The organism is Actinophytocola sp. NPDC049390, from assembly GCF_044466355.1.
In the GTDB taxonomy this organism is placed as follows: domain Bacteria; phylum Actinomycetota; class Actinomycetes; order Mycobacteriales; family Pseudonocardiaceae; genus Actinophytocola.
Window position 1 is genome coordinate 161,342 of sequence record NZ_JBITMQ010000006.1, and the last position, 57,671, is coordinate 219,012.

Annotated in this window: 46 protein-coding genes (1 of these 46 cut by a window edge); 19 read left to right on the plus strand and 27 right to left on the minus strand. The window is 71.2% G+C overall.

What is annotated here, in order from left to right; genetic code table 11:
• Positions 1 to 319: 319 nt before the first annotated feature.
• The 8 genes from ACIBVP_RS19325 to asnB form a co-directional block, all read right to left on the minus strand.
• The gene (locus ACIBVP_RS19325) at positions 320 to 3,838 is read right to left on the minus strand and encodes a S8 family serine peptidase (RefSeq protein WP_396107524.1); all 3,519 of its coding nucleotides are present in this window, start codon (positions 3,836 to 3,838) and stop codon (positions 320 to 322) included.
• Between the two features lie 87 nt (positions 3,839 to 3,925).
• Positions 3,926 to 5,527 (minus strand): thiamine pyrophosphate-binding protein, encoded by a 1,602-nt coding sequence (locus ACIBVP_RS19330; RefSeq protein WP_396107525.1) that lies wholly within the window; start codon positions 5,525 to 5,527, stop codon positions 3,926 to 3,928.
• Complete coding sequence (locus ACIBVP_RS19335) at positions 5,524 to 6,297, minus strand: cyclase family protein (protein WP_396107526.1); 774 nt, start codon at positions 6,295 to 6,297, stop codon at positions 5,524 to 5,526. Before ACIBVP_RS19335 ends, ACIBVP_RS19330 begins: the two co-directional genes overlap by 4 nt.
• Positions 6,298 to 6,315: 18 nt before the next feature.
• The gene (locus ACIBVP_RS19340; protein ID WP_396107527.1) at positions 6,316 to 7,401 is read right to left on the minus strand and encodes an alkaline phosphatase family protein; all 1,086 of its coding nucleotides are present in this window, start codon (positions 7,399 to 7,401) and stop codon (positions 6,316 to 6,318) included.
• Positions 7,398 to 9,500, minus strand: a complete 2,103-nt coding sequence (locus ACIBVP_RS19345) for a phage holin family protein (protein ID WP_396107528.1) — start codon at positions 9,498 to 9,500, stop codon at positions 7,398 to 7,400. The genes ACIBVP_RS19340 and ACIBVP_RS19345 overlap by 4 nt, the downstream gene beginning before the upstream one ends.
• Positions 9,484 to 10,092, minus strand: coding sequence for a DedA family protein (locus ACIBVP_RS19350; protein ID WP_396107529.1), 609 nt, complete (start codon positions 10,090 to 10,092; stop codon positions 9,484 to 9,486). The genes ACIBVP_RS19345 and ACIBVP_RS19350 overlap by 17 nt, the downstream gene beginning before the upstream one ends.
• 150 nt (positions 10,093 to 10,242) lie before the next feature.
• Positions 10,243 to 11,043, minus strand: a complete 801-nt coding sequence (locus ACIBVP_RS19355; RefSeq protein ID WP_396107530.1) for an MBL fold metallo-hydrolase — start codon at positions 11,041 to 11,043, stop codon at positions 10,243 to 10,245.
• Positions 11,044 to 11,087: 44 nt separating this feature from the next.
• Positions 11,088 to 13,013, minus strand: coding sequence for an asparagine synthase (glutamine-hydrolyzing) (gene asnB / locus ACIBVP_RS19360; protein WP_396107531.1), 1,926 nt, complete (start codon positions 13,011 to 13,013; stop codon positions 11,088 to 11,090).
• A gap of 191 nt (positions 13,014 to 13,204) precedes the next feature.
• Between asnB and ACIBVP_RS19365 the strand changes: the two genes are divergently transcribed.
• A complete protein-coding gene (locus tag ACIBVP_RS19365) occupies positions 13,205 to 13,996 on the plus strand; it encodes a Ppx/GppA phosphatase family protein (RefSeq protein ID WP_396107532.1) in 792 nt (263 codons plus the stop codon).
• Positions 13,997 to 14,039: 43 nt separating this feature from the next.
• Complete coding sequence (locus ACIBVP_RS19370) at positions 14,040 to 14,474, plus strand: hypothetical protein (RefSeq protein WP_396107533.1); 435 nt, start codon at positions 14,040 to 14,042, stop codon at positions 14,472 to 14,474.
• A gap of 72 nt (positions 14,475 to 14,546) precedes the next feature.
• Here ACIBVP_RS19370 and ACIBVP_RS19375 read toward each other — a convergent pair whose 3' ends face one another.
• The 3 genes from ACIBVP_RS19375 to ACIBVP_RS19385 all read right to left on the minus strand — a co-directional run bounded on the left by ACIBVP_RS19375 (position 14,547) and on the right by ACIBVP_RS19385 (position 19,694).
• On the minus strand, positions 14,547 to 14,993 hold the full coding sequence (locus ACIBVP_RS19375; protein WP_396107534.1) for a hypothetical protein: 447 nt from the start codon (positions 14,991 to 14,993) through the stop codon (positions 14,547 to 14,549).
• 259 nt (positions 14,994 to 15,252) lie between these two features.
• Positions 15,253 to 18,069 (minus strand): carbohydrate-binding protein, encoded by a 2,817-nt coding sequence (locus ACIBVP_RS19380; RefSeq protein ID WP_396107535.1) that lies wholly within the window; start codon positions 18,067 to 18,069, stop codon positions 15,253 to 15,255.
• A gap of 167 nt (positions 18,070 to 18,236) precedes the next feature.
• Complete coding sequence (locus ACIBVP_RS19385) at positions 18,237 to 19,694, minus strand: discoidin domain-containing protein (RefSeq protein ID WP_396107536.1); 1,458 nt, start codon at positions 19,692 to 19,694, stop codon at positions 18,237 to 18,239.
• A 159-nt stretch (positions 19,695 to 19,853) separates the two neighbouring features.
• On the opposite strand from ACIBVP_RS19385, the gene ACIBVP_RS19390 reads away from it, so the two are divergent.
• Complete coding sequence (locus ACIBVP_RS19390; RefSeq protein ID WP_396107537.1) at positions 19,854 to 20,423, plus strand: TetR/AcrR family transcriptional regulator; 570 nt, start codon at positions 19,854 to 19,856, stop codon at positions 20,421 to 20,423.
• Here the strand turns inward: ACIBVP_RS19390 and ACIBVP_RS19395 are convergent.
• From ACIBVP_RS19395 to ACIBVP_RS19410, 4 genes are all read right to left on the minus strand, one after another.
• Positions 20,349 to 20,855, minus strand: coding sequence for a GNAT family N-acetyltransferase (locus ACIBVP_RS19395; protein WP_396107538.1), 507 nt, complete (start codon positions 20,853 to 20,855; stop codon positions 20,349 to 20,351). The two genes, ACIBVP_RS19390 and ACIBVP_RS19395, sit on opposite strands and share 75 nt — an antisense overlap.
• Complete coding sequence (locus tag ACIBVP_RS19400) at positions 20,852 to 21,724, minus strand: NAD(P)-dependent oxidoreductase (RefSeq protein WP_396107539.1); 873 nt, start codon at positions 21,722 to 21,724, stop codon at positions 20,852 to 20,854. The genes ACIBVP_RS19395 and ACIBVP_RS19400 overlap by 4 nt, the downstream gene beginning before the upstream one ends.
• 68 nt (positions 21,725 to 21,792) lie before the next feature.
• The gene (locus ACIBVP_RS19405) at positions 21,793 to 22,458 is read right to left on the minus strand and encodes an ATP-binding protein (RefSeq protein WP_396107540.1); all 666 of its coding nucleotides are present in this window, start codon (positions 22,456 to 22,458) and stop codon (positions 21,793 to 21,795) included.
• Between the two features lie 111 nt (positions 22,459 to 22,569).
• Positions 22,570 to 22,965 (minus strand): cupin domain-containing protein, encoded by a 396-nt coding sequence (locus ACIBVP_RS19410; protein WP_396107541.1) that lies wholly within the window; start codon positions 22,963 to 22,965, stop codon positions 22,570 to 22,572.
• 51 nt (positions 22,966 to 23,016) lie between these two features.
• Between ACIBVP_RS19410 and ACIBVP_RS19415 the strand changes: the two genes are divergently transcribed.
• Complete coding sequence (locus ACIBVP_RS19415) at positions 23,017 to 24,000, plus strand: helix-turn-helix domain-containing protein (protein ID WP_396107542.1); 984 nt, start codon at positions 23,017 to 23,019, stop codon at positions 23,998 to 24,000.
• Position 24,001: 1 nt separating this feature from the next.
• On the opposite strand, the gene ACIBVP_RS19420 is transcribed toward ACIBVP_RS19415, so the two are convergent.
• The gene (locus ACIBVP_RS19420) at positions 24,002 to 24,748 is read right to left on the minus strand and encodes a putative hydro-lyase (RefSeq protein ID WP_396107543.1); all 747 of its coding nucleotides are present in this window, start codon (positions 24,746 to 24,748) and stop codon (positions 24,002 to 24,004) included.
• 58 nt (positions 24,749 to 24,806) lie between these two features.
• On the opposite strand from ACIBVP_RS19420, the gene ACIBVP_RS19425 reads away from it, so the two are divergent.
• The 6 genes from ACIBVP_RS19425 (at position 24,807) to ACIBVP_RS19450 (ending at position 33,282) form a co-directional block, all read left to right on the plus strand.
• Positions 24,807 to 26,075: a hemolysin family protein gene (locus ACIBVP_RS19425; RefSeq protein ID WP_396107544.1), complete on the plus strand. Its 1,269-nt coding sequence runs from the start codon at positions 24,807 to 24,809 to the stop codon at positions 26,073 to 26,075.
• Between the two features lie 103 nt (positions 26,076 to 26,178).
• Positions 26,179 to 26,976, plus strand: coding sequence for a hypothetical protein (locus ACIBVP_RS19430; protein WP_396107545.1), 798 nt, complete (start codon positions 26,179 to 26,181; stop codon positions 26,974 to 26,976).
• Positions 26,977 to 27,090: 114 nt separating this feature from the next.
• Positions 27,091 to 27,441 carry a hypothetical protein gene (locus ACIBVP_RS19435; RefSeq protein ID WP_396107546.1) on the plus strand — a complete coding sequence of 117 codons (351 nt, stop codon included), beginning with the start codon at positions 27,091 to 27,093 and terminating at the stop codon, positions 27,439 to 27,441.
• Positions 27,442 to 27,448: 7 nt separating this feature from the next.
• Positions 27,449 to 27,886: a hypothetical protein gene (locus ACIBVP_RS19440; RefSeq protein WP_396107547.1), complete on the plus strand. Its 438-nt coding sequence runs from the start codon at positions 27,449 to 27,451 to the stop codon at positions 27,884 to 27,886.
• A gap of 37 nt (positions 27,887 to 27,923) precedes the next feature.
• Positions 27,924 to 32,369 (plus strand): protein kinase, encoded by a 4,446-nt coding sequence (locus ACIBVP_RS19445; protein WP_396107548.1) that lies wholly within the window; start codon positions 27,924 to 27,926, stop codon positions 32,367 to 32,369.
• A gap of 103 nt (positions 32,370 to 32,472) precedes the next feature.
• A complete protein-coding gene (locus ACIBVP_RS19450) occupies positions 32,473 to 33,282 on the plus strand; it encodes a hypothetical protein (RefSeq protein ID WP_396107549.1) in 810 nt (269 codons plus the stop codon).
• A gap of 15 nt (positions 33,283 to 33,297) precedes the next feature.
• On the opposite strand, the gene ACIBVP_RS19455 is transcribed toward ACIBVP_RS19450, so the two are convergent.
• Entirely contained in the window at positions 33,298 to 34,740 is a 1,443-nt protein-coding gene (locus ACIBVP_RS19455; RefSeq protein WP_396107550.1) for an Nramp family divalent metal transporter, read from the minus strand.
• Between the two features lie 208 nt (positions 34,741 to 34,948).
• On the opposite strand from ACIBVP_RS19455, the gene ACIBVP_RS19460 reads away from it, so the two are divergent.
• Positions 34,949 to 35,671, plus strand: a complete 723-nt coding sequence (locus ACIBVP_RS19460; protein WP_396107551.1) for a S1 family peptidase — start codon at positions 34,949 to 34,951, stop codon at positions 35,669 to 35,671.
• A gap of 49 nt (positions 35,672 to 35,720) precedes the next feature.
• Here the strand turns inward: ACIBVP_RS19460 and ACIBVP_RS19465 are convergent, their stop codons facing one another.
• The gene (locus ACIBVP_RS19465; RefSeq protein WP_396107552.1) at positions 35,721 to 36,224 is read right to left on the minus strand and encodes a winged helix-turn-helix domain-containing protein; all 504 of its coding nucleotides are present in this window, start codon (positions 36,222 to 36,224) and stop codon (positions 35,721 to 35,723) included.
• A gap of 398 nt (positions 36,225 to 36,622) precedes the next feature.
• Here ACIBVP_RS19465 and ACIBVP_RS19470 point away from each other — a divergent pair, with 398 nt between their 5' ends.
• Both ACIBVP_RS19470 and ACIBVP_RS19475 read left to right on the plus strand, forming a co-directional pair.
• Positions 36,623 to 36,976 carry an STAS domain-containing protein gene (locus ACIBVP_RS19470; RefSeq protein WP_396107553.1) on the plus strand — a complete coding sequence of 118 codons (354 nt, stop codon included), beginning with the start codon at positions 36,623 to 36,625 and terminating at the stop codon, positions 36,974 to 36,976.
• 35 nt (positions 36,977 to 37,011) lie between these two features.
• Positions 37,012 to 37,572: a DinB family protein gene (locus tag ACIBVP_RS19475; RefSeq protein WP_396107554.1), complete on the plus strand. Its 561-nt coding sequence runs from the start codon at positions 37,012 to 37,014 to the stop codon at positions 37,570 to 37,572.
• A 154-nt stretch (positions 37,573 to 37,726) separates the two neighbouring features.
• Here ACIBVP_RS19475 and ACIBVP_RS19480 read toward each other — a convergent pair whose 3' ends face one another.
• The 3 genes from ACIBVP_RS19480 to ACIBVP_RS19490 form a co-directional block, all read right to left on the minus strand.
• A complete protein-coding gene (locus tag ACIBVP_RS19480; protein ID WP_396107555.1) occupies positions 37,727 to 41,419 on the minus strand; it encodes a CARDB domain-containing protein in 3,693 nt (1,230 codons plus the stop codon).
• Positions 41,420 to 41,749: 330 nt separating this feature from the next.
• Entirely contained in the window at positions 41,750 to 42,544 is a 795-nt protein-coding gene (locus tag ACIBVP_RS19485) for a tetratricopeptide repeat protein (RefSeq protein ID WP_396107556.1), read from the minus strand.
• Between the two features lie 24 nt (positions 42,545 to 42,568).
• Positions 42,569 to 43,066: a DUF664 domain-containing protein gene (locus ACIBVP_RS19490; protein ID WP_396107557.1), complete on the minus strand. Its 498-nt coding sequence runs from the start codon at positions 43,064 to 43,066 to the stop codon at positions 42,569 to 42,571.
• A gap of 210 nt (positions 43,067 to 43,276) precedes the next feature.
• Between ACIBVP_RS19490 and ACIBVP_RS19495 the strand changes: the two genes are divergently transcribed.
• Entirely contained in the window at positions 43,277 to 44,194 is a 918-nt protein-coding gene (locus tag ACIBVP_RS19495) for an SDR family NAD(P)-dependent oxidoreductase (RefSeq protein WP_396107558.1), read from the plus strand.
• Positions 44,195 to 44,354: 160 nt separating this feature from the next.
• Complete coding sequence (locus ACIBVP_RS19500; RefSeq protein WP_396107559.1) at positions 44,355 to 45,626, plus strand: SGNH/GDSL hydrolase family protein; 1,272 nt, start codon at positions 44,355 to 44,357, stop codon at positions 45,624 to 45,626.
• Here the strand turns inward: ACIBVP_RS19500 and ACIBVP_RS19505 are convergent.
• Positions 45,613 to 49,212: a family 78 glycoside hydrolase catalytic domain gene (locus tag ACIBVP_RS19505; RefSeq protein ID WP_396107560.1), complete on the minus strand. Its 3,600-nt coding sequence runs from the start codon at positions 49,210 to 49,212 to the stop codon at positions 45,613 to 45,615. The genes ACIBVP_RS19500 and ACIBVP_RS19505 overlap by 14 nt on opposite strands.
• Positions 49,213 to 49,373: 161 nt before the next feature.
• Positions 49,374 to 50,267: a neutral zinc metallopeptidase gene (locus ACIBVP_RS19510; protein ID WP_396107561.1), complete on the minus strand. Its 894-nt coding sequence runs from the start codon at positions 50,265 to 50,267 to the stop codon at positions 49,374 to 49,376.
• 91 nt (positions 50,268 to 50,358) lie between these two features.
• On the opposite strand from ACIBVP_RS19510, the gene ACIBVP_RS19515 reads away from it, so the two are divergent.
• The 4 genes from ACIBVP_RS19515 to ACIBVP_RS19530 all read left to right on the plus strand — a co-directional run bounded on the left by ACIBVP_RS19515 (position 50,359) and on the right by ACIBVP_RS19530 (position 53,719).
• Entirely contained in the window at positions 50,359 to 51,120 is a 762-nt protein-coding gene (locus ACIBVP_RS19515) for an ArsR/SmtB family transcription factor (protein ID WP_396107562.1), read from the plus strand.
• Complete coding sequence (locus tag ACIBVP_RS19520) at positions 51,117 to 51,401, plus strand: DUF1905 domain-containing protein (protein WP_396107563.1); 285 nt, start codon at positions 51,117 to 51,119, stop codon at positions 51,399 to 51,401. The genes ACIBVP_RS19515 and ACIBVP_RS19520 overlap by 4 nt, the downstream gene beginning before the upstream one ends.
• A complete protein-coding gene (locus ACIBVP_RS19525) occupies positions 51,398 to 51,769 on the plus strand; it encodes a VOC family protein (protein WP_396107564.1) in 372 nt (123 codons plus the stop codon). Before ACIBVP_RS19520 ends, ACIBVP_RS19525 begins: the two co-directional genes overlap by 4 nt.
• 567 nt (positions 51,770 to 52,336) lie before the next feature.
• Complete coding sequence (locus ACIBVP_RS19530; RefSeq protein WP_396107565.1) at positions 52,337 to 53,719, plus strand: glycosyl hydrolase family 18 protein; 1,383 nt, start codon at positions 52,337 to 52,339, stop codon at positions 53,717 to 53,719.
• A 233-nt stretch (positions 53,720 to 53,952) separates the two neighbouring features.
• Here ACIBVP_RS19530 and ACIBVP_RS19535 read toward each other — a convergent pair whose 3' ends face one another.
• The 4 genes from ACIBVP_RS19535 to ACIBVP_RS19550 all read right to left on the minus strand — a co-directional run.
• Positions 53,953 to 54,642, minus strand: a complete 690-nt coding sequence (locus tag ACIBVP_RS19535) for a polysaccharide deacetylase family protein (protein ID WP_396107566.1) — start codon at positions 54,640 to 54,642, stop codon at positions 53,953 to 53,955.
• A 177-nt stretch (positions 54,643 to 54,819) separates the two neighbouring features.
• Entirely contained in the window at positions 54,820 to 56,178 is a 1,359-nt protein-coding gene (locus tag ACIBVP_RS19540; protein WP_396107567.1) for an NAD-dependent succinate-semialdehyde dehydrogenase, read from the minus strand.
• Between the two features lie 112 nt (positions 56,179 to 56,290).
• Complete coding sequence (locus tag ACIBVP_RS19545; RefSeq protein ID WP_396107568.1) at positions 56,291 to 57,208, minus strand: PfkB family carbohydrate kinase; 918 nt, start codon at positions 57,206 to 57,208, stop codon at positions 56,291 to 56,293.
• Between the two features lie 31 nt (positions 57,209 to 57,239).
• Positions 57,240 to 57,671, minus strand: partial view of a hypothetical protein gene (locus ACIBVP_RS19550; RefSeq protein WP_396107569.1) — the 3' portion only. The gene runs 219 nt beyond the window's last position; 432 of the gene's 651 nt are visible here — the last part of the coding sequence; the start codon falls outside the window, past its right edge — the gene reads right to left on this strand; its stop codon occupies positions 57,240 to 57,242.

Below are 57,671 nucleotides of genomic sequence, written 5' to 3' on the forward strand. Positions count from 1 at the left end.
CGCGACTCGCGGTGTTCTGGGGCGCGACTCGCCGGGGTGGAGCTGCGCGAGTCGCGTGCCCTGGCTTATTGAGTTGTCGGTTTTGTGCTGCGCGGGTAGGGCAGGTGTGTGCACGAAATCGACAACTCGGTGTGTGCGGGCGCGCGACTCGCGGTGTTCTGGGGCGCGACTCGCCGGGGTGGAGCTGCGCGAGTCGCGTGCCCTGGCTTATTGAGTTGTCGGTTTTGTGCTGCGCGGGTGGGCGGGTGTGTGCACGAAACCGACAACTCGGTGTGTGTGGGCGCGCGACTCGCGGTGTTCTGGGGCGTGACTCGCGGGGTTATAGGGCGTGGGCTCTGGTGATTGTTTGCTCGATTTTGTTGCCTGACTGGTCGGTGGCTGTGATTTTCAGGGTTGCGGAGGTTTTGCCTTGTGGGTGGTGGACTGTGGCTCGGTGGTGGCGGTCCAGGCGGACCGGGGTCCACGTGTGGCCGTCGTCGTAGGACAGCCATGCCTGGGCCGTGCGGATGTGTGGTGCCGGTAGGCCGTCCTGGTGGCGGAACGTGAGGGCCAGCCTCGTGGTGCGGTTCGCCCTGTCGGTCAGGTCGGTGTCCACGTCGTAGTCCACCTGAAGCAGCGGCAGCAGTGCGTGCTCGGTGTGCCCGGAGCGGAACGTCCACGCCGTCTCCGTCGCGGTCGCGTACTGCCACTCCGGAGTGGACCGGCCCGTCGACAGTTCCAGCCGGTACGTCGCCTCGCCCGCCGGGACGCCGAACGTGCCCCACGCGTACGGGGCCTCCGCGAGCAGCGAACCGTTGCGGTACAGGCGTGCCGACGACGTGTCCGGCTTGGTGCCGATGCCGCCCTCGAGGAAGCCCTGGTGCCCGGCCGCGTCCACGAACTCCGGGATCCGCACGGACAGCACGTCACCGTCCCGTGTGGACTCCGGGCCGCCGCGCGGGATGGCGGGCCGCACGACCGGTCCGTACCACGACTCGGTGAGCCGCTCCCCGGCACGGAACGTCCGAGGCGTGTCCACCAAGCCTCCCGCCAGCGGCTGCATGCTCTCCCAGCTGCGGTAGTGGCGCACGCGGTGCTGCCACGTCGTCGCGCCGGCCGTGACCGTCTCCGTCCTGGTCACGCCGGTCGGCATCACCCGCTGGTACTGGTTGATCGCGGTCGTCTGCCACGGCCGCCACGCGAACCGCTGCTCCTTGGCGTACCGCTCGCCACCCGACTCGTGGTACTCGGCACGCACGGTCGCCGAGTTGCGGTCCGACACCCGGTGCACGACCTCGCGCGGCACCCGGTCCCGTTCCACCTGCATGACGTCGTACAGGTACGGACTGTCCACAGTGCCCGTCAGCGTCACCGGCACCCGGCCGCGGTCGATCGCCCGTGCCAGCGCCGCGCCCTCGGCGGGCCGGACCGTCGCGACCGGCGCCGCGAGACCGGCGGCCTCGGCGGCGGTCGCCGCCGTCGTGCCGTACGTCGGCAACGTCAGCAGCGCCAGCACCGCACCCGCGTTCTTCGCCGCTTCCGCGATCGCCGTGTAGTCGTGGTCCAACGACGGCGGCACGAGCACGACCTTGCCACGCACCTCCGGCCCGAAGTCGCCGGCGGGCACGATCTCGAGCGTGCGTCGCCCGTCCAGCTTCGGCGAGTCGCCGAGATACCTGGGTTCGAAGTCCACAGTGGACGTGTCGGCCCACAGCGGTGGCGCGGTCAGGCTCCACCGGGCACCGAACTCGAACACGCCGGACGGCGCGGTGACCGTCGGGGACACCCACAGCTCACGCGTGTTGGGGTACTTCATCGCGTAGTTGCTGATGTCGCGCTGTCCGAACTCGCGGTGCACGTAGAAACTGAAGATCCCCTGCTGTGTCGCGCGTTGGGGCGTCTCGACCCGCACCCGCGTGGTCTTGGCGGCGTCCAGCACGTACTCGCGGTCGCCGGTGACCTCGAACGCCGGATCGGCGATCTGGTAGGCGACGTCCCGGGACGTCAGCATCGCCGCGAGGTAGTTGACACCCTCGGGCAGTTCGACGGTCCGCGAGCCGCCGTCCGGGATCCAGGTCACCACGTCCTGCCGCTGGTCGGCGCCGTACACGACGAGGTACGCGGTGAACAGGTCCTCCCCGTCGCGGCCCTGCGCGCGGAACGTGACCTCGTGCGTCGGCGCCGTCTCGACCACGCCGACCGCGGTGCGCACGCTGACGTCACCCGACGTGGCGACGAGCAGCCCGCCGTGCGCGCCCGGCTCGACCAGCGCCGGGTCGGCCGTCACCGGCACGGTCGCGGTGCCGTGCGCCGGAACCTCCACACTGGACTGTCCAAGTTGGACAGGTGCGGTGGTGGTGAGCGCGAGTGACACCGGTGCGCCGGTGGTGTTGACGTAGGTGACGTCGCGGGTGACCGGCTCGGTCAGCTCGCCGAAGTCGACCGTGCTGTCGGCGTACACGCCCTGCGCGACCGCGCGGTCCACCGCGACCCGGCCGCCGCCGTGCTCGTACACCGACCGCGCCGGGTCGCCGACCGCCGTGCTGACGAGCGCGTCCTTGAGCTGCTGCCCGGTCCACTCGGGGTGGCGCTGCGCGAGGATCGCGGCGGCACCGGCGACGTGCGGCGCGGCCATGGAGGTGCCGGACGCGGTCGTGTAGTGGTCGTCGACCGGCGTGCCCATGGCGGTGCCCGCGGCACGGGCGGCGACGATGCCCACGCCGGGCGCGGTGATGTCCGGCTTCAGCCCCAGGTCGCCGACTCGCGGGCCGCGGCTGGAGAACGGCGCCAGCGACTCGTCGCGGTCCACGGCGCCGACGGTGAGCGCCGCGGTCGCGCTGCCCGGCGAACCGACCGTGCTCGCGCCGTTCTCACCGTCGTTGCCCGCGGACACCACGAACAGAGTGCCGGTCTCGGCGGTCAGCGCGTCCACGGCCTGGCTGAGCGGGTCGGTGCCGTCGGTCGGGCCGCCGCCGAGACTCATGTTGACCACCTCCGCGCCGGACCGCGCCGCCCACTCCATCCCGGCGAGCACCCACGACTCCATGCCGTAACCGTCGTCGCCGAGCACCTTGCCGACGATGACGTCCGCGCCGGGCGCCACGCCCTTGCGCTGCCCGCCCGACGCCGAGCCGGTGCCCGCGACGGTCGCGGCCACGTGCGTGCCGTGTCCGAAGTGGTCGGTCGTGTCGGGGCTCTCGGTGAAGTTCTCGGCCGCCGTGACCACGCCCGCGAGGTCCGGGTGCGTGGCGTCGTAGCCGGTGTCGAGGACGGCGACGGTGGTGCCGGTGCCGTCGAAGCCCGCCGCCCACGCCGACGGCGCGCCGATCTGCGGCACGCTGTGTTCGAGGTCCACCTTGATGCGGCGGTCGAGGTCGATGTGCTGGACCGCCTTGTCGGCCAGCACACTCGGCGTCGCGCGGGTGGCGCGGCCGTTGATGCTGGCGAGATCGAGGCCCGGCGCCGTGCGCCTGGCGCGGTCCGCGTAGGTGACGATCACCGGCAGCGTGCCGGTGAAGCCCTGCTCGACCAGCCCGGTCACGTCGAACAACGCGGGGTCGAGCCGGTCGCCGAGCTGGGGGACGACGTCGGCGGGCAGCACGGACAGCCGCCCGTCCACCTCGTGCTGGGTGAACGTGACGTGGTCGCGGCCCGGGCCGGGTTCGATCGTGGCGGCCTGCCTGCCGCCCGGCAACCGTTCGAGGTGTACGACGTCGCCGGTGACGAGCGTGACGGAGACGGCGGTGCCCCGCGCGTCCGGCTTGGGCGCGGGTGCCGCGGCGGCGGTGGGCACGGACACGGTCGCCAGCACGGTGACGGCGCCGAGCGCGACGGTGAGTGCACGGGATCTCCACTGCATGCTCCGTAGGCTCGTGCCCTTACCTGCCCGTTGTCAGCAGTGGGCGCTGTCCAAGCTGCGACATGTCGTAACTCGGACACGGGCGACCTACCGGAACGCCTCCGCCAGCCACCACGAGCCACCGTCGTCGGTGATCTTCGCGTCGATCAGCAGGGGGCGGTCGCGGGGGCCGTCGAGCCACCGCGGCACACCGTCGAGGTCGGCGACCGAGCGGACGGTCAGGCCCGCCCACCCGAACCCCGCGCCGATCGCGGCGAGGTCGGTGTCCGGGAACCTGACGCTCGTCAGGTTCGCGTCCGCGCCGAAGTGGTGGATCTCCGCGCCGTACGCGGCGTCGTCGTACACGACCGCCACCATCGGGATGCCCAGCCGCGTCACGGTCTCCATCTCGGCGACACCCATCAGGAAGCCACCGTCGCCCAGCGCCGCGACGGACAGCCTGCCGGGCTGCGCGATCGCCGCGCCGACAGCGGTGGCGAGTCCGAGACCGATCGACTGGAACGCCTGCGTGAAGCAGAACCCGTACTCGTCGGGCACGGACAGGTACGCGCTCGGGTACCCCATGAAGTTCCCCGAGTCCACGGACACGACCCGCTCGGCGGGCAGCAGCTCGTCGAGCCGCGCGCTCAGCACGCGCGGGTCGATGCGGTCCGATGTGGACTCGTCGGCGGGCGGGGTCCGGCGGACGTCGCCGACGGGCGCGGTGCGGTAACCGTCCTGTGTGTACCCGTCGAGCGCGGCGAGCACGTCCCGCGCGGTCCGCGCCACGTCACCGACCACGCCGAGGTCGGCGCGCGTGTGCGCGCCGAACGCCGCCGGTTCCAGGTCGACCTGCGCGACCGTCGCGTCGAGCAGCGTGCCGTGCCTGGTCGTCCACTTGTTGAGCGCGCAGCCCCAGCCGACGACCAGGTCCGCCCCGGCGATCAGCGACGCCGTCCGGTCCGAGGCGAACCCGCCCGAGATCCCCAGCGACCACGGGTCACCGGCGAACAACCCGTGCGCCACCGCCGACGTCGCCAGCAGCGCGCCCGTGGCGTCCGCCAGCGCGCGCAGTTCACCCGCCGCGTGCCGGGCGCCCCGTCCCGCCACGAACACCGGTCGTGCCGCCGCGCGGAGGAGGTCCGCGAGTGCGGTCACCGATTCCGCGTCCGGCCGGACGGGCCGCGGTGCGGCGGGCACGGTCACCGGCGCGGGGACCGCGGGAGCGGCCTGCACGTCGAGGGGCAGGTTCAGCACCACGGTCCGCCGCTCGTGCACGGCCGTCCGGTACGCCCGCACGGTGTCCGCCACCGCCGACGCGGGCGAGTGGACCCGCTCGGACACCGCGCCCGTCGCGCGGATCGCGGCGTCCTGGTCGATCCGGAAGTTCGCGGTCACCGCGGCACCTGCCGTGTCGGCCGTCAGCACCAGCAGCGGCGTCCGGCTCTTCGCCGCCTCGGTGACCCCGGTCAGCGCGTTCGTGAGCCCACAGCCCTGGTGCAGCGAGACCACCGGCAGCCTGCCGCTCATCCGCGCGTACGCGTCGGCCATCACCGTCGCGCCGCACTCGTGGCGGGCCGCCACGTAGGGCACCCCGCCCGCCAGCAACGCGTTGGTCACCGCGAAGTTGCCGCTGCCCACCACCCCGAACGCCTGCGCCGCCCCGAGTTCGGCGAGGGTGGCGCCGACCAGCTCCGCGGTCGTGCTCACCGTTCGACCAGCGCGTACACCCGTGCCGGGCTGCCGGAGCCGCCGACGATCGGCAGCGGCGACACGACCAGCATCGCGCCGGTCGGCGGCAGCGACGCGACGTTCCGCAGCTGCGTCAGACCCATCTTGCCCGCGCCCAGGAAGTAGTGGTGGCACGGGAAAGCGGGCTCGAACGAGTGCGCGGCACCCGCGTCCGTGCCGACGGTCTCGACGCCGAGCCCGACGAGCCCGGTCTCCTCGGCGAGCCACCGCGCGCACTCCGCGGAGATGCCGGGGGAGTGCGGCCCGTTCTCGTCGGCGTTGAGGAACTCCGCGGCGTCCGCCGACCGCGCGTCCCAGCCGGTGCGCAGCAGCAACCAGGCACCGTCCGGCAGTGAGCCGTGCTCGGCCTCCCACGCCTTCACGTCGTCGACGCCCAGCAGGAAGTCGGCGTCCTCGGCGGCCCGCGCCGACACGTCGATCACCACGGCCGGCGCGACCAGCCGAGTCAGCGCGAGCCGGGAGACGTCCGCGCCGTCCTTGCCGGTGGCCCAGTGCACGGGCGCGTCGACGTGCGTGCCGGTGTGCTCACCGGTGTGGATGTTGTTCCAGTACCAGCCGGGCCCGGCCGCGTCGTAGCGGCTGATCAGCTCCAGCGAGAACGGGATCGTGTTCGAGAACGGCTCGGGCAGCTGGAGGATCGGCGTCTCGGACGACAGCGGCGCGGTCAGGTCGACGATCTCGACCCGGCCGCCGGCGATGGCGGCGAGGAGATCCTGGAGAAGCGGCATGCGGCAGTACTACCGCACTCACGCACGGGCCACCAGTAGCGGCACCAGTTGCTCCTCCGGTGTGAGCGACCCGTGCTGCCCGATGAGACCGGACAGGAACGACTCGGCCGCCGACCGGATCACCCCGGACGTGCCGCGTGCGGCCGCGACCACGTCCCCGATCCGGTCCGCGTAGTGCGGCGACAGCGGCCCGAACCAGCCCTCGTCGACGGCCTGCTCCCGCGACACCGTCCACGCCGCGTCGCCGAGCACGCCCTGCCACGTCGCGAGAACGTCCGCCACCGCACCGGGTTCGGTGTGCACGTGCCGGGCACGCGGCTCACCGCTGAACGCCCGCACCCCGGCCCGCAGCACCGGATCGGTGTCGGCGTCGAAGGTGTGGTCCATGGCCACCATGCCGTGGTCGCCGGTCACCGCGAGCAGCGAGTCCGGCGGCAGGAGCGACACGATCACCTCGACGAGCCGGTCCACCTGCCGCAGCTGCAGCCGCCACGGCAGCGACCCCGGCCCGTACACGTGCCCCATCCCGTCGAGGTCCGCGTGGTAGCCGTACACGAGCCGCCTGCCCGGCTCGGACAACGCGGTCACGATGCCCGCCGCGAGGTCGCCGAACGCGAACGCGCCGGTGAACTCACCGCCCCGCAGCGCCGCCCTGGTCAGCCCGGAACCGGCGAACTTGGGTTGCGACACGACCGTCACCGCGACGCCGTCGGCCTCCGCCCGCTGGAACACCGTGTCGGCGGGCTGGACGGTCTCGGGCGGGAACGGTTCCCGCAGGTCGACCTTCCCGTGCGTGCCGTGCTCGGTCCACCGCAGCGTGTCCATCACGACGTCGTCGGCCAGCCGCAGCGACGTGCCGAGCAGTCCGTGCCCGCCGGGCGGCAGGCCGGTGCCCAGCGACGCGAGGCTGATCGCGGTGCTGGACGGGAACCCGACGGTCAGCGGACCGGCGTCGGTCATCGCGGTGAGGAACGGCGCGTCCTGCGGGTGTGCGCGCAGCAGCTCGCTGCCGAGCCCGTCGACCAGCAGCAACGCGGTCGCGCGGGCGGGTTCGAGCAGACCGAACACGTCGGCGAGCGACCGCGCGCCGTACTCGGGGATCACGTCTCCGCCACCAGTTCCGCCTCCCGCTCCGGTACGGGCCTCGGGTGGCCGAGGTGGTCGAGCCACCCACGCACCACCCGGTGCAGTTGTTCGGCACCGATGATCTCACCGGGCGCGGGCAGGTCCGCCGGGTACATCAGGAAACCGCGGGACTGGCCGCCGCCGAGCCCGCCGTGCGACCCGACGTGCACCTCGAACGGCGACGCCTCGTCGGTGGTCTCGTGGTAGCGGCTGTTGATCAGGATGTCGGGGCAGTGGGCGAAGGTGTCGGTGCGGCGGATCAGGTCGGCGGCGTGCGGGCCGTAACCGGTCAGCGGGTCCTCGCCGGTCACCGAGTCGTCACGGAGCCTGCGCGCGCCGTCCCTGCCGAGCACGACCGGACCCGACTTCGCGCTGCGGACCAGCATGAACCCGATGCCAGGGTGGTCGACGAGCGCGGGCAGCAGCTCGGGGAACTCCCGCTCGACGGTCTCCAGGTCGACGCGGCCCTCGTGCTCGGTGAACGACACCATCGCGACGTGCCCGGACACCACGACCACCACCCCGGGCGCCGCGCGGGTCACGGCCGCGGGCCTGCCCTCCTCGGTGCGATGGGTGTCCCGGGCGGCCTGTCTGCCCACCCGCGCCCGCAACGCCCGCGCGATCGGGCCCGACCCGGTCGACGCCTCGGCCACCGCCGCACCCAGCTGCCACGTGCCGGACCTCGGCCCGCGCCGCGACCCGTTCGCGGGCGGCGTGCCGCCGCACAGGCGCCCGACGAGCTGCTCGACGGACTCGCCGAACCGGTTCGTGAACGCCCAGCCCTGTGTCACCCCGTGGTCGGACAGGACGACGAGCTTGTAGTGGCGCGGCGCGAGCCGTGCGGCCCGGTACAGGCGGCCGATCTGCTGGTCGATGGAGCGGATCACCGCGAGCGCGTCGAACCGTTCGATGCCGGTGTGGTGGGCGACCTCGTCGTAGCCGAGGAAGTCGGCGTACACCACCGGCCTGCCCGCCAGCATGTCGCCGATGATCGCGGACACCACCAGGTCGCGGGCGATGACCGTGGTGCCCGCCCGCGCGAACGGGAAGAAGCCGCCGCGTTTGATCCTCGGCCGCACCCTGGCCCGGCGTTGCCGCACGGACGCGGAGATCTCGCGCAGCACGTCCACGAGCGCGGACCCGAACGTGCGCACCACGTTGATCGGGTTCGCGAAGTAGGCGTAGTAGCCGGCGCCGGCCGGGTCCCGGCGTCTGCGGTGCGACCTCGTGAGGATCGGCACCGCGCTCATCGTGAGGCTGGTGTGGTCGGCGTCGCCGGTGAACAGGCCACCGCGGGCCGCGCCGCCGTTCGCGAGCAGACCCTGGCCATTGGAGTGGCGGCGTTCGATCTCGGCGGCGTCGGTCGGGTGCGCGCACGCCATCACGTGGTCGCGGTCCTTCTCGTACCAGCGGAAACCGAGGATGTCGTCGTTGCTGCCGTGCAGCAGACCGCAGACGCTCGCACCGGTCTGGGACGACCAGTCGCAGTGCCAGTCGGTGAGGACGTGGCTGCCGTCGGACAGCCAGCGGGCGAGCGTGGGCAGGTTGCCGTCGCGCACGGCGCGGCGCACCGTGTCGTAGCCGAGGCCGTCGATCTGCAGGAGCAGCACGCCGGGCGGGTCGTCGCACGGGTCGGACCCGTCCTTGCGGAACCGCCGCGCGGCCCGCCGGAAGAACACCTCGTCCTCGTCGATGGCGAGCATGCTGCTGACCAGGCCCGCGACGCCCGCCATCACGACGGCGACCACCACCGCGGTCCGGATGTTCGCGACGTACACCTCCGGCACCGCGAACGAGATGCCGAGGATGCCCGCGCCGAGCAGCTGGAACGAGAACAACCCGAGGAACAGCACGGCACGCGGCGGCGCGAACCGCATGATCAGTGGCCACACGACCGCGCTGAGCAGGCCGAGCATGGCCGCGAACACGGTGGGTTGCCACCACAACGGCATGGCGAAGTCGGTCAGCCACAGGTCGAGCAGGTGCAGGCTGACCGCGACGAGCGCCCAGACGAGGAGCAGGCGGGCCACCACCCGCCCGCCACGCAACAACCGCCCCCGGTCAGTGAGTTCGGGCATGCTCACGCGCTTTCTCCCGCCGCCTGCCGACCAACCCGACCACGAGCGTGACGATCAGGATGAGGAACGTGGCGATCACGGTCGCGACCAGCGGGTTGTCGAACAGGCCGCCGCTGACGACGCCGAGGAGCGCGTACGCGACCGCCCACAGCAGGCACGCGCCGGACGCGGCCAGGACCAGCCGCCGCCACGGGTAGTCGAGCGCCCCGGCCGCCAGCAACACGGGGATCCGCCCGGCGGGCACCATGCGCCCGATCACGACGAGCAGCCACCCGCGTTCGACGAACTTCTCCCGCGCCCCGGCGAGCTTCTCCTGCGACTGCCGCCGCTCGAAGAAGCGCACGAGCGTCCCGCGCCCACCCCGGCCGGCGCCGAACGTGACGAGGTCGCCGATCAGCGCTCCGACCGTCGAGACGACGACGACCAGCACGAGGTTGAGGTCCCCGCCGCTGACCGCGATCGCCGCGCCGGCACCGACGACGGCGCCGGTCGGCACGACCGGCACGATCGACCCGAGCAGCACACCACCGAAGATGACCGGGTAGCCGATGGACGACGGGTGTGTCCAGTCGATGCCGAGGAACCCGCTCACGACTCCCCCTCGCAGGCTCCGGGGAGCCGCTCGCGGTCGCCCTGTGTTTGTGGATTCGCTCCGCAAGCTTCGCTCATGACTCCCCCTCGCAGGCTCCGGGGAGCCGCTCGCGGTCGCCCTGTGTTTGTGGATTCGCTCCGCAAGCTTCGCTCATGAAGCGCCTGGGACGGCGCCGTGGAGCCGCACGTCCTCGCCGGGTTGCGTGACCAGGACCCGGGTGGCCCCGGTGACGGCGGCGGCGAACTCGTGCGGCGGGTCCGTCAGCAGCCGCCGCATGCGCCTGCCGTGTTTCCCGGGCAGGTGGGGCAGCCCGGTGACGGCGAGCGTCCCCCAGTGCACCGGCACGGCGACGCGCGGTTTCACGAGGTCGGCGGCGGCAGCGGCCCGTTCGGGGTTCATGTGCCCCGGCCCCAGCGTCGGTCCCCAACCCCACACCGGCAGGAGCGCGACGTCGACGTCGGCGAGGTCGGCCATCTCGGGGAACAGGTCGGTGTCCCCGGCCGCGTACACCTTCCGGTCGGCGCCCTCGATGACGTGCCCCATGGCCACGGCCTGCGGTCCGCGGGTGGAGCGCGGGCCCCACCGGTGCCCGGAGTGCTCGGCCCGCACACCGGTGACGCGCAGGTCGCCGTGTTCGAGTTCCTCGCCGGGCGCCAGCTCGTCGACGTGGCGGACGCCCTTGGCGCGCAGCCAGTCCCCGGCGCCGCGCGGCACCACGACCCGCACGTGCTCGGAGAGCAGCCGCAGCGACGGCAGGTGCACGTGGTCGCCGTGCAGGTGGGACAGCAGGACCAGGTCGACGTCGGCGTGGTCGGCCCTCGTGCACGGGGACGTCACCCTGGTCAGCGCCGACACCCGGTCGGTGAGCACGGGGTCGGTCAGGACGGCGTGCCCGGCCAGCTCCACGCGCACGGTGGAGTGTCCGACGAACCGCAAGCCGAGAGAACGCACGCGGCCAGTATTACAAGTCGTGCGACCCGCGGCATAACCGCAGGTCAGAGCTTGACCGGGTACCTCGGCTCCGGTACGGCGACCTTGATGCGGTGCTCGACGAAGATGCCGTGCCACAGCATGAACACGATCAGCGCCCAGAGCTGCCGCGACCGGTCGAGCTGTCCCTCCCGGTGCTCGTCGAGCAGCGCGAGCACGGCACGCCGGTCCAGGTGCTCGTCGGTTTGCGACGACGTGATGATCGACCGCGCCCACTCGTACATCTCGTTGCGCAGCCAGTGCCGGATCGGCACGGGGAAACCCAGCTTGCGCCGGTTGAGCACGTGCGGCGGGATGATTCGCTTCAGCGCCTGCCGCAGCGCGTACTTGGTGGTGCCGCCCGCGAGCTTCTCCTCGCGCGGCAGCCGCGACGCGATCTCGAACACCTCGATGTCGAGGAACGGCACCCGCAGCTCCAGCGAGTTGGCCATGGTGACCTTGTCGGCCTTCACGAGGATGTCGCCGCGCAGCCACGTGAACAGGTCCACGTGCTGCATCCGCGCCACCGGGTCCCAGTCCCAGGACTCCCGGTACCACGGCATGGTCACGTCCTTGAACCCGATGTTCGGGTTGTAGTCGCGCAGCACGGCCCGCAGCTGCTCGTCGCGGAAGTTCCGCGCGTTGCCGTAGTAGCGGTCCTCCAGCTTGAGCGCGCCGCGTCGCAGCAGGTCCTTGCCGCGCACGCCCTCGGGGATCTTGGTGGAGATGTTGCCGATCATCTTGCGCATGCCGTGCGGCATCTTCTCGAACGGCGCGAGCGACACCGGCTCGTTGTAGATCGTGTAGCCGCCGAACAGCTCGTCCGCGCCCTCGCCGGACAGCACCGCCTTGACGTACTTGCGTGCCTCGCGGGCGATGAACCACAGCGGCACCAGCGCCGGGTCGGCCACCGGGTCGTCGAGGTACCAGACGATGAGCGGCAGCGCGTCCATCATCTCCTGCGGCGACACGGTCTTCACCACGTGCCGCACGCCGATGGCCTCCGCGGTCTCCGCCGCCACGTCGACCTCGGAGTAGCCCTCGCGCTCGAACCCGGTGGTGAACGCGATCAGGTTCGGGTTGGACTCGCGCGCCAGGGTGGCCGTCGCGGTGGAGTCGATGCCGCCGGACAGGAACGCGCCGACGGTGACGTCCGGGTCGGAGATCATGTGCTTGGCGACCGAGTCACGCATGACCTCGGCGATCTCGTCGTACAGCCGGTCCGGGTCGGGCACCGGCTTCGACTCGAACGTCGGGTTGAAGTACCGGTTGAACTGGATCCGCTGGCCCGGCCGCACGTAGAACGACGTGCCGGACTCGATGCGGCGGATGCCGGTGTGCATCGACTCGGGCTCCGGCACGTACTGGAGCACCAGGTAGTGCTGCAGTGCGCGCTTGTCGAGCTGCTCACGCACCCCCAGCGGCCCGGACAGCTCCAGCAGGCTCTTCTTCTCGCTGGCGAACGCGACCCCGCCGGGCCCGCCCGACCAGTACAGCGGCTTGATGCCGAACGGGTCACGCGCCCCGAACACGACCCGCTCCTGCGCGTCCCAGATCAGGAACGCGAACATGCCGCGCAGCTTCTTGACCGAGTCCGGCCCGAGGTAGTGGAACGCGGCGACGATGGCCTCGCCGTCACCCCGCGTGCGGAACCGGGCCCCGTACCGGTCGGCGAGCATCTGCCGCAGCTCGCGGAAGTTGTAGATCTCGCCGTTGAAGTTCAGCGTGTACCGCGTCGGGTTCTCCGGCGGCCCCCAGACCAGTGGCTGGTGGGAGTGCTCGACGTCGATGAACGCGAGCCGGTTGAAGCCGTAGACGACCTCGCCGCCCGCCCAGGTGTCGGTCTCGTCCGGACCGCGGTGCCGCTGGCAGCGCATGGCCGCCCGCACGGCGTCACGCCTGGCGGCCGCGTGGTGGGGAGTGGCGCAGACAAGTCCGATCAGGCCGCACACGCGTGGTCACACCTCATTCACGGGTTCGGGGGGTCCTTCCCACTATGCCGTATGCCTAAATCCGTGTTTGTCTCGACTGTGATGTGGGAACCTTGCTGACCATGAAGGAGCCACCAAGAGCAGCGGTACTGGACGTCGGGTGTTTCAGTGCTCACCTCATGGTGGTGGAAAAGTCTCTGACCAGGCCTTTGGTGTCACACAAGGTGCGCCTGCGGCTGGACCGGGCGCTCGACGAGACGAACCGGATCTCCTCGGATGGCATAGATCACATCGCCGCGGCCGTGGCCGAGGTCCAGGAACGGCTGCGTGAGGTCCAGGTGCCCGCGTTCCTGGCGTTCGCCACCTCGTCGGTACGGGACGCGGCCAACTCGTCACAGGTCGTCACTCGCGTCGCCAAGCGGACGGGCCTCGAACTTCGGCTCCTCTCCGGTGAGCGCGAGGCGCGGATGTCCTACACGGCGTGCCGGTCGTGGTTCGGCGAGTCCGGCACCCTGTCCGTGCTCGACATCGGCGGCGGCACCGTGGAGCTGGCGGCGGGTGACACGCGCAAGCCCGTCTTCGCCCGTTCGCTCCCGCTGGGTGCCCGCACGCTCACCCGATCGGGTCTTTCTTTGCCGAAGCTGCGGAGCGCGCTGCCGGACAAGATCGCCGAGGCGCTCCCCGACGGCGCACTGGCGAAGCTGTCGTCCGGGCGCGCGGTGGGCTGTTCGAAGGTGTTCGGCCAACTCGCCGAGCTGACCGGTTCGCGCTCCCGCCTGCACGCCGCTGACCTGGCCGAATGGATCCCGCGGCTCGCCAAGATGACCCCGAGGCAGCGCGCGGAGCTGCCGGGCATCTCCCGGCACCGGGCGCGGCAGTCGCTCGCGGGCGCCGTCGTGGCCGAGGCGCTGATGCACGCGACCGGCCACGAGACCATCGAAATCAGCCCGTGGTCGACGAAAGAGGGCCTGTTGCTGAACCTGTTGCGGGAGCAGCGGGCCTAGTCGACCGGGTTCCAGAACCCGGTCAAGCGCTTAGTGTTGGCTCGTGGACGTCCGCGAGTGGCTCGCGCAAGCGCCGCCGTACGAGCCGATCCGGCTGGTCGAGGCGTGGGAGATCTACGAGCGCGCCATGGCGGAGCGCCCGGTGGACATCATGACGGCGATCGGCGGCAGCCAGCCGACCTCGTTCAGCGCGCTGTACACGCACCTCGCCGTCCGGTACTTCACCGAGCTGGTCGGCAAGGAGCGGTGGCCGTGCCCGCTGGAGCTGGCCGAGGGCGCGGGCGAGGAGTTCCTCGCGTTCGTCGACCTCGAGTTGCCGGCGGGCCACGTCGACGTCCTGGCGCGCACCAGCCACGTGCCGCCGCTGAACGGCGTCCGTCACCGCAAGCAGTTCCGCGGGAGCGTCTTCCGCCACCCGGACGTGGACGGCGTGTGCGTCCTGTGGCGCTGGTACGCCACTGACTCGATCCCGGAATGACCGCGGCCGTCGGGTGGTGATTTCGGCGGTGCGGACACCGCCGAAATCACCTGTTTCCCCGATCCTGAATCGTCAGCCGTTGGCGTACGCGTAGCGGTAGGCGCTGTCGCAACTCAGCTGCGTGTCCTTTTCGTAGTTGCACGCCTTGACCCTGATCCAACCCGATTCCGGGATGTCGGCCAGGTTGTGGTCGACGCAGTAGCCATACCCCGGTGAGTCACTGAGGTGGCGCCGCGTGCCCGGTGACGTCGACCGGTAGTAGAACAACTCCGGGTGGTGCCCGTCGGACGCGCCGTCGCAGTTGAACAGGTGCTCGCCGGTGGGATTCCAGCAGGCGAACGCGCCGCCGTCGCCCGATACCGACACGACCACGCACTCGGCCTGCGCGACCATCGCGCTCACCGCCGACACGGGCACGACTTCTTCGGCGGACCCGCTGGTGGTGGGCTCGGCCACCGCCGTCGAGCCGAGGGCCAACATCATGCCCGCGGCCGCCGCCGCGACGAATCCGAATCTCATGATTTTCTCTCCCCAGTTCTGTCGTCAGGCGTCGCGAAACCCCGTTCCCTGATTTGTGGCGGCACGCAGGTGCGTCGCCAGAAAGGCGCCATGTCGTTACCCCCCAGGTAACGGGCGGATTCCCCGTATTCCGCTCCGCGCTGTTGTGATCAGCCCTCGCATCCTGTTCCCACGCGTCGTCGGAGTGCAAGGGTTGTCCGGGGAGAATCACCGGATACGCTCCGTTCGGCCTAATCCTGCTGGTACGTGTGACACACGATCAGTACCGGAGCGTGAGCGTGTCCACGTCGAACAACGCGCCCGCGCCGCCCGTGAACGTCAGGAACAGCGCCCCGGACGTGGTTCCGGTCAGCGTGGTCGAGACGTCCTGGAACGTTTCCCAGCCGCCGGTCACCGGCACGGCGACCGTGCCGAGGGCCGGGCCCGTCTGGGAGCCCGACCGGATGGTGATCGTGCCGCCGGCGCCCGCGGACGAGATGCGCGCCGAGAAACCCTTGGCGCCACTCGTGTTCAGCTGTGCGTAGCCCGCCCAGTCACCGGACTCGATGTACCCGGCCGTGGCGCCACCGCTCGCCGCGGCGTGCGCCGCGACCTGCACGCCGCCCGTCGACGACCACGACTCGCCCTCCACGGTGCGGCTCGTGCCCGTGTTCGCCGGGTTGAGCGTGAACGCGTCGAGGTCGAACAGGCTGCCCTGCCCGGTCACGCCCTTGAACACCAGGAACAGCTGTGTCGTGCCCGCCGGTGCGCCGGACAGCGCGCCGCCCACGTTCACGAACGTGTCCCAGTTGCCGGTGTTCGTCACCGGGGCCGAGCCGAGCAGCGTGCCCGTCGCCGAGCCCGCGCGGACCTCGAGGGTGCCGCCCGCGCCGCCGGACGACACGCGGGCGGTGAAGCTGCCCGCGCCGGACAGCGCGTACGGCGTGAACGAGACCCAGTCGCCGTTGTCGGTGAAGCCGACCGTCTGACCGCCCTCCGCGCCCGCGTGCTGCGCCAGCTGGATGCCGTTCTGCGCACTGAAGTGTTCACCCTGCCGGTGTCGTGGCTGGAGCTTGCGCTTGCTGTGCGTGGTCAGCCCGCCGTTGTCGGTGTACTCGGCGTCGAACACGCCGTGGATGTTCGCGGCCGCGTCGTGTTCGCCGTCGACCGGCGTGGTGATCGTGCCGGAACAGCCGGTCCTCGACGTGATCTCGTGCTCGTGGCTGTCGTGGCCCAGCAGGTAGCGGATCTTCACCCGCGAGCAGTCGATCGTGCCGTCCTCGGGGTCGGAGACGTTGACCTGGAAGGAAACCGTGTCACCGAACGAGAACAGCGCGCCGTCCGCCGGGGTGGACAGCGTCACGGACGGTGCCGTGTTGCCGACGGACACCTGCACGTTCGCCGAGCCGGTGAGGCCCTGCGGGTCCCGCACGGTCAGCGTGGCCGTGTAGTTCCCGTTGGTGGTGTACGTCTTCGCCGGGTTCGCCGCGGTCGACGTGGTGCCGTCGCCGAAGTTCCACTGGTAGGTGAGCGCGCCGCCCTCCGGGTCGGAGCTGCCCGCCGACGAGAAGTTGACGGTGAGCGGTGACGGGCCGGACGTCCGGTCCGCCGACGCCCGCGCGATCGGGTTGCGGTTCGTGCCGCCGACGTACTCGACCCGCCACAGCGCCTGGTTGTTGGCCCCGGTGCCGTAGTCGAGCACGTACAGCGCGCCGTCCGGCCCGAACGCCATGTCCATCACCTGCGTGCCGGTCCACGGGAACGCGCCGATGTCGCCGACCCCGCCCGTCGAGGTCACCTCGATCGCCTTGATCCAGCGGCGGCCGTACTCACCGGCGAAGTAGCGCCCGTCGAGCGACTGCGGGAACTTCACCGACGAGTTCAGGTTCGGGTCGTACCGGTACACCGGGCCGCCCATCGGCGACTCGGAGCCGCCGCCGAACTCCGGCGGCGTCCCGGCGTCACCGGCGTAGCGGATCCAGGCCGCCCGCGCGGGCGGAAGCTTCAGCAGACCGGTGTTGCGGAACGAGTTGTTGGTCGGGCCACCCGGGCAGTCGTACTTCGCGCCCGACGGCCCGGACGGGAACTGGAACTCGTTGTAGGTCTCGGTGGTGGTGTTGGTGCCGGTGCAGTACGGCCAGCCGTAGTTGCCCGGCGACGTGATCCGGTTGAACTCGACCTGACCGCTCGGGCCGCGGTTGGCGTTGGTGACACCGGCGTCCGGCCCGTAGTCGCCCAGGTAGACGATGCCGGTCGCCTTGTCGACGCTCATCCGGAACGGGTTGCGGAACCCCATCGCGTAGATCTCCGGGCGGGTGCCCGCCGTGCCCGGTGCGAACAGGTTGCCCGACGGGATCGTGTACGTGCCGTCCGCCTGCGGTCTGATGCGCAACACCTTGCCGCGCAGGTCGTTCGTGTTGGCGGAGCTGCGCTGCGCGTCGAAGGACGGGTTGCGGTTGGTGCGTTCGTCGATCGGGCTGTACCCGTCCGACTGGAACGGGTTGGTGTCGTCGCCCGTGGTCAGGTAAAGGTTTCCGGCGGCGTCGAAGTCGATGTCGCCACCGACGTGGCAGCACTGGCCGCGGTCGTTGGGCACCCGCAGCACGATCTTCTCGCTCGCCAGGTCGAGCGTGTTGTTGGTGTTCAGCACGAACCGCGACAGCCGCAGTTCGCCCCTGAACCGGTCCCAGTCCGCCTGCGTCCCCTCGGTCGGCGCGTCACCGGCCGGAGTGGACAGTGCGGGCGAGTAGTACAGCCAGACGAACCGGTTCGTGGCGAAACCGGGATCGGCCGCGACGCCCTGGAGACCTTCCTCGTCGTGGGTGTAGACGGACAGCTTGCCCGCGGTGGTGGTGTTGCCCGCGGCGTCGGTGACCCGGACCGTGCCGTCGCGGGCGGTGTGCACGACCGACCGGTTGGGCAGCACGGCGAGCGACATGGCCTCGCCGAGCTCGCCGCCACCGGACGCGAGCTGGATCTGCTGGTAGTCACCGGGTGGGATGACGGACCCGGCCTGTGCGGCCGGGGTCGGGAGGAGCGTCGCGGCGACGAGCACCGCCGCGATCACCCCGTACCGACGCCGTTTCTGCAGGGACATCGGCGGCCTTCTCTTCTGTTGTGAACAGGCGTTTGGATCTTTGCGAGCAGGTCTTGGCCTGATCAGCGGTTACCTCAGGGGAACGTGACGGCACTCAGCCACCAACCGCCCGCGGTCCGCAGGTTTCGCTGGGTCGGGACCAACACTTTTGATCGCGGGGAGGCGGGCTAGTATGCCTGGAGCTCGGCGACCTGGCCCGCCGGCCAGCCGGTGTTGCCGCTGAAGACCAGGCGAACGAAACGGTGGCCTCGTACCGTGGCGGGCACGGTCACCGTGTTCTGCGTGGCGGGATCGAAGCGGTAGCCCTGTGCGGGGGCGACCGTGGTGTACGACGAACCGTCGGCGCTCGCGCGTACCTCGATGGTCTGCGTACGCGCGCCCCAAGACGGCGGCAGTGACAGCACGAGCCTGCCGACGTCCGGTGTGGACCCGAGGTCGAGCGTCAGCGTCTGCGGGAAGGCGTGGTTTGCCGATTCCCAGTAGCTGCCTTGATTCCCGTCGTTCGCGTTGGACGCGGGGTAGCCGGGTTGCGTGCTGCTCGCCGTGATCGTCTTGCCCTGCGCCAGATCCGGGTTCGCGGGAGGCGTCGTGCCGCCGGTGAACCGTTCGACCCAGTAGCGGGTGCGGTCGAGGTAGGCGGTCTCGGCGGCGGCGCCCGTCTTGCCGTAGGCGCCTTCGTAGGTCAGGTACCCGTGACCCGAGGGCGGGTTCGAGCGGGCGGGTTCGATGATCGAGCCCTCGTGCCACTCGTTGAAGGACGTGACCGACACCCACGTGGGCGCGCCGCCCGTGGCGGGATCGAGCGCGTTGTTCCACTGCCGGTCGTACATGGCGCCGTTCGCGCGGTCGACGGTCGGCGTGGTGTTGCCGGGCACGGCGCGGTCGTCGATATACCCCGGCGCGACCGACGGGGCCCAGACGAGGCCGTTGGCCTTGCAGAAATCGGACGCGTTCTTCCAGCCGGGCGCGGTGGCGCCCGCGATGCCGTCGTAGGTGTACATGCCGCCGAAGTGCGCGATCTTGCTGGTGTCGGTGGTCTGCGCGAGCACGATGCTGTTGTCCTTGACCTGCTCCAGCGCGGTCCAGTCGGTGATGCGCAGGCTCTCGAACACGTAGAACGCGGCGCGGCCGCCGTGACGGTAGAACGCGGGGCTGGCGCCGTAGCGCGCGTGGAGGTAGTCGATGTCGGCGACGGTGGACGCCGCGGTGCGGCCGCCGTAGGGCTCGAGGTGCCACGCGACCTTGATCCCGTACCGCGCGGCGGCGGCGAGGATCGCGGGGGCGAGGTTGTCCTCGTAGGAGCCCTGCCCCCACCAGCTCGTGACGATCACTCCGGCGCCGGACTGGCGGACCCACGCCATGTGCTGGTCCAGCACGGCGGTGCTGCCGGAGTCGTACGCGCCGAGCGTGGGGTAGAAGTTCGCGCCGATGTCGTTCGGCGGGGTGTGGCCGCCCTGGTCCCAGTGGCGGTAGGTGCCGTACCAGGGGTAGTAGAAGAGGTGGACGTCGGACGGGGACGCTTGGACAGCCTCGGGCCGTGCTCCGGCCGCCGGTGCGGGGGTGGCGACCACACCGAAGGCGAGCAGCAGAGCCAGAAGGCCGACGATGCTGTGCAGGGTTCGCATGTCTGCCCTTCGATCCTCGCAACACTGCCAGGTGACTGAAAGGATACGCAGCGTCAACAGATGAAAGCAATATGAGAGCAGTGTTCTGCAAGAAACTGACAGACCGCCGCAAGCGTTTGCAAGGTAACCTCATGACACCCGTCATGCAAGAGGCTTCCCATGGAACGAACTCCCAGAGAACGCATGGTCTACAGCGCCGTGCAACTGGTCCGGACGCGCGGCGCGACCGGCACCGGCGTGCGGGACGTGGTGGCACACGCGGACGCCCCACGGGGCTCGTTCCAGCACTACTTCCCCGGCGGCAAGGACCAACTCGTCGGCGAGGCGGTCCTCTGGTCGGCCGACTTCGCCGCGGCGCGGGCCCGCGCCTACCGGGCCACCGCCCGCAAACCCACCCCGTCCGGCCTCTTCGCCCACATGGCCCGCCAGTGGAAGGACGAGTTCACCGAGCGCGGCTTCGACCGCGGCTGCCCCATCATGGCCGCCACCGCCGACCTCGTCGGCACCGGCTCCGCGGTCCGGGCCCAGCTCACCGACGGCCTCGACCGCTGGGCGGCCGCCGTCGCCGAGGAGCTGGTCGCGATGGACGTCCCGCCGCGGCGGGCGAAGCGTCTCGCCACGCTCATGATCAGCACCCTCGAAGGCGCGATCATGTCAGCCCGGCTGCACGGCGACGTCGCCCCGCTCACCACGGTCGTCACCGAGCTGGCGCCACTGCTCGACGGCTGAACGCACGTCCAGGTCCAGCACCGTGTCGCACCCGTGGTGCCGCGCCGCCCGCACGGGCAGCGTCGACGTGAGGTAGCCGAGCAGGGACGTCCGGCACACCTCCATGCGCACGACCGCCACCCCGGCACGGGCGAGGAGCGTCGCCACCAGTTCGCGGCCCAGGCCCTTGCTCTGCCAGCGGTCCTCGACGATCGCCGCCACCTCGTGGACGTCCGGCTCCCCGAACACCGGCCCCACGCTCGCGAGTGCCACGACCTCGGCGCCCTCCTCGGCGACCAGCGCCGTGTGTTCGCCCGTCAGGCAGCGTCGCAGGTACGCGGGCGGGAACGCCGTGGCCACCCCGTGGAACCGCTGGTACCTCGTCTCCGGGGAGCAGCGCGCGAGCATGCGTGCCAGCGCGGCGCCGTCGTCCTGGCGGAGCGGGCGGATCACGACGCCGCCGTCCGCGCCTCGATGGCGCGGACCACCGCGACCATGTCCTCCTCGCCGTGCCCGAGCGCCGCTGTCTCCCCGTACAACGCGTGGCACACGTCCAGCAACGGCGACGCGACGCCCGCCTCGCGTGCCGCCTCCGCGACGAGCCGGTTGTTCTCCAGCACGTTCGTGATCGACGCCTGCACGTCGAAGTCGCCCGCCAGCAGTTTCGCCGTCTTCACCCGGGACGCCGCGCTCGCCATCGGGCCCGCGTCCAGCACGCCCGCGAACCGGGCCAGGTCCAGGCCGTGGCGCCGGGCGAAGTGCACGGCCTCCGCCAACCCCGTGACCATCGTGATCAGGTACAGGTTCACCGCGAGCTTCGTCAGCAGGCCGTTCGGCACCGGGCCGCACAACACGGTCTCGTGGCACATCGGCGCGAGCAGCGGCGCCACCTCGGCCGCCGCGCCGCCCGCGAGCATCGCCACCAGTTCGCCCTTGACCGCGGGGATCCGCGACCCGGACACCGGCGCCTCCACGTACCGCCCGCCCGCCGCGGCAACGTCGTCGGCCAGTGCCCGCGACCAGCCCGGCGCGGTCGTTCCCATGTGGACGATGGTGTGCCCGGACACCCGTCCGGCGAACTCCGGGGTGCCCCTGGCGAGGACCGTGTCCACGGCGACGTCGTCGGCCAGCATCATCAGGACCGTCGACGCCGCCGCGAACACCTCGGCCGGGCTCCGCGCCACCGTCGCGCCCGCCGCGCGCAGTTCCGCGCACCGCCGTGCTGTGCGGTTCCACACCACGAGCGGGGTGCCGGCCCGAGCGAGGTTGAGCGCCATCGGCCTGCCCATCACGCCGAGCCCGAGAAAACCCAGTCGCACCATGACCTCCCGCTGCTATGACAGCCGTCATACTAGCTCGCGTCATGACGACTGTCATAGAGCCGAGTGCGTCACAGTGCCGCCCAGACCACCTTCCCGCCGCTCTCGACCGGCACCGTGCCCCACGCCGTCGCGAGCTTGTGCACCGCGGCGAGCCCGTGCAGCGGCCACTGCTCCGGGTCCGGTCGCGGACGTTGCGGGTCGTCGTCGCGCACGGCGACCGTCAGCTCGCCGCGGCGCAGCTCCACCCGCACCGCGGGTGCGTAGGGCGTGTGCCGGATGGTGTTCTCGATCAGTTCGTTCGCGACCCACACGGCGGCGTCCGCGCGGTCGCCCTCGATGTGCCAGCGGCGGCAGCAGTCGCGCACGAACGCACGCCCTGCCCGTCCGCCCGTGGTGTTGCCGGGCAGCACCCGATGGGCCACCCTGCGTGGTGGTGGGTCACCGACCGACGCGATCGCGGCACGGACCGTGGGGCACGCGCCGGGCAGCCTGCCCCGGGGGTCGACCACGAACAGTGGCACGCCGGGCCAGTGTGCGAGCTGGTCGGCCACGTCGGTGAACAACGTCGTCCCCGCGGGCAGCTCCAGTTCGGTGACGTCCACGAGAACCGCCCGTGGTTCGTCCGCCGCGGCCGCCAGGATCCGGTCGCGAAGGGTGTCGCCGCTGCCGGCATCGAGCCTGCCCTTCGGCGCCAGGACGACGATCTCCTCCCGGATCTCGATTCCCTTGTGCACGACCGTGTTCACCTCCCTCTCGATCCGGGTGCCCGGGGACGAAAGGGGGAAACGCGACGGATCGAGGTTTTGTCCCCGGCTCCGGTGGGTATCGTCACGCCCTCGGCGGCGTCACACCTGCGAGAGCCGGTGCCCGGTGGTGGCGTCCACGTGGTCGGGCACCGCGTCGTGCTCGTCGCCGACCGACAGCGTGCCCGTCGGCTCCACCAGCAGCACGGCCGCGCCGCCGGTCGACGACGGTTTGTGGAACACGCCACATGGCACCACGAACACCTCGCCGCGACGCAGCGTCACCGTGCGCTCGCCCCCGTCCTCGCGCAGGCCGATGTCGATCGTGCCGTCGAGGACCAGGAAGAACTCGTCGGTGTCGGTGTGGACGTGCCACACGTGCTCGCCCGCGAAGCGCGCGAGCCGGATGTCGTAGTCGTTGACGGTGGTGACGATGCGCGGGCTCCACGCCTCGGTGAAGCTCGCGAGCGCGGCGGCCAGGTCGATCGGTCGGTTCATGAGCCGATCCTCACGGTGGCGGACGCCGCGCACGAGTGCTAGGAATCGCATATGCCGAAAGAATTCTCGCACCAGGTGGTGGTGATCGTCGACGACGGGTCCAACCCGTTCGAACTGGGTGTCGCCACCGAGCTGTTCGGGCTGCGGCGGCCCGAGCTTTCCCGGCCCTGGTACGACTTCACGCTGTGCGCGGCCCGGCCGTCGGTGCGGATGCACCTCGGCATGTTCACCATGACCGGCGTCGCGGACCTCGGTGCCGCGGCCGCCGCCGACACCGTGATCGTGCCCAACCGGCCCGACCCGGAGGAGCCCGCCGACCCGGCCGTGCTCGCCGCGATCCGCCGCGCCGCCGACCGGGGCGCCCGCCTCGTCAGCTTCTGCACCGGCGCGTTCACCCTCGCCCAGGCCGGGGTGCTCGACGGCAGGCGCGCGACCACGCACTGGCGCTGGGCGGCCGAGTTCGCCCGGCGGTTCCCTGCGGTGCGCCTGATGCCGGACGTGCTGTTCGTCGACGACGGGAACGTCCTCACCGCGGCGGGCAGCGCCGCCGCCCTCGACCTCGGACTGCACCTCGTGCACCGCGACCACGGCGCGGAGGTCGCGAACGCCGTCAGCAGGCGCCTGGTGTTCACCGGCCACCGCGACGGCGGTCAGCGCCAGTTCGTCGAGCGGCCGGTGCCGCCCGTGCCCGACACGTCGCTCGCGCCGGTCCTCGCATGGGCACGCGAACGCCTCGACCAGCCGCTGACCGTGCCCGACCTCGCCGCCCGCGCGGCCACCAGTCAGGCCACGCTCCACCGCCGGTTCCGCGCCGAGCTGGGCACGACGCCGCTGGCGTGGCTCACCGGCGAACGGGTCACGCTCGCCTGCCGCCTCATCGAACGCGGCGAGCAACGCCTCGACCGCGTCGCGGCGGCGAGCGGGCTCGGCACCGCGGCCAACCTGCGGGGGCAGCTGCGCCGCCACACCGGGCTGTCGCCGTCCGCCTACCGCCGCCGCTTCGGGTCGGCGGGCCACGCCGAGGCGATCGTGTAGGTCATGGCACGCGGTACTCGCTGTCGGGGACGTCGGTGACGAACATGTGCCCGGGCGCGTGGGTGATCGCGAACGGGGGCCTGGACGCCATCAGCACCGCCTGCGGTGTCACCCCGCACGCCCAGAACACCGGCACGTCCCCGTCCTCGGCCACGGGCGGGTCGCCGAAGTCGGGGGCCGCGAGGTCGGCGATGCCGAGCCCGGCCGGGTCGCCGACGTGGACCGGCGCCCCGTGCACGGCGGGCATCAGGCCGCTCACCCGGACCGCGGTGTCCACCATCGCCGCCGGGATCATCCGCAGCGACACCACCATCGGGCCGTGCAACCGGCCCGCCGGGCGGCACTCGCGGTCCGTCACGTACATCGCCACGTTGCGGCCGTGCCGCAGCGGCACCCCGGCCTCGGCGAGCGCGGACTCGAACGTGAAGCTGCACCCGATGAGGAACGCGACGAGGTCGTCGCGCCAGTACGGCGTCGCGTCGGTGGGTTCGGCGGCGAGCGCGCCGCCGCGCCACACGCGGTAGCGCGGCACGTCGGTGCGCAGGTCCGCGTCCGGCGCGAGCACCGTGCGCGGCCTGCCGGGGTCGGTGACATCCAGCACCGGGCACGGTTTCGGGTTGCGCTGCGCGAACAGGAGCATGTCGTAGGCCCACTCCCGCGGTACCGCGATGAGGTTGGCCTGCGTGTAGCCCCGGGCGAGCCCGGCGGTCGGGCCGGTGATCCGTTGCCGAACCTCCGCTGGTCTCATGACCGCAACGTTAGCCGCCGCTCGGTACCGTTGTTCCCAACCGAGCCGGGATTGGAACATGAGCGGTTACTGGTTCAACATTCTGCTGGTCGGTGTGCTCGTGGTGCTGAACGCGCTGTTCGCGGGCAGTGAGATCGCCCTGATCTCGTTGCGGGAGGGCCAGTTGCGGCGGCTGGAGCGCGATGGCGGCGCGGCGAGCAGGACGCTCGTGCGGCTCGCGCGGGACCCGAACCGGTTCCTCGCCACCATCCAGGTCGGCATCACGCTCGCCGGGTTCCTCGCGTCCGCGACCGCGGCCGTGTCGCTCGCCGAGCCGGTCGCACCGCTGTTCTCGTTCCTCGGCAGCGCCCGGGAGGCCGTCGCGATCGCGTTGATCACGCTGGTGCTCACGTTCGCGACGCTCGTGTTCGGCGAACTGGCGCCGAAACGGCTCGCCATGCAGTACGCGGAACGGTGGGCGCTGACCGTGGCCCGCCCGCTGGACTTCCTGTCCCGCGCGTCGCGGCCCGCGGTGTGGGCGCTCGGCAGGTCGACCGACCTGATCGTGCGGATGTTCGGCGGCGACCCCAAGGCGGACTCCGCACAGCTCAGCCCGGAGGAGTTGCGCGACCTCGTCGTCGGGCACCGGGGTCTCAACGCCGAACAGCGCACGATCATCACCGGTGCGCTGGAGATCCACGAACGGATCCTGCGCGAGGTGCTCGTGCCGAGGCGGGCCGTGTTCACCATCCGCGCCGACGTGCCGGTGCCGCGGGCACGCAAGGCGCTCGCCGAGTCGGGGCACTCGCGGGCCCCGATCGTGCGGAACGGGCACCTCGACGACGTGGTCGGCCTGGTGACGCTGCGGGACCTGCTCGACGACTCGGCCACGCTCGCCGCCGTGGCCCGGCCGCCGGTCGTGTTCCCCGACTCGGTGCGCGTGTCGGACGCGTTGCGCCGCTTCAAGGACGAGCGCGAGCAGTTCGCGCTGGTGGCCAACGAACACGGCGCGATCGACGGCATCGTCACCCTCGAGGACCTGCTGGAGGAGATCGTCGGCGAGATCTACGACGAGACCGACCGCGACGTGATGGCCGTGCAGACCCGGCCCGACGGGGCGCTGCAACTGCCCGGCACGTTCCCGGTCCACGACCTCGTCGACGTCGGCGTCGAGCTGGCCGACCGCCCGGCGGGCGACTACGCGACGATCGCCGGTCTCGTGCTGACCGTGCTCGGCCGCATCCCGACCGCACCCGGCGACCGCGTGGTGCTGAGCGACTGGACGGTCGAGGTCACGGCCGTGGCCCACCACGCGATCACCGAGGTACGGCTGCACCCCAAGCACTAGCGGCAGTTTTGGTGACCTTTCGTCCACAAGCGGCCATCTTCTGTGACACTTTGACGTGCTACGTCCCACTGACTTCGCGAGAAGGGACCCCTCAGTGTCCGGAATGCTCAGCAGACGTAAGGCGCTCGCCCTCGGTGGTGGTGCCGCGCTCGGTGCGATGGCCGCGGGTGCCGGCACGGCAAGCGCGGCGACGGGATGGTTCCGGCTGCCGATCGTCACCGCCAACATCGGCCGCGACAACCTGGGGGCGCGCGAGGCCGCGATCGACGCCGTCCGCAACTGTGACCCCCTGGTGCGGCCACTGGTCGGCTGGCAGGAGATCAACGAGGGCGACACCGGTGAGCCCGCGATGATCGACCACTACTTCGGCCCGCTCTACAACAACGCGTTCCTGCGTCACGACACCTCCTTCCGGATCCCGATCTCGATCCCGCAGCCGTGGCAGGTGGCGAGTTCGCGGACCACGTTCGTGCACGGCGGCATCAGCGGCGTGACGCCGCCGCGCTGGATCAACGAGGTCGTGGTGCGGCACAAGAGCTACCCCGCGCTCCAGTTCGCGCTGATCAACTCGCACTACATCGCGAACGCCTACAACGGCGACCAGCGCACCGACCTGCGCGACGAGTGGAACAAGCACAAGAGCATCCACGCCAGTCGTGTGCTCGCCCACCACAACGTCGGGCGCCTGGTCTTCTGGACCGCGGACACCAACAACCCCAACTACTACAAGGCAACCAGCCTGGACGCGGAGCGCCGGTGCTTCGGCACCGGGATCGACCGCATCAACTGGCTGGCGGGCAACGGCACCGTCCAGGAGCAGTTCATCGACACCAAGACCGTGGACATGCGGGTGGACGGCCACGACGCCCGGGTCGCGGTCTTCCAGGTCCGTCTGGTCTGAGAGCGAGCGCGGGCCGGGCGCCGCCCGGCCCGCGCCATGCGGAACCTTCCGCTGCCCCACGCGCGGTGAGCGCACCAGACTGGTGCCGGACATCGCGACTGCAGGGGAGCCGCCATGAACGGGACGCGGAAGACGACGGTGGTGTTGGCGATCGTGCTCGGGGTGCTGGTCGCGGCGACGGGCGTCTTCGTCACCCTCTACCTCATCGAGCGGTCGGCGACCGCCGAGGTCGACGGCCAGGTCGCCGTCACGGAGCGGGAACTGGCCGGTGCCCGCGACCGGCTCTCGACCGTGCGGTCCAATATGGACAAGCTGGCGGACGAGGAGCGGGACCTCGTCGACGCGGGCGACGCCCTCCGCGCGTGCGCCGAACCGACCGGGGACGCGCTGCGGGCCGGTCGGACGGGCGACGACCCGGCCCTGGCCGCCGCGGTCGACCAGATGCTGTTGCACTGCACGAGGTGAACAGGCGATGAACGATCTCACGACCCCCATGTCCTACCCGCCCGAACCGTTCCCGCGACCGATGGCGTACCCGCCGCCACCACCGTTCGCGCCATACCGAACCACCCCGCCGAAGCCGCGCGCCGGGCTCGTACTCGTGATCGCCTGCGCGGTCGCGTTCGCCCTGGCCGCGCTGTTCGCCTGGCTGTACGTCGCCGCGGACGGCGACCGCGACACGGCCACCGCCCGGTTCGAGGACACGAAGCGGGAACTCGCCGACGTCCGTGCGCGGACCGGTTCCGCGGCGGAGGCGCAGTCGTCGGCCGAGGCGCACAACGACGACCTGGAAGCGGAGAACGCCGCGCTCACCGCGTGCGTGAAGGCGGTGCAGCACTACCTGTGGGACGGACTGACCGGAGCCGCACGCACCCCCGCGTTCAACGCCATGTACGACGCGTGCCAGTAGGATCGCCTGGCACGGGGGTGAGCATGGGGGAGGCGGGATGGGCGGCGGTCCGGCGACCGAGATGTTCGGCCGGTATCGGATCGAGGAGTTACTCGGCCGTGGCGGCATGGGTGAGGTGCACCGCGCCTACGACACAGCACACGACCGCCACGTGGCGCTCAAGCGCCTGCCCGCCGCCGCGGGCGAGGAGTTCCGTGCCCGGTTCCGCCGCGAGGCCAAGCTCGTCGCCGCGCTGAACGAACCGCACGTCATCCGCATCCACGCGCACGGCGAGATCGACGGCCGACTCTACCTCGACATGGCGCTGGTCGAGGGACCCGACCTGAAACGCGTGCTGGCCGACGGGCCACTGCCCCCGGCACGTGCCGTGGAGGTCCTCGGCCAGGTCGCGGCCGCGCTCGACGCCGCCCACGCGGCGGGTGTGCTGCACCGCGACGTCAAGCCGGGCAACATCCTTCTCGACCGAGACGGCCGGGTGTACCTCGCCGACTTCGGCATCGCGCGCGAACTCGCCGACGACGCCACGTTGCTGACCAACACCGGCGACTACATCGGCACGCTCGACTACATGGCGCCGGAACGGTTGACGCGCGGGGACTCCGCCGACGCCGCGTCGGACGTGTACTCGCTCGCGTGCGTGCTGTTCCAGTGCCTCACCGGTCGCGTGCCGTTCCCCGCCGCGGACTCGGTCGGCAAGCTGTCGGCCCAGCTCAACGACCCGCCGCCGGCGCCGTCGCTGTTCGACCGCCGCATCCCGGCCGCGATGGACCTCGTCGTGCGCACCGGCATGGACAAGGACCCCAGGCGGCGCTATCCCAGCGCGGGCGAGCTGATGGCGGCGGCCGCGGCGGTGACCGCGGACGCCCCGACCGCCGCGGCGGCCGAGGCGACGCTGACCGGCGGCCACTTCGTGCAGTTGCTGATGACGGCGGTCGCCGGGCAGGACCACGTGCCGACCCGCGACCTGCGCGGTGGGAATGCCGGCGCCTGCCCGTACCCCGGCCTGCAGAGCTTCGGGGTCCGGGACAGCAACTGGTTCTACGGCCGGGAACAGTCGGTGCGGGACCTGCTCGTCCGCCTGTCCCGCAGACGCGCGGACGACGGCCCGCTGATCGTGGTCGGCGCGTCGGGCGCGGGGAAGTCGTCGCTGCTGAACGCCGGGCTTCTGGCCGCGCACACCAGGTCGGGGGAGAGGGCGCTCGCCATGACACCCGGCGACCGTCCTGTTGGGACGCTCGCGGCGCGGCTCGCCGCGCTCACCCACGCCGACCCGGGCGTGCTCGCGCGGCGGCTGTGGTCCCGGCCGATGGACTTCGGCACGCTCTGCCAGGCGGCGGCGGGCGAGCGCGCACCGCTGGTCGTCGCCGTCGACCAGGCGGAGGAACTCTTCACCCTCTGCCGGGACCCGCGCGAGCGGGACGCGTTCGCGACGGCGCTCGCCAGCGCGTGGCCCGCCCGGGTCGTGATCGCGGTGCGCGCGGACTTCGTCGAGCACTGCATCTCGTTGCCCGCGTTGAAACCCTCGCTCGACGCGCCGTACGTGCTCGGCCCGCTGACCGCCGACGAACTGGCCAGGGTGGTGACCAAACCGGCGGAGGCCGCGGGCCTGGAGCTGGAACCCGGTCTCGTCGACCGGCTGATCACCGATGTCGGTGCGGGCCGCGACCCCGGCGCGCTGCCACGGCTCGCGCACGCGCTGCGCGAGACGTGGCACAACCGCGACGGGAACCGGTTGACGCTCAACGGTTACCAGCGCACCGGCGGCGTCGACCGGGCCGTCGCGCTCACCGCGGACGGTGTCCACAACCGGCTGCCGGAACCGGAGCGCTGGGCGCTGCGTGCCGCGCTGCTGCGGATGGTCACGCTGCTGGACGGCGGCGGGATCGCGCGCCGCCGCGCCCACCGGGGCGAGGTCCCGCCGAGGGTGCTGGAGAGCCTGGTCGCCGCCCGGCTCGTGACCGTCGACCGGGACACGGTCGCGTTGGCGCACGACGCGTTGCTGACCGCGTGGCCCCGGCTGCGCGCGTGGGTGGAGGAGGACCGGCAGGGGCTGCTGATCCGCCAGCGGCTCGCCGAGGCCGCCGCCGCGTGGCGCGCCGGTGGGCAGGACCGCGGTGACCTGTACCGCGGCGCCCGGCTCGCCGCCGCACTGGACTGGTCGGCGGGCCGCACCGACCTCACGCCGGACGAGCGCGCCTTCCTGGCCGCGAGCGACCGGGACCGGCGGCGCACCACCCGCAGGCTGCGCGGCCTCGTCGCCGGGCTCGCGTCGCTGCTCGCGATCGCGCTGGTCGCTGGCGTGATCGCGGTGATCTCCCGCGGCGAGGCGCAGGAGTCGCGGAACGTGGCCCTGTCCCGGCAGTACGCGGCGGAGTCGCTCGCCCAGTCGTCCGTGGACCCGCTCGGCGCCATGCGCAAGGCCATCCAGGGCTGGCGCACCAGCCCCACGACGGAGGCACGCAGCGCCCTGTTGTCCGCGCCGGGGCTCACGTACCCGTCCGCGTTCGCGTCCGGGCTCGAGCACGGGTACGCGATCGACGTCAGCCACGACGGCGGCCTCGTCGCGGTCGGGTCCGCCGAGGGCGAGGTCGCGCTGTGGGACGTCGAGGAACGCAGGCGGCTCGACGTCGACATCGCCGGTGTCGGCACGATCAGGGCGGTCCGGTTCTCCCCGGACGCCTCCATGCTCGCGGTGTCGTCGCTCGACTCCGACAACGTCGAGGAGAGCGGGGTGCGGATCTGGTCCGTGCCCGACGGCACGCTGATCCGCAGGCTGCGGCACAACCTGAACGCGTTCGGGCCGGTGTCGTGGCGGCCGGACGGCGCGGCCGTCGCCGCGGCGTCGGTGGACCCGGCCGGTGTCGCGCGGGTCGGCGAGTGGGCGCCGAGGACGGGAAACCTGATCCGCTGGCTCACGACCGAGGGCGGTGACGCGGCGAGCCTGGAGTACGGCAGGACTGGCGACCGGCTCGCGGTCGGGCGGCTGTACGGCACCCTCGACCTGTGGGACACGGCGACAGGGAAGCTCGTCGCGCGACACGAGGACCACCGCGAGACCGCGGTGGCCGCCGACGGCCAGGGCGTGCCGGTCCAGGTGGCGTTCTCGGCCGACATGCTGGCGAGCGTCAGCGTCATGGACAACACGATGCGCCTGTGGAACGCGCGGACGGGCGCGCTCGTCCGCCAGTTCGCGGACGTCACCCGGCACGCGACCGATCCAGGGCAGGGCCCGATCACGCTCGCGTTCAGCTCGGACGGCGCGCTGCTGTACACCAACAGCGACAGCACCACCCTCACCGCGTGGGACACGTTGAGCGGCAGCTATTCCGGCACGCTCGCGCCCGGACCGCGGGCGGGCACGACGGCGGGCAAGACGGTGCTCGCGATCGCGGTGTCCGCCGACGGCCGCACGAAGACCGCCGTCACCAGCGACGGCACGGTGCTGCGGTGGCACTCCAACCCGAACTGGTACGTCAAGCCGGTCGGTGCCGTGACGGCACTCGACTTCGCGCCGGACGGCGACGCGCTCGTCGCCGGTGACGCCGAGGGCGAACTGGACTCGTGGGAGGCCGCTTCCGGACGGCAGCTCGCGAGCACCCGACTCGACTCGGCGGTGTTCGCCGCCCGCTACACCGAGCACGGCGAGCGGATCACCGGCACCGTGAACGGCACGTTCACCGTCACCTCGGTCCGCGCCGGGGTGAGCCGGCCCCGCACGGTCCGCCTCGCGGGCCGCGAGTTCCGTGGCGCGTTCGCCGTGTCGCCGGACGGCAGGACCTTCGCCGCCGCGCACGAGAACCCGCTGCGCGCCGACGGTTCGGGCGACTACCGGATCAACGTGTGGGACATCGCGACCCTCGAGGAACGCGCGGAGCTGGACCTCGGCACGCTGTCACCGGCCGACCTCAGGTTCACGCCGGACGGCAAGCGGCTCGTCGCGCTGGTGAACAGCGACGGCAACGCGATCCCGGGCAGCGACCCCGACGGTGCGCTCTCGTCCACGATGGTCTCCTGGCGGGCACCGGACTTCGACGGGGAGAAGCGGGTGCCGCTCGACGAGAACTCCCTCGCGGTGATGACGTTCACGCCGGACGGCCGGTCGATGCTCACCGCGGGCACCGAGGGCGAACTGCAGGTGCGCGACCCGGTGACCGGCGAGGTGCGGGCCCACTTCGGCAGGCACACGTCGACCGTCCGCGAGATCGCGGTGTCCCCGGACGGCCGCACGGCCGCGACGGCGACGGTCGAGGACCCGGTGGTGCGGCTGTGGGACCTCGGCAGCCACCAGCTGCTCGCGAGCCTGACCGGGCACGGCGGGGCGCTCAACCGGATCGTGTTCTCACCGGACGGCACGATGCTCGCGAGCGGCGGCACCGACACCGACGTCGGGGTGTGGCAGCTCGACCCGGAGACGGTCGTGCGGCAGCTGTGCGACAACCTCGCCGACGCGGGCGAGCGGGATCTCGACGACCTCGGCTGCTGACCGCCGGAACGTTCCCCCTGACCCGGCGCGCCGGTTTTCCTATCGTCGAGCCATGTCGACGACGGAGAACACCCGCCCCCGCCTCGCCCGGTAGTCTGCGGCGATGTTGCAGGTCATGGTGCGGGGCAACGACGTGCACCCGGTTCTCCTGACGGCGGGTGAGCGGCTGCTGTTCGGCCGCGACCCCCACAGCGCGACCGGCCCGGGTCCCGGCAGGCTCGAAGTGCGGCTGCCGGGGTGCGCGCCGCACGTGTCCGGCACGCTCGCCGAGCTGGTGGTCGGCAACGAGGCGGCGTGGCTGCGGTGGCTCGGTTCCGGCGAGGGCAGGCTGTCGAGCCTGCTGGACGCCCCGGGTGGCGCTCGCCGCGTGACGCTGGTGCGGGACATGACGGCGCTGCTCGACGGTGGCAAGAACGAACTGGTCGTGCTGGCGGGCAAGCAGGTCGGCGCCGACCTGTTCACCGATCTGCTGATGACGTTCACGGTGAACGCGCTGGTGCCGGCGTCCGCGCCCGCGCCGCCCGTGCGCCGCGACACGGAGCTGAAGCCCCACCTGCGCAAGGGACAGCTGACCCGCCATTCGAAGGAGTGGTTCGTCGCCCTGGCGCTGGCGGAGCCGTGGTTGGTCGGCGACGACGACTCGCCGTTCCCGCCGACCAACCGGCGGATCTACGAACGGATCCGCGACTGGCGCCGCGGACACGCGTGGAACCTGGAACGCCCCCAGCGTGTGGACGACGCCATCCGGGTGGTGTCGCAGGTCGCCTTCGGTGAGCTGGCCGACCCGTACTCGGAGGCCCGCGACGGGCGTATCCAGAACCCGAGGTTCGCGGTCGGCAAACGGGTGGCGGAGTACCGCCTGGTGACGGCGGACGACCTGGCCGAGGTCGAACGCGCGGCCCGCCACCCGTAGCCGCCCGGAGCAGACTCAGTCGCCCAGCAGCTTGCCGGTCTGTTCGATGATGGTCAGGACGCTCAGCACACCGAACAGCGCGACCGACCAGCCGAGCACGGCCATCCGGCCCTTCCCGATGCGGATCGGCCCGGGGAGGACCTTGCGGTTGAGCAGGATCAGCAGACCCGAGTAGATGAACATCATCAGGCCGCCCACGCACGCGGAGATCACCAGCAGGATCAGCGGCTGCGTGAACCCGGCCAGGACGATCACGCACCCGACGAGCACCAGCACCCACACCACGCCGAAGTACAGCGTGCTTTCCTTGGCCTGCTTGACGTACGCGGTCTTGAGCACGTCCGCGACCAGCCTGCTCGTGTAGTCCACGATGCCGAGCGCCGCCGCGAACAGCGCCAGCGCGCCGATCAGCCAGAACAGCGTGCCGAACCAGGCGCCGACCGTGTCCTTGAGCACCTGCCCCTCGATCGCCAGGAACCCGATGTCCTTCGGCAGGTCCGCGCGGCCGTACACGGTCGAGTACGCGAGCAGCGACGTGAACAGGATCGAGACGAACGTGATCAGCACGAACGTGTACAGCTGCTCGCGGTTCGCGAACCGCCACCAGCCGCGCCAGCGCGACATGTGCTCGTCGGTCGGTTCGAAGATGAACCCGGTGCTCGGCGCGGCCTCCGGTTTGCCGGTGACCGGGCTCTTGATCCGCGGCACGTACCGGCCCATGCCGAAGCCCTTGTCGCGGATCCAGTTGCTCTGCACCAGGTTCTGGCCGCCCCCGGCACCGGCGAACGCGAGCGCGCCCATCAGGAACGCGAGGCCGAGCGGGTCGATCGGGATGCTCGCGTTCGTCACGATCTGCGGCACGTCCGCCCACGCGTCCGCGCTGATCGCCACGACCGCGCCGACGACGAGCAGCACGAGCACGGCCGCGACCTTCAGCATCTCGGCGCGTTCGAGTGCCACGTACACCACGGGCGCGAGCGTGAGGATCAACCCGATGGCGACCAGCATGCCGACGGCGATCCAGGTGACGTCGCCGCCCCACAGGTAGGTCACCAGCGTCGCCGAGCTGGTCGCCCAACCCGGCCAGAGGTTCGCGAGGACGGTGAGGATCGCGAACACCAGGCCCCAGTGCCGCCAGAAGCGGCTGAACCCGGTCAGCGCGGTCTCTCCGGTGGCGAGCGTGTACCGCTCGATCTCCATGTTCAGGAAATACTGCGTGGCCAGGCCGATCAGCGCCGCCCACACGAAGACGAGCCCGACCTGGGATGCGATGTAGGGGAAGAGGATGAACTCGCCGGACGCCAGCCCGACACCGGCGGCGATGACGCCCGGGCCGATGATCCGCCACGTGGAGGTCGGCGCCTCCGGCAGTGGTCGGACCTCGGGTGCGGGTAACCGGCTGCTCGTCGGGAACCGGCTGGTCACCGAGGTTGTCACGTCCTTGTGCTGCCTCGTCATGGTGGTGATCCCTTCGCAGGTAAAGGAGATCTCCTCGAAGATCGTACTGCGGATGTCACCCCGCGGGGTGATGGAGAATCGGGCTCGGCGCGGACAGCCGGTAATTCTGGGAAGTTCCCGTCCTTGTCGGCGCACTCGAGCGGTGGTGAGCTGGGGTTTCCCGATTCACCCTGCTCGCGACCGTGTGGCCGCAGAATCGAGAAGCCAGATGAAGCTGTTGAAGTTCGCCACCGCGGTGGTGGGCGCGGCACTCGCGCTCGTGACGGCGGCCCCGCAGGCCGTCGCCGCCCCACCCGAGCCGAGCGGTGGCGCCACCCCGATGATCATCGGCGGGGGCACCGCGAGCAACGCCCCGTGGGCGGCGCGCCTGTTCGTCAACGGGCGGCAGAACTGCACCGCGACGATCATCGCGCCGACCTACATCCTCACCGCCAAGCACTGCGTGTCGAGTTCCGGCACGTACACGTTCCGGATCGGCAGCCTCGACCAGACCAGCGGCGGCACCATGGCCACCGGCGTCGCGATCACCCGCCACTCGACGGCGGACATCGCGATCGTGCGGCTGGACCGCGGCGTGTCGGCGACCTACTCGCCACTGGGTACGACCGGTGACGTGGGCGTCGGACAGACGGTCCAGGTCTACGGCTGGGGCGCCACCTGCACCAACCAGCCGGAGATCAACTGCCAGTCCCGTTACCTGAAGTACGCCAACGTCCGCGTCACGTCGGTGAGCTGCCGCGACTACACCGGTGGCATCGCCGTCTGCGCCCAGCGGATCGACGGCATCACCGCGGGCGGCGACTCCGGTGGCCCGATGTTCGCGTCCGGCAGGCAGGTGGGCGTCGCGTCGACCAGCGACCGCTCGACCCGCACCGCGTACACGAACATCACCCGGTACCGCAGCTGGATCAGCTCGGTCGCGGGCGTCTGACCCGCGTAGCACTGCTCGGGGCCGGGCGACCGCCCGGCCCCGAGGCAGGTCAGACCACGGCCCATTCCGGTGCCGGCTCGACGACCACGTCCCGCGGGCCGTCGAAGCGGTAGCCGACCCCGCGCACGGTGGTGATCCGCAGCCGGTCCGCGCCGAGCTTGTCCCGCAGCCGTCTGATGTGGACGTCGACGGTGCGGCTGTTCATCGGCTCGTCGATGCCCCAGACGTCGGCCATCAGCACCCTTCTCGGCAGCACCCGCCTCGGTCGTCGCGTGAGGTAGAGCAGCAGGTCGAACTCGAGCCTGGTCAGCGGGACCGGCACGTCGTCCCGCAGCACCGTGCGGGAGTGCGGGACGATCCGCAGGCGCTCGTCCTGACTGTCCGATGTGGACACGCGGGGGTAGGGGAGTTCCGGCACGGCGTGCTGGGTGATCGCGACGCCGGGCAGTTCGGCGACCGAGTGCAGCAGGTCGGAGAGCGCGGCGAGCGTGTCGGGGTTCCTCGGCAGCTCGATGTTCAGGTGTACGACGATGGTCGGGGTCGGCAGCGACACGGGTGCACCTCACTGGGGTCGGCGACGGGCTGGCAGGGTGAACCGGCACAGCCCTGGGCCGCCACGATGGCGAAGTCCACGTGGCGTCGCCTCGTGAGCGCGACCTGGGGCACGCCGTCCATGGGACCCGGCCGGGCAGTCGGTGTCAATGGCCCGTCCGGTTGGATTCCAGCGCGTGGACGGCCTTGTGCACTTGAATCCGCACGGGCGCGGGCCGAAACGGTCCCATGTGGACCAACATCATGTGTGCGCTCGCGGCGATCTTCGTCCGGATGGGTGATGTTCGCGCGTTTCGCTTCGGAATCGAGCCCACCACGGCAAACCAGGCTCGCATCCGCCGTAGACCTCGACTATGCTCGATCGTCTGCCCTGGGCCGTGCCGACAGTGGGAGGTCGCCGTGACCGATCTCGACTCGTTGTTGTGGGTACAGCGGACCGTGGACAACCACTCGGTGGTGGTTCAGGCGTGCGGTGAGCTCGACATGCTGACCGCGCCGCGCCTGTCGGCGCAGCTCGACCAGGCGGAGGCGGTCGTCGTCCCGCCCGCGCCGGTCGTGCTGGACCTGGCCGGCATCACGTTCCTCGGCTCGGCCGGGCTCGCGGTGCTGCTGAGACACCACCAGCGCTGCGCCGAGCTCGGCACCACGCTGCTGATCCGCGCCGGCGGCCGCGCGGTCACCCGCCCGCTCGTCATGACGGCACTCGATCAGGTGTTGAACGTCGTTCCGGAGCTGGCGAGCTCCGCTCGCTAGCCGTTTCTGTCGGTGGTCCGTCCTAGTCTGCGCGCATGATTGCCACCGACCTGCACCACTACCTGCGGCAGAGCCGTGAATCCTTGCTGCGATCGCTCGACGGTCTGTCGGAATACGACATCCGTCGCCCGATGACCCCGACGGCGACGAACCTGCTCGGCCTCGTCAAACACCTCGCCGGCATCGAGTTCGGGTACCTCGGCGTCTGCGTCGGCCGTCCCGAGCCGGTGCCGTTGCCGTGGACCGACGAGACGATCTGGGACAGCGCGGACATGTGGGCGTTACCCGGGGAGAGCCGCGACTACATCGTCGGGCTGTACCGCCGCGCGTGGCAGCACTCCGACGAGAGCCTGGAGCGGTTCGGTCTCGACGCTCCGGCCACCGTGCCGTGGTGGCCGGAGGAGCGCCGCACGACGACGCTCGGTCACCTGCTCGTGCGCGTGGTCGCGGAGACCGCCCAGCACGCGGGCCATGCCGACATCGTCCGGGAGATGATCGACGGCCGCGCGGGCAGGGACCACGACGACACGGGCGACGCCGCCTGGTGGGACAAGCACATCGCACGAGTGCGGGAGGCCGCCGACCACTTCAGGTGAACGAGTCTCCAGGCCAGAGGATCACACCCCACCAGGTGTCCAGATCCATGGTCGGATCCTACGGTGCGCGGTGGATCCCCGTGCCGACCCACCCGGCACGCCAGGGCCCGGCAAAGTGGCGGGGCCGGGCGCCGCGCGCCCGGCCCCGCGCTCGCTACCTGGCCCCTCGGCGGTTGGTCGCCACCACCGCCGGGACCTGGCCGCCGTTGATGACGAACTGCGACCCCGGCTCGACGACGATGTCACCCGTCGCCGAGTCGCTGATCGTGACGTTCGTCAGCGTCGCGCTGCCGCGGGCACCGCCCATCGCGAGGATGCCGGCCCCGTTGTTGGACTTGTCGATCTTCACGTTCGTGATCGCCACGTTCGGGACCTGGCCGCCACCCGACTTGAACTGGATGCCGTCGTAGGTCGAGTCGTGGATCTCCGTGTCCCGCAGGGTCACCCCGGGGATGTCCTTGCCCTGCGCGAAGAACGTGATCGCCCCGAACTTCTGCTGCTCACCCCAGAACACGCCACCGCACCGGTACAGCGCGTTGTTCGCGATCAGCGTCTGACCGGAGAACGGCAGCGGGTCGTGGTCGGTCGCGAGCATGATGCCCGGGTAGTTCATCGTGTCGGAGATGAGGTTGTTCTCGATCTTGTTGCCGTAGCCGCCGTACACGGCGATCCCGTTGGCCCGCCACGGCAGCTGGATCGTGTTGTTGGTGAACACGTTGTCGTGCGCGATGTCCACCGACGGGTCCTTCACGTACTGGTTCGCCCACACGGCCAGCGAGTCGTCGCCGGTGGTGCGGAACGACGAGTTGAACACCGTCGAGTTCCGCGTGCCGTTGGTGAAGTTGATGCCGTCCGCGTAGGTGTCGCGGATCCGCATGCCGCTGAACTCCAGCCCGTCGGCAGGACCCCACAGCTCCGGCTTGTTGCTGTAGTCGCGGCCGACCCAGACACCGACGTTGGCGTGCTCGATCCACACGTTCGAGATCCGTGTGCCCGTGCCGAACCGCCCGTTGAGGCCGACGCCGCCCTCGGCGCCGCCGTCACCGCCGCGGATCCGGCCGGAACCGAAGATCGCGAGGTCGGAGATCTGGGTGTTCTTGTCGATGTCGAACCCGAAGTTGCCCTCGTGCGGGTGGTTGATGCCACCCGCGTCCTGCGGCTGGGTCAACGTGTACAGCTGCGAGTGCCACATGCCGGCGCCGCGGATGGTCACGTTGGAGATGCCGACCTGGTTGTACTGGCCACCGCCGTTGGGCACGGTCGGGTCGTCGGTCAGGATCTTCTGCTCCTGCCGCCACTGCCCGGCCGGGATCCACACGCAGGGGATGACGCCGTTCTGGTCGTCGGTGACCGCGCGCTGGATGGCGGCCGTGTCGTCGTTGCCGTCGTTCGGCACGGCGCCGTAGGCGGTGATGGACGTGCAGTTCGCCGGTTTGGGCAGCGGGTCGGCGACCTGCTCCAGGTCGATCAGGTCGATGACGTAGAACGACGCGTTGTCCCCGCTGTCGCGCTGCAGCCGGAACTTGGTGCCCGGCGGGTAGGACTGCGACAGCAGTGCGTGCGACTCGTCGAACAGCCGCCGCGCGTCGGCCTGCGGCGTGTTGGTCAGGCCCTCGGGGTCGTCGGTGGTGCCGTAGAGCCAGCTGTGTGTCGACGACAGCGTCAGCTTCCGCGCGAACGTGCCGTTGACGTACAGGCTCAGCGTGAAGTCCTGCCCGCCGCCACCGGCGGCGTCGGGCACCGAGTTGCGCACGACGATCGAGTTCGCCTGGTTCGTCGACGTGAACTCCACGTACTGGCCCTGGTTGGTCAGCCGCACCGACTCGCGACCGGACGACTCGGTCCCGAAGTTGGTGTGCCCGAAGGTGCGCAGCGGGTCGGCTTCGAGCAGCTGGCCCTGGTACTGCGCGGCTTCCGCCTCGTACTCGACGTACGGGACGGCCGCGCCGCGGCCCACCACGATCGCGCGGGAGAGCCCGTTGTTGGACTCGTTGGTCTCCGCGACGGCGTCGGTCGCGTCGGCGGTCGCGGTGAGGGTGGCGCCGCCGTTGGTGGCGGTCCAGGTGCCGGTCATCGCGACGTTGGCCGTGGCCCCGGCCGCGATCGCGCCCGTGTCGGTGGTGAGCGTGGTGTTCCCGGCGGTCAGCCGGGTCACCGACGTGCCCGCACCGCTCGTGCCGCGGTTGTGCACCGCGACGGTGAACGACACGGCCGCGCCGACCGCCGGGTTCGGCGGGTTCGACGTGATGCCGGTGACCCGCAGGTCCGGCCCCGGCGCCTGCGCGATCACGAGCGGCGTCGGCGAGGTGAACGTGTTGTTGGTGTCGTTCTGCTCGAGGACGGTGTTGGCCGGGTCGACGGTCGCGGCGACGGCGTAGCTGCCCTGCGGCCGGGTGCCCGCGGTGACGGTCACGGTGGCGGAGGCACCCGCGGCGAGCGCACCGACATCCGCGTCGCCGACGACGGTGCCGCCGAGGCTGACGTTCACGGTCGTGGCAGCGGCCGCGGCGGAACCGGAGTTCCGCACGGTCGCCGAGACCGCGATCTGGCTGGTCTCCGTCGGGTTCTCGGGGGTCCACGACGTGCCGGTGACGACGAGGTCGGGGTTCGGCGCCGGGGTGCCGATCACCTGGAACTCCGCGACCTGCCCGCCGGGCGCGCCGCTGTTGGCGAAGAACCGCAGCCGCACGTCCGCGGCCCGCCCACTGACCGGGATGGTCACCGTGTTCTGGTTGGTGGCCGGGTCGAAGCGGTAGTCGGCGCGCGCCTTCAGCGACGTGAACCCGGCCGCGCCCTGGTCACGGCCGAGAACCTCGACGTTCTGCGTGCGGGCACCCCAGATCGGGTCGGGGTTGAGCTTGACGACGACCTGTTCGAGATCGGCGTTGGCGCCGAGCTTCACGGTCAGCGTGTTCGGGTAGCCCGCCGCCGACTCCCAGTAGGTGCCGGTGTCGTTGTCGTTGGCGTTGGTGGCGACGAAGCTGTGCACGGTCGAGGAGGCCTCGATCGGCTTGCCCGCCGCGAGGTTCGCACCCGCGATGGGCCCGGCCCGCACGACGTGGTTGCTGTCGGCGGAGAGGTTGCCGGCCGCGTCACGCGCCCGCACGAAGTACTCGATCCGCGTGCCGGTCGGCCGGGTCTCGGTGAACGTGGTGCCGGTGACCGTGGTGACGGCGGTGCCGTCGCGGTAGACGGTGTAGCCGGTGACCCCGACGTCGTCGGTCGACGCGGCCCAGGACAGCCGGATCTGCCCGGCCCCGGGTTCGGTGAGCGCGAGGCCGGTCGGCGCGGTCGGTGCCTGCGTGTCCCCGCTGTCCGGCCCGTACAGCTCGAACTCTCCGACCTGCGCGGCGGGCCACTGCGTGTTCGCGGTGATGTCGAGCCGCACGTACCGGGCGGACCCGCTGACCGGGATGGTGACGGTGTTCGCGCTGGGGGAGAAGAGATAGCCCTTCGCGGCGGCGAGGTCGGTGAACGAGGTCCCGTTGTCGCTGCCGCGCACGGTGAGCGTCTGCGTGCGCGACTCCCAGGTGGCGGGCAGCTTCAGCACGATCCGGGTCAGTGCCCTGGTGGACCCGAGATCGGCCTGGATCCACTGCGGGAACGCGTGGTTGGCGGACTCCCAGTAGGTGGCCTGGTTCCCGTCGACCGCGTTCGAGACGGGGTAGCCGGGCAGGGCGCTGCTAGCCGACACCGCCCTGGTCAACGGCACGTCCGCGAGCGCGACCGGCCTGGGCTGGGGAACAGGACCGGCGGGCGGCCCGCCGGTGGAGGAGGAGATCCCGACGATCGAGAGCCCCACCACGAGGGCACCGGCCACAAGCCGGTGCAGGCGCATACGTGTCATGGCGTCTTCTCTTCTTTGAGACAGCAGGGTGGCCAGAGCTGTAAAGCAGCATGCAACAGCCGGTAGACCTCATGCAAGAACTTGACTCAAACAAGAAAAATTACGACTGCCATGGACGGCGCGTCCGGCGCGAGCTATCCACAGCCGCAACAGTTGTCCACAGCCCGCCGCGGCAACCCGGAAATGTCGGCCCCAACTGGTAGACTGGCAAGGCGGGTGGCCCCCCGGGATCGGGTGGGGTCGACGAGAGGGCAGGCCACCCCTCCATGCCAAACCACAACAAGCCAGAATCGTGAGCCCGGCGAGGACACCACGGCGAAACCGCCAGAGCTACGCGACCGGCCCCTGGTCGCTTTCCGAGGACGAACGCGCCGACAGCTCGTCGACGATCTCGATGGCCTCCACGTACCGGCCCACCGCCGACAACGCCTGCTCCAGGTTGCGCAGCGACAGCACGAGATCCCGCTCGTACCGCGACTGGTCCTCCTTGACCAGCTCACGCCGGATCTCGACGGCCTGCTCGATGAACGGCACACCCTCCTCGGACCGGCCCACCTTGTGCAGCACGGCCCCGTAGTTGTGCAGCGCCATCGCCTGGTCGCCCTCCCGGTCGCGCGGCAGCTTGCGCGCCAGGGCCGCGGCGTCGCGGAACGCGGGCAGCGCCTCGTCGAGGTCGCCGCGCTGGTGGCGCCAGAAGCCGAGCGACGTCAAAGCCGCGAACAGCACCGGCTCGAAGCGTTCCGGGTCGGTCGGGACCAGCGTGCGGAAGATGTCCACGGCCCCCGTCACCGACGACAGGGCCTCGTCGACCCGGTTCAGCTCGGCCAGCAGGTGTGCCTTGGTCAGCAGCGCGGCCGCCATGTTCGGCGCGTAGCGCAGCGGCTTGTCCTGGATGTGCTTGTTGCCGATCTGGATCGACTCGTCGAGCGCGGTCAGCGCCTCCTCGCGGCGGCCCGCCTCCGTCAGCCTGCGCGCGTAGTCGAGCAGCACCGACCCGACGTCGAAGTCGTGGCGCGACCAGCGGGCCGCGAGCCACCGCGTCAGCCGCAGCGTGAACTCGGCGTTGTCCACGTCCCGTGTGAGCCAGTCCTGGCGCTTCCTGCGCCAACGTCGACCGCGTCCCATGCCCACCCGCCCCAGTCCGGCTGCCTAGCGGGGCAGCAGACCGCGCACGAACGCGGCCTGCCCGGCGTGCTGCAGGTCGTCGGAGACGACGCTCAGCAGCCGGACGCCCAGCGTCACCGGCGGATCCCAGCGCTCGTCCACGATGCGCCCGAGATCATCGTCGGTGACCCCGGAAACGTACTCGACGGTGCGCGCGTGGGTCGCGTCGTGGTAGCCGAGCAGGAGGTTCGCAGGCACCCGGACCTTGCCGACGGTGGCCGCGTCGTGGCCGTAGCCGGTGTCGTGCGGGCCGAAGGGCAGCCCGAACCGGTCGGCCCATGCCGGCCAGGTCTCCTCGGTGCCCGCGACGTCCGCGACGTGATCGTCCTGGATGCGGGTCAGGTGCCACACCAGCCAGGCGATCGAGTTGGCCTCCGGCCCCGGCCGGTGGGTGAGCTGGTCTTCCGTGAGCCCCTCGACGGCGCCGTGGACGACCTCCTTGATCCGTCCGAACGCGTCGGTGAGCAACTCCGCACTCGTCACGGGAACGACGTTACGCCGTCCGTGACCGGCTCACATGGCCGGTCGTCGCACCACGGTGACCGCTGGGCGTTACGCCGGGACGTATGGCCCTGCCGAAGTGCTCCGTGTTCATTGGCCGCACCGATCCGACCTCCTGTCGAGGACACGGGCGGGACGCCCGTCCCGGATGGAGACTGAAGGCGTGTGGCGGACGACCGTGGGGAGCGGACGATGACGTCGTTGGACGGGCGAGCAGTGGTGGTGACCGGGGCCGGGCAAGGGCTGGGGCGCGCGTTCGCACGCCATGCGGCCGCGGCGGGCGCCGCGGTCGTGGTCAACGACGTCGACGAGGGCCTCGCGAACGAGACGGCCGCGCTGATCACCGCGAGCGGCGGCGCCGCGGTCGTGAGCGCCCACTCGGTGGCCGACGCCGACGAGGCGCGGGCGCTCGTCGACCTGTGCGTCGCCGAGTACGGCAGGCTTGACGGGCTCGTCAACAACGCCGGGCTGAACTACGCGGTGCTGCCGTGGGACGAGGACGCCCGTCTGGCCAAGGAACTGGTCGAGGTCAACCTCCTCGGCGTCATCTACACGGGGCTCGCCGCGATGCGGGTCATGGGCCGCGACGGGTCGATCGTCAACATCTCCTCCGGCGCGTTACTCGGGCAGCGGGCTCGCGGCACCTACGCCGCCACCAAGGGCGCGGTCGCGTCGCTGACCTACTCGTGGGCGCTCGACCTCGAGGTCGCGGGCATCCGGGTCAACGCGGTGTGCCCGCTCGCCCGCACCCGCATGGTGCTCGGCTGCGAACGATCGTTGCGCAACTGCCCGCCCGACCGCACCCCGGAGCGGGTCGCACCGCTGGTCACGTTCCTGCTCGGGGACCGCTCGCGCGGCGTCACCGGGCAGGTGATCCGGTGCAACGGGCCGCAGCTGCACATCGTCGGCCAGCCCTTCTTCAAGGCGCCCGTGCTGGAACGCGACAACTGGGACGACGAGAGCGTCGAGCGGGCGTTCGACGAGGTGTTCGCCGCGCACCTGGAGCCGTACGGGCTCGAGAAGCGGCTGCCGCCGACGCTGCGTGAATGGCTGGAGCCCGCGCACGTGCCCGTGGACTTCGACGACCGGGCCGCCGTCGGCGAGAACTGACCGGCCGCCGGCTACCTCACGCGCCTCCTCGGGGCCTGCCGGACCTGAGAATTCCGAAACTTCCGAAATTCTTTTTGTTGACCGGAAATTGTGCCGTGCCTTAGCGTTTTCGCGAAGCCAGAACAATTCGGGGCGAAAATTTCGGAATTCGGGAGGGCGTATGCGCGGGCGTGTCGTCGTCGGTCTCGTGGCTGTGCTGGTGGCCGCTCTCGTCGTTGTGGCGCAAGGGGTTGGCAACCAGGCCGCCGGGTCGCCGGTCGCGGCCGGGAACTGGGTCAACACGTGGACGTCCATGCCGCAGCTCACCGAACCGGGAAACATGCCACCGCCGCCGTTCACACAGGACGGGCTCGTCATGGCGGACACGACGTTGCGGCAGACCGTGCGGGTGACGGTCGGCGGCCCGAATCTGCGCCTGCGGTTCTCCAACGCCTTCGGCGGCACCGCACTGCCGATCACCGCCGCGTCGGTCGCGCTGCCCGCCGGCGGCCGGGCCGGGGTGGCGGCCATCGAACCGGGCTCGGCGCGGGCGGTGCGTTTCAACGGACGGGCGTCGACCACGATTCCCGTTGGCGCGCAAGTGGTGTCGGATCCGCTGGCCTTTCCCCTCGCGCCGCGGACGAACCTGACCGTCACGATCTACCTGCGGCGTGGCCAGGCGTCGAACAACATCACGTCACACCCGGGCTCCCGGACCACCTCGCACCTCGTGGCGGGCAACCACGTCACCGATCCCGACCTGCCGGGCGCGACGCCGACGGACCACTGGTACTTCCTGTCCGGCGTCGAGGTGCTGGGCCCGCGCGACACCGCGGCCGTGGTGATGCTCGGCGACTCGCTGACCGACGGCCGCGGCTCCACCACCAACGGCAACGACCGCTGGCCCGACCGGTTCGCCGACCGCCTCCGGCACCTCGCCGTGCTGAACCAGGCGGCGGGCGGCAACCGCGTGCTCAACGACGGCCTCGGCCCCAACGCGCTGGCCCGCCTCGACCGGGACGTCCTCGCGCAGAGCGGGGCCGAGTGGCTGATCGTGTTCGAGGGCGTCAACGACATCGGCACCGCGGCGGCCACTCCGGAGGCGCAGCACCAGGTCGCGGCCGACCTGATCGCCGCGTACGAACAGATCGTGGTCCGCGCGCACGCGCAGGGCATCGAGATCTTCGGCGCGACGCTCCTTCCCTTCGGCGGCAACACCTCCTACGACGACCCGGCCGGCCACCGCGAAGCCGCGCGACAGACCGTGAACCACTGGATCCGGACGAGCCGCGTCTTCGACGCCGTCATCGACTTCGACAGGGTCGCCCGCGACCCGGCCGCACCGGGACAACTGCTCCCGGCCTACGACACCGGCGACCACCTGCACCTCAACCCGACCGGGTACCGCGCCCTCGCGGACGCGGTCCCGGCCAGGCTGTTCACGCGGCGGTGAACACGTAACTCCCCGAAGGCACGTAGAAACCACCGTCGACCGGCACCGCTTCCGGCGGGTACGACGTCACCGTGCCCGGTACGCGGACCGTCGCCCACGTGCCCGCCGGAACCGTCACGCGCAGCGTCAGTACGCCGTCCGATGTGGACCAGTCGCTCTTCGCGGTGCCGTGCGGTGTCTCGTAGGTGGCGCTCGCCGAGGTGAGGCCGCCGCCGGGACGCGGTGCGATCAGCAGCGACCCGTACCCGGGACTGGCCGGGGCGAGACCGGCCACCTGCCGGTACAGGAAGTCGCCGACCGAGCCCATGCCGTAGTGGTTGAAGGAGTTCATGTCCGGGTCGTTGAACGAGCCGTCCGGTCGGATACCGTCCCACCGCTCCCAGATCGTGGTCGCGCCACGGCTGTTCATGTAGCCCCAGCCGGGGAAGTCCGGCTGCAGCAGGATCTCGTACGCCGTGTCGACGTGCCCGTGCTCGGCCAGCACCGGCAGCAGGTTCTCCACGCCGAGGAAGCCCACCGACAGGTGACCGCCGGTCGACGCGACCTTCGCGGCCAGCTTGTCGGCCGCCGGCTGCCGCAGTGACGGCGGCAGCAACCCGAACGCCAGCGCCACCACGTACCCGGTCTGCGAGTTCGACCCGATCGTGCCGTCCGCGCGGACGAACCGGCCGGTGAACGCCGCGGCCACGTCGTCGGCGAGCGCGCCATACGAGGCGGCCTCTGAAGCACGCCCGGTCGCCGCCGCCATGCGGGACACCAGCCGCGCCGACCACGAGAAGAACGCGGTCGACAGCACGTCCTGCGGGGTGTTGTCGTTGACGTTGAGCCAGTCCCCGAACGTCCACTGGTCACGGATCAGGTCCGCGCCCGACGTCGAACGCAGGTAGTCCACCCACTTCGCCATCGCCGCGAAGTGCTCGTCGATCACGTCCGTGTCGCCGTAACGCTGCCACAGCGTGTACGGCACGATCACGCCAGCGTCGCCCCATCCTGCGTGGCCGGCGCCGTCGATCACGGCCGGTGCCACGTCGGTGAACGCGCCGTCCGCGCGCTGCGCGTCGACGAGGTCGTCGGCGAACTTGGCGAGAAAGTTCCGCGCGGCCAGGTTGAACGTGGACGTGCCCGCGAAGATCGCGATGTCGCCGGTCCACCCCAGCCGCTCGTCGCGCTGCGGGCAGTCGGTCGGGATCGACAGCATGTTGGACCGCGTGCCCCAGACGATGTTGTGCTGCAACTGGTTCACGAGCGGGTTCGACGTCGTCAGCGTGCCCGGCTGCCCGCCGGACGCCCACGCCGCGCGACCGGTCACCGTGTCCGCGGTCGGCGCCTCCGTCAGCCCGGTGACCTCGACGTACCGGTAGCCGTGCACGGTGAACCTCGGCTCCCACGTCTCCACACCGCCGTTGCCCTCAAGGGTGTACCGGTCGGTGACCTGGGCGGCACGCAGGTTCGCCGTGTAGATCGTGCCGTCGGGGTTGAGCACCTCCGCGTGCCGCATCGTGACGGTCGTGCCCGCCGGTCCGCGCACGGCGAGCCGGTTCCAGCCGGTGAAGTTCTGGCCGAGGTCGAACACCCACACATCCGGTTTCGGTTGCGTGATCGCGACCGGCCGGAACTCCTGCTGCACGGTCACCCCGTTGTCCACCTGGGACACCAGGTTCGGCAGCGGGTCGGTGCGGACGGCAGGCGCCGCCCACGTGCTGTCGTCGAAACCCGGAGCGTCCCAACCGGACACCGCGAGCCGCGCGTCGTAGGTCTCGCCGTGGTACAGGTCGTCGGCGCGGATCGGGCTCGCCGCGACCTTCCACGTCTCGTCGGTGCCGAGCACGGATGTCGTGCCGTCGGTGTGGGTGACCACCAGCTGTGCCGAGTACCACGGCCGGGTGCCGTAGTACTGGTTGCCCGCCATGCCGAGGCTGCCCGAGTACCAGCCGTTGCCGAGCCACGCACCGAGCGCGTTCGCACCCTGCCTGATCGTGTCCGTCACGTCGTGCACCGTGTACTGCAAGCGTTTGCGGTAGTCGGTCCAGCCGGGTGCGAGCACGTCCGCGCCGACCTTCTCGCCGTTGAGCCGGGTCTCGTGCAGGCCGAGCGCGGTGGTCATCAGGCGCGCCCGGGCCACCGGCTTGGTGACGCTGAACCCCTTGCGCAGCAACGGCGCCGGTTGCGTGACCCGCACGTTGGCGCCCCACGGACCGGTGCCGTACGCGGCGAGCGCACGCGCGGCGGGCCACGGACTGTCGTCGAACCCCGGCCGCTCCCAGCCGGGCAGCCCGCTCTGGCTCGCCTTCCACCCGCCGTCGGTCACGACGTGCTGTCCACCGTGGACAGCCAGGACCCCGACCACACCGGCGGGGGACTGTGTGGTGTTCTCCGCACGGACCGCGAGCACGTTCGGCCCCGCGGCGAGCGGTACCTCGACCACGGCAGCGCTCTTCCACGAGTCCGTCACCCGAGGCGACGAGGTGACCTGCGTGCCGTTGACCCACACGTCGGCGGTGTCGTCACCGGTGATCACCAGCGTGGCGCGGCCCGCGGCCGGGACGTCGACCGTGCGCCGGAAGTAGCGCGTCGACGGCGGCACCCCGGCGACCGGATCACCCTCGGGGTACCAGATCCAGCGCGCACCGGAGAGCGACGGCGCGACGGGTTCCTGCCCGATGAAGTCGGCAGTCCAGGCTTCTGGCGCGGTCTCGAACGAGTACACCGGGCTCCAGTCACCCGCCCGCCCCTGGCCGTCCCACACCCGGACACGCCACGTGTACCGGGTGAGCGGGGCGAGCGCGGGCCCGCCGTAGGTGACGTCGGCGCGGGTGCCGGACACGACGCGGCCGCTGTCCCACACCACGCCCGCCGGGCCCGACACCGTGAGCCGGTAGGCGGCCTGGCGCTGTTGCGGTGCGGAAGCCGTGAGCTGCCAACCGAAACGCGGCTTCGCGGTGTCGACGCCGAGCGGGTCGGCGCGGTGCTCGACCGTGCCCTCGGTGACGCGCAGCGGCGAGCCCGTGTCCTCCGGGGCCAGGACGTCCTGGTGCCAGGGCGCGATCCCGTAGGCGCCCAGGTCCTGGGCGGCCACCCAGGTGCCCTGCTGCCAGTCGGCGGGCGCGGTCCGGCTGGCCTGCCAGCCCGCGCCGGTGACGAGGTCGGTAGTGCCGCCCGCGGTGACGATCCGGCCGCGGCCGATCAGGCCCGCCGGTGAGGTGGCCGTGTTGCGGACGGCGACCGCGATCGTGTTGGCGCCGGGAAGGAGCGCGGGCCGCAGGTCGACAAGGATCGACTGGCGCCACGAGTGGTCGCGGCGCGGGGAGCCTGCGAGTGGCGTGCCGTTGAGCCACACGTCGACGGTGTCGTCGCCGGTGACCACGAACGTGGCGTCGGAGACGGCGCCGGGCGCGACGGTGAAGGTGGTGCGGAAGAAGCGGTGCCCTTCCGGGGCGGAGGTGCGTGGGTTCCCCTCGGGGAACCAGATCCAGTGCGCACCGGCGAGGCCGGGCGGCGCGGCGGCCGCGGGCGGCACGCCGACCACGGCGAGGACGAGGGTCGTGACGAGGACGGGGACGAGTGAGCGGCGGCTGTTCCGGGGCATGGCAGGGCTCCCACCGAGCGAACCGACGTGGCAGGGGATTTAAACGTTTCACAACCCGGGTCGAGACAACTGTAACCAGTCGGTCACGCAGTGGCAACGCCCGAACGGCGGCAACCGCACCGAAGGGGCGGTCGCGGCGTGCCGAAGGGGGCCTTTGCGTGTCAGCCGAGGTCGTCGGTGGCGAAGGTGTCGCAGCGGTTCGGGTCGCCGGTCTCGTAGCCGATCGTGTACCACTTCTGGCGCTGCGCCGAGGAGCCGTGCGTGAACTGGGTCGTGTCGACGGACCCACCGCCCAGTTCCTTCTGGATGTAGTCGTCGCCGATGCGGGAGGCGGCGTCGAGCGCGGCGGCGATGTCCTCCCGCGTCACCTCGGTGATCAGCGGCTCGCCGGTCTCGGTCGGGGTGGTGGTCGCGTGGTTGGCCCACGCGCCCGCGTAGCAGTCGGCCTGCAGTTCGAGCCGCACGGAACCCGACTTCGGTCCGCTGGCGTTGCCGACCTGGCGTGACGTGCCGAGCAGGTTCTGCACGTGGTGGCCGTACTCGTGCGCGAGGATGTACCCCTCGACGAACGGTCCGCCCTGCGCGCCGAACTTGCTCTCCATCTCCTGGAAGAACGTCAGGTCGATGTACACCTCGGCGTCGGCGGGGCAGTAGAACGGCCCGGTCGCCGACGTCGCGCTGCCGCAGCCGCCGGTCTGCACGCCGCCGGAGAAGAAGTTCGTCTCCGCTTCCTGGTACCCGTCGAGGCGGCTGGTCCAGAAGCTCTGGATCGAGTTGATGAACGCGACCGCGCGGCAGTCCGCTTCGCGGTTGGCGTCGGCGCCCGTCTTGCACCGCTCGGCGAGCGACGACGAGCCGACCTGCTCACCCTGGCCGATGTCGCCGAACCCGGGTGGCAGCGCCGTGCCGCCGCCACCGCCGAACTGGGAGATCACGAAGTAGAGGACGAGCCCGAGGATGCCGAGCCCGCCACCGCCCGCTGCGATGCGCCCGCCCATCCCGCGCTGGTCGGTGACCTGCGACGTGTCGAGGTCCGCACCCTCGTTGAATCTCACCCGCAAATGCTCGCACGCGCGCCCGGCATCGGCACGGTCACCGCGCGGCCGGGGTTGACATGAAACCAAATGGTTTCCTATCCTCGGTCGTGTGGAACGGGTTTTCAAGGCGTTGGCGGATCCGACGCGCCGGGAGCTGCTCGACGAGCTGTTCCGGCGCGACGGGCAGTCGCTGAACGCGCTGGCGAGCCGGTTCGCGATGACGAGGGTGGCCGTGGCCAAGCACCTCCGCCTGCTCGAGGAGGCCGGCCTGGTCGTGTCGGACCGGCGTGGTCGGGAGAAGCTGCACTTCCTGAACCCCGTGCCGATCCGCCTCCTCCACGACCGCTGGGTCAGCAAGTACACCGAGACGTGGGCCGCGGGCCTCGTCGACCTGAAACGACATCTGGAGGCAGACGTGGAGAAGGTGTTCGAGATCTTCATCCGCACGACGCCGCAGCGGCTGTGGGAGGCGATCACCGATCCCGCGACCCGGGCGCGGTTCCAGTTCGGCGCGCGCGTCGAGTCGGACTGGGCCGTGGGTTCTGCCTACCGGGTCTCCCACGCCGGGGCAGGCGGGTTGATCGAGGGTGAGAACCTCGAGGTCGACCCGCCCCGGCGGCTCGTGCAGAGCTACCACGCCATCTGGGACGACGACATCGCCGCCCAGGGCACCAGCCGGGTGACGTGGGAGATCGAGGAGGTCGGCGACAGCTGCCGGCTCGTCGTCCGGCACGACCAACTCGCGGCCGACGCCGACGACCACCTCTACGGCGGCTGGCCGATGATCCTGTCCGGGCTCAAGACCTGGCTGGAGACCGGCACCGAACTGACCACACCGGGATCGCTCATGTATGGAGGCGAACAACCATGACCACCACGAAGCTGGACAAGACGTTCACCGCGACACTGCTCAAAAGCCCCAGCAAGGGTGGCTGGACCTACGTCGTCATGCCGGGCTCCGCCGAGTTCTTCGGCGCCCGCGGCCTGGTGAAGGTCCGTGGCCGCGTCGACGGCGAACCGTTCCGGGGCTCGTTCATGGCACTCGGCGACGGCACGCACAAGCTCGCGTTCGACGCCGAGACCCGTGCCCGCATCGGCAAGCAGGCCGGCGACACCGTCACCGTCACCCTCGACGAGCGGATCGCCCGATGAGCGCGAAGGTCATCACCGGCGTCCGGACCGTCAGCGTGCCCGTCGACGACCAGGAGCAGGCGCTGCGGTTCTACGTCGACACGCTCGGCTTCACCGTCGTGCGCGACGGGCCGATCCCGACGGGGCGGTGGATCGAGCTGGCACCCGGCGGTGACGACGGTGTCGTCGTCACCCTGGACCAGGCCACCGCGGACGTCACCCGCGGCCCGATCATGATCCGCTTCACCACCGATGACGCGGCTGCGGCGCACGCCGCCCTCACCGCCGCGGGTGTCGACACCGACGAGGTCCTCGCCTGGCCGGGCGTGCCGGCGATGTTCGCCTTCCGCGACCCCGACGGCAACGCCTTCTCCATCACCGAGACCTGACGCCCGTCAGGTTGATGGCGCCGACGGGGTTGTCCGGGTAACCGCGCAGGTTGAGGGCGCGCCCGGCCCGCGCGACGGTCATGTTCTCGACGCTGATGCTCGACGTGGCTGAAGCCGCCGCGCACGGAGTCGGTCTTGAAGCGGAGCGCGGTGTCCAGGTCGGGGCTGCTCAGGGCTGCACGAAACTCGGCCGCAGGTACGCACCGCCCGCGCGAATGCGATCGTGCGGGCGGTGACACCGTCGCCTTTCGCGCCGAAACGGGTGACCGGAAAGTACCTGCGAGGAAATGGCGGCGGCCGCACACGCCGCGCGATGTCGTCCGCCCGTGCCCACGGGTCGGCCGGGCACCTCCGAAATTCTCGAACTCCCGTCGAACGGGTCGAAGCGCGCGTCGAACGAGCGCGGTCGTCCGGTGCGTCCGGCCAAGAAAGGGCTTGCCTCGGTCGCGCAAGTGGTTGAACCAATGTGCCGGCCACTATTGACGGCCGGGAGAGATCCGATGTTCACTGGGCCGGAACCGGTTCCGCGAACGCGTCACCCTTCTCCCTGCCTTGGAAGGAACGCCCATGCACAACTCTGACCTGACCCGGCGCAGACGCCGGTGGGGTGCCGCCGGGCTGGCCCTGGCGACCGTCGCCACCGGGCTGGTGGTGGTCGCCGCGTCACCGGCGGCGGCCGCGGTGCTGCCCAACGGGTTCCGGAGCGTCGGCTACCTGCCGTCGTGGTCCGGAAGCGTGAACAGCGTCCAGTACAACAAGCTGACGCACGTCAACTACGCCTTCGCGCTGCCGAACGCGAACGGCACGTTGCAGGCCATCCCCGACCCGGGCAAGCTGTCGTCGCTGGTGAGCCTGGGGCACAGCAACAACGTCAAGGTCTCGCTGGCGATCGGCGGCTGGAACGACGGCAACGACTCCGCGTTCGAGGCGCTGGCGGCGAACGCCACGTCACGCACCACGTTCGTCAACAGCGTGGTCAACGTGGTGAACCAGTACAACCTCGACGGCGTCGACATCGACTGGGAGTACCCGGACCCGTACGCCTCGGGAACCAACTTCACCGCGTTGATGCAGCAGCTGTCGTCGGCGATGCACAGCCGGGGCAAGCTGCTCACCGCGGCGGTGGTGTCCGGCGGCGGCACCGCCGAGGGCGTGCAGACACCGGTGTTCGGCTACGTCGACTGGCTCAACATCATGGCCTACGACGGTGGCAGCCCGCACGCGAACTACGACTGGTCCATCCAGTCGGCGAACTACTGGAAGGGCCGCGGCCTCCCGGCGAGCAAGACGGTGCTCGGTGTGCCGTTCTACAGCCGCCCGGGCTACTACACCTACAGCCAGCTCGTGGCGATGGACCCGGCGAACGCGAACCGCGACTGCGTCTCGGTCGGCGGCGCGCAGCAGTGCTACAACGGCATCCCCACGATCAAACGCAAAACCCAGTGGGCGATGGCGAACGCGGGCGGGATCATGAACTGGGAGCTGTCGCAGGACACGGGCGGCAGCACGTCGCTCGTGAGCGCGATCTACGAGGTCGCCACGGGAGGCGGCAACCCGCCTGCCGGTCGCACCGGTCCGATCACCGGCATCGGCGGCAAGTGCGTCGACGTCGCGGGCGCCAACTCCGCCAACGGGACGGCGGTCCAGCTGTGGACGTGCAACGGGACGAACGCGCAGAGCTGGACGGTCGGTGCCGACGGCACGTTGCGGGCACTGGGCAAGTGCATGGACGTCACGGCCGCCGGCACCGCGAACGGCACGGTGGTCCAGTTGTACGACTGCAACGGGACGGGCGCGCAGCAGTGGCAGGCACAGTCGAACGGGACGCTGCGGAACCCGGCGTCGGGCCGCTGCCTGGACGCGACGGGTCCGAGTTCCGCGGACGGGACACGCCTGCAGATCTGGGACTGCTTCGGCGGCAGCAACCAGGTGTGGCGGCTCCCGGCCTGAGGTGAGAGCGGCCTCCGGCCCCCGGAAACCAGCGTACCGGCGGGCACCGACGGGGATCGGCCTCGTGGGGCGGGGTTGTGGACAACATGCCGCGTTGTGGACAACCCGGCTCCGGGCGAGGTCGGTGCCAGCAACGATGTCTGTGCACCGTGAGAGGCTGGTGACCGGGGGCCGGAGGCCAACGCCAGGCACCGAAACCGTCAGCGGAGCAGCCGCGGCGGGACCGCGGGTGATCACCCGCGCCGGGCGGGGACGGAGAAGTGCCAGCCGTCGGACCGCAACCGCGGGATGACCGCCGCGACCGCCTCGACGGTCTGGGTGCGGTCGCCGCCGCCATCGTGCAGCAGGACCACCGCGCCCCGGCTGACGCCCGTCAGGATGCGGTCGACGAGCACGTCGGTGCCCGGTGGCTCCCAGTCGCCGATCGCCAGTCGCCAGCCGAGTGGCTGCATGCCCATCGCGGCGGCGACCTCCGGGCTCTGGCCCCACGCGCCGTAGGGTGCGCGGAAATACGGGATCCGCGCCCAGGGCACCGCGGCACGGATCGCGGCGTTGGTCGCCTCGAGGTCCGCGCGGATCGCCTCCGGCGACCACGTCGACAGGTCGTCGTGGTTGAGCGAGTGGTTGCACAGGATGTGACCGTCGGACACGATCTGGCGGACCAGCGCGGGATGCTGCCGCGCGTGCTCGCCCCACAGGCAGAAGACCGCGCGGACATGGTTGCGCCGCAACAGTTTCAGCAGCTCGGGCGTGTTGCGCGGGTCGGGTCCGTCGTCGAACGTGAGGGCCACCGACTGGCCGCCGTCGCGCGTCGAGTCCACTATGGACGGAGTGGGTGGCGCATGTCGTTCGGCCTGGGCGGGGGTCACGCCGAGCGTCAACAGGGGAACGAGGACAAGACCGAGGGTTCGTGCGGCGGACACACCGTGCTCCCGTCTGTCGCGACGACGATGAATTCCGGAAGTTTCGAAACAATTCCGGAATTGAATGTAGAGATATTCGCCGTGCGTTGTCAATCGCGAGGTGAACGGGCCGAAATTTTCGGAGCATGAGAAACGGGCCGGAGCGTGTGCTCCGGCCCGTTTCTCGGTCGCGATGGGCTACAGGCGGATCGCCTTCTTGTTCATGAACTCCTCGATGCCGGCGGGGCCGAGCTCGCGGCCGATGCCGGAACGCTTGATGCCGCCGAAGGGGAGGTCGGCCGACGAGCCGCCCGCGCGGTTGACGTACACCATCCCCGCCTCGATCCGCTCGGCCACGTGACGCAGGCGGGCCGGGTCCGTGCCCCACACGCTCGCGCCGAGCCCGAACGGTGAGTCGTTGGCGAGCTCGATGGCGTGGTCGACGTCCCGCGCGCGGAACACGACCACCACCGGGCCGAAGATCTCCTCGTAGTAGGCGTCCATCTCGCGCGTCACGTCGGTCAGCACGGTCGCCTCCAGGTACGCGCCCGGCTCGATCCGCTTGCCGCCCGTGCGCAGCGTCGCGCCCTGCTCGACCGCCTTGTGCACCTGCTCGGCCACCTCGTCCGCGGCGGCGGCGGACGCCAGCGGCGGCAGCTTCGTCGCCGGGTCGGCCGGGTCGCCCGGCTGGAAGTAGTCGGCCACGTGCTTGGTCAGCTTGTCGACGAAGTCGTCGTACAGCTCGTCCAGCACGATCATCCGCTTCGGCGCGTTGCACGACTGGCCGCAGTTGCGCATCCGCGCGGTCGCGGTCTGCTTCACCGTCTCGTCCAGGTCGGCGGAGTCGAGCACGACCAGCGGGTCGGAACCACCGAGCTCCAGCACGGTCTTCTTCAGGTGCTTGCCCGCCTCGGTGGCGACCGAGATGCCCGCCGGTTCGCTGCCGGTCAGCGACACACCCATGATCCGCGGGTCCGCGAGCACCGCCGGGATCTGCCGGCTGGCGGCGAACGTGTTCACGTACACGTCCTCCGGCACCCCGGCCTCGTGCAGGATGTCGGCGATGGCCTGCGCCGAGCGCGGGCAGATCGACGCGTGCTTGAGCAGGATCGTGTTGCCCAGCACCAGGTTCGGCGCGACGAACCGGGCGACCTGGTAGCACGGGAAGTTCCACGGCATCACGCCGAGCAGCGCGCCGATCGGCTGCTTCACGATCACCGCGTCGCCCGTCGTGACCTTCATCGGCTCGTCGGCGAGCAGCGTCGCGGCGTTGTCCGCGTAGTAGGTGAAGATGTCGACCACGATGCCGACCTCGCCGCGGCCCTCGTTGATCCGCTTGCCCATCTCGAGCGTCATGATCTCGGCCAGTTCGTCGGACCGTTCCGCGAACAGCTCCGCCGCCCGGGAGACGATCTTCGCGCGCTCGGCGACCGACCGCGCCCGCCAGGCCGGGTAGGCGCTGTGCACGCGGTCGATCGCGGCCCGCACCTCCTCGTCGCTAGCGTTCTCGATCTCCTCGACCAGTTCGCCTGTCGCCGGGTTGGTGACTGTGTACATGGAAGCGCGGGCCTTTCCTCTACGACACGGTCCACGTCCACCCTACATTCCAGACAGAATACTGTATACAACGTGTGTCATCTGGTGGGACGAGTCACCGCTACGTGCGGCCTCAGTCAACGCGGGCACGGCGCAGGAAGTGCCGTAGCCGCGACGGGGTGAGACGGGGACGCCCGCCCGCGTGCTCGACGGTGGCCGCCGCCGCGGCGACCCCCAGTTCGGCGGCCTCCTCCGGCTCGCCACCGCGCACGAGGACGGTGGTCAGCCCGGCGGTGAGCGCGTCCCCGGCACCGGTGGTGTCGACGACCTCCGCGTCCCCGTGGGTGGCGACGAGACAGCCGCCCCGCCAGACGAACACGTCACCGCCGTCGTAGCCGAACGCGACCAGCGCGAGATCGTGGTCGCGCTGCACGTCCCGGGCCGCGCGCACCGCGGTCTCGGGGTCGGCGGGCTCGGCGCCGGTCAGCAGCCCGGCCTCCCTGGCGTCGGCACGCAGGACGTGGGCGCGGGCGAGGATCTCGTCCCGGCGCCCGTCGTCGGCGGGCGCGCCTTCCAGCACGACGAGCCCGGCGGCCAGCCGGACCGCCGCGAGCACGGTCGCCGACGGTTGCTGCAGCTGAACCACGGTGCACCGCGCGGGACGGTGGGCGTCGAGGACGTCCTGCTCGGTGAGCAGGACGGGGTCGGGCAGGTCCTCGACGTAGCGCCACCGCCCGCCGGCGTCGAGGAGGCTCACGATCAGCCCGGTGCGGGTGCCGTGGCGGCGCACCACCGGGGTGACGTCGATGCCGTCGGCCTGGGCCCGGCACAGCAGGTCGTCGGCGACGGGGTCGTCGCCGACCACGCCGAGCAGCGCGACGGGCACACCCAACTGGGCGAGGCCCACCGCCTGGTTGGCGCCCTTGCCGCCGAGCGTCTCCAGCCGCTGCAGCGCGGGCGTGGCCTCCCGCGGCCCGGGCGCCTCGTCAACACGAAGCACGAGGTCACGAGCCACCTGCCCGACGACGAGAACCTGATCATCCGCCTCCATGCCGACCGGGATACCACCAGAACCGGCAACCTCAACCGGGCAACTCGGCCGCGACGTCCACGACGACGGAGAAGAACTCGGGATCCGGGGACCCGGACACGACGGCGCCCTCTGCCACGACCAGGAGGTCGCCGTGCGGACGCGAGCGGAACGGGGTGCCGGTGAAGCGCACGCCCCGCGTCGTCAACGCGGCGGCACCGAGCTGGGTGACGCTGCCGGTGCCGTCGACGTCGATGAGGTCCTTGAGCCGCCGTACGTCGCTCCGCTGCCGCATCCGTACCCACGACACGGACACGACGAAGGTGTTGCCGTCCGGGTCGGCCAACGTGAAAAGGGTTCGGTCGAGTGCCTTGCACGGGTTGCGGAGAAAGAAGTCGCGGACCTGCCCGTAGGAATTGACGGCGCAGTTCAGCGCGGGTTCGGCGGCTTTCCTGACCCGGCGCAGGTTCAGGCCGCGCCACGC

Excerpts from the sequence above, each read along its gene's own strand:
- ACIBVP_RS19480 (WP_396107555.1), bottom strand. The coding sequence starts at position 41,419 with ATGACACGTATGCGCCTGCACCGGCTTGTGGCCGGTGCCCTCGTGGTG.
- ACIBVP_RS19505 (WP_396107560.1), bottom strand. The coding sequence starts at position 49,212 with ATGCCCCGGAACAGCCGCCGCTCACTCGTCCCCGTCCTCGTCACGACC.
- ACIBVP_RS19400 (WP_396107539.1), bottom strand. The coding sequence starts at position 21,724 with ATGGTGCGACTGGGTTTTCTCGGGCTCGGCGTGATGGGCAGGCCGATG.
- ACIBVP_RS19410 (WP_396107541.1), bottom strand. The coding sequence starts at position 22,965 with ATGAACCGACCGATCGACCTGGCCGCCGCGCTCGCGAGCTTCACCGAG.
- ACIBVP_RS19385 (WP_396107536.1), bottom strand. The coding sequence starts at position 19,694 with ATGCGAACCCTGCACAGCATCGTCGGCCTTCTGGCTCTGCTGCTCGCC.
- ACIBVP_RS19445 (WP_396107548.1), top strand. The coding sequence starts at position 27,924 with ATGGGCGGCGGTCCGGCGACCGAGATGTTCGGCCGGTATCGGATCGAG.
- ACIBVP_RS19420 (WP_396107543.1), bottom strand. The coding sequence starts at position 24,748 with ATGAGACCAGCGGAGGTTCGGCAACGGATCACCGGCCCGACCGCCGGG.
- ACIBVP_RS19495 (WP_396107558.1), top strand. The coding sequence starts at position 43,277 with ATGACGTCGTTGGACGGGCGAGCAGTGGTGGTGACCGGGGCCGGGCAA.
- ACIBVP_RS19390 (WP_396107537.1), top strand. The coding sequence starts at position 19,854 with ATGGAACGAACTCCCAGAGAACGCATGGTCTACAGCGCCGTGCAACTG.
- ACIBVP_RS19380 (WP_396107535.1), bottom strand. The coding sequence starts at position 18,069 with ATGTCCCTGCAGAAACGGCGTCGGTACGGGGTGATCGCGGCGGTGCTC.
- ACIBVP_RS19430 (WP_396107545.1), top strand. The coding sequence starts at position 26,179 with ATGCTCAGCAGACGTAAGGCGCTCGCCCTCGGTGGTGGTGCCGCGCTC.
- ACIBVP_RS19460 (WP_396107551.1), top strand. The coding sequence starts at position 34,949 with ATGAAGCTGTTGAAGTTCGCCACCGCGGTGGTGGGCGCGGCACTCGCG.
- ACIBVP_RS19375 (WP_396107534.1), bottom strand. The coding sequence starts at position 14,993 with ATGAGATTCGGATTCGTCGCGGCGGCGGCCGCGGGCATGATGTTGGCC.
- ACIBVP_RS19425 (WP_396107544.1), top strand. The coding sequence starts at position 24,807 with ATGAGCGGTTACTGGTTCAACATTCTGCTGGTCGGTGTGCTCGTGGTG.
- ACIBVP_RS19525 (WP_396107564.1), top strand. The coding sequence starts at position 51,398 with ATGAGCGCGAAGGTCATCACCGGCGTCCGGACCGTCAGCGTGCCCGTC.
- ACIBVP_RS19455 (WP_396107550.1), bottom strand. The coding sequence starts at position 34,740 with ATGACGAGGCAGCACAAGGACGTGACAACCTCGGTGACCAGCCGGTTC.
- ACIBVP_RS19325 (WP_396107524.1), bottom strand. The coding sequence starts at position 3,838 with ATGCAGTGGAGATCCCGTGCACTCACCGTCGCGCTCGGCGCCGTCACC.
- ACIBVP_RS19545 (WP_396107568.1), bottom strand. The coding sequence starts at position 57,208 with ATGGAGGCGGATGATCAGGTTCTCGTCGTCGGGCAGGTGGCTCGTGAC.
- ACIBVP_RS19540 (WP_396107567.1), bottom strand. The coding sequence starts at position 56,178 with ATGTACACAGTCACCAACCCGGCGACAGGCGAACTGGTCGAGGAGATC.
- ACIBVP_RS19415 (WP_396107542.1), top strand. The coding sequence starts at position 23,017 with ATGCCGAAAGAATTCTCGCACCAGGTGGTGGTGATCGTCGACGACGGG.
- ACIBVP_RS19440 (WP_396107547.1), top strand. The coding sequence starts at position 27,449 with ATGAACGATCTCACGACCCCCATGTCCTACCCGCCCGAACCGTTCCCG.
- ACIBVP_RS19335 (WP_396107526.1), bottom strand. The coding sequence starts at position 6,297 with ATGCCGCTTCTCCAGGATCTCCTCGCCGCCATCGCCGGCGGCCGGGTC.
- ACIBVP_RS19475 (WP_396107554.1), top strand. The coding sequence starts at position 37,012 with ATGATTGCCACCGACCTGCACCACTACCTGCGGCAGAGCCGTGAATCC.
- ACIBVP_RS19345 (WP_396107528.1), bottom strand. The coding sequence starts at position 9,500 with ATGCCCGAACTCACTGACCGGGGGCGGTTGTTGCGTGGCGGGCGGGTG.
- ACIBVP_RS19450 (WP_396107549.1), top strand. The coding sequence starts at position 32,473 with ATGTTGCAGGTCATGGTGCGGGGCAACGACGTGCACCCGGTTCTCCTG.
- ACIBVP_RS19485 (WP_396107556.1), bottom strand. The coding sequence starts at position 42,544 with ATGGGACGCGGTCGACGTTGGCGCAGGAAGCGCCAGGACTGGCTCACA.
- ACIBVP_RS19520 (WP_396107563.1), top strand. The coding sequence starts at position 51,117 with ATGACCACCACGAAGCTGGACAAGACGTTCACCGCGACACTGCTCAAA.
- ACIBVP_RS19435 (WP_396107546.1), top strand. The coding sequence starts at position 27,091 with ATGAACGGGACGCGGAAGACGACGGTGGTGTTGGCGATCGTGCTCGGG.
- ACIBVP_RS19500 (WP_396107559.1), top strand. The coding sequence starts at position 44,355 with ATGCGCGGGCGTGTCGTCGTCGGTCTCGTGGCTGTGCTGGTGGCCGCT.
- ACIBVP_RS19530 (WP_396107565.1), top strand. The coding sequence starts at position 52,337 with ATGCACAACTCTGACCTGACCCGGCGCAGACGCCGGTGGGGTGCCGCC.